This is a genomic window from Candidatus Electronema sp. PJ (genome assembly GCF_048287395.1).
Lineage (GTDB): Bacteria > Desulfobacterota > Desulfobulbia > Desulfobulbales > Desulfobulbaceae > Electronema.
The window spans coordinates 57,672-114,816 of sequence record NZ_JBLWEO010000062.1; the positions used below are offsets into that span (position 1 = coordinate 57,672).

Consider the following 57,145-nt stretch of genomic DNA (forward strand, 5'->3'; position numbering starts at 1 on the left):
CGCCCTCGTCGCACAGATCGCTGTGCGCTGCCTGCTTAAACCGCTGCCAGAAGCTGCGCGGCTCCTCGTTGGTCGCTGCGGCAATGGCCTGCCACTGCGCTGGCAATCTGTCAGTGATGTCCTGTGGCACTAAGTCGCCATCCTTGAGCGGGGACAGTGCTGATTCGTCCTGTAGCTGCGTAAGCTGCTGGTCAATCTGAAGGGACAGGCTGGTGAGCTGGTCGGGGGTGAAGGGGCTGGGCATGGTGTCCTCTTTGGTTAAGGTGGATACAGTAAACTGAGGCGGGATAAATGACTCAACAAAGGCAGCAGGATGGTCATTCCGGCGCGGAACCTTCCTGTGCCTCCGTTTCACCCCGCATGAGCGGAACATTACCACTCAGTTGCTAAAAATCAATGCAGATCTAGCAGAGATGTGGTTATAATCATTCAACAGAAGAGCAGAGACAGAGGAGCTAAGGTGCAATTCGCTCGAGGTGCTGTCTTTTCTTGAGGAGAATAACGCTTGAAGAGAGGGGGAAGATGCGACCACACCTAGCCAATCTAACCAGGAGGAACTACTGTAGATGAATCTTGTTCTCTTGGCCCAAGAAGAGATTGAAGGTGATATCGTCCAGCTGACAGACTTCAGGGCAGAGCATATCCGCAAGATACTAGGGCTGGCGGTTGGTGATACGCTGCGTCTGGGGATCATCAATGGTAAGCTGGGGCAGGGGAAAGTCCTTGACCTGGATATGCAAACCGTGACGCTCAAGGTGCAGCTTGACCGAGAGCCGCCACCGCCGCCACTGGTCGAGCTGATTCTCGCCCTGCCTCGCCCGATCATGCTCCAGCGCATTCTCAAGCAAGCAGCTACCCTGGGCGTGCGCCGGATTCATCTGCTACGCTCGGCTAAGGTGGAGAAGTCGTTCTTTCACTCCCCGGTCTTGCTGCCGCACAAGCTCCAAGAGCTACTGTTAGAGGGCCTCCAGCAAGCAGCTGTGGATACTCGCCTACCTGAGGTCTGCATCCATCCACAGTTTAAGATCTTTATGTACGATCTGCTGCCGGCAATGGCTAGGACTGGCTGCCGACTGCTGGCGCACCCTGGCTTGGAAAACACGCTGCCTGAGGTCTGGCCGCGTCATCATAAGGAGAGCATCCTTCTGGCCATAGGCCCAGAAGGAGGTTGGAATAACTTCGAGGTGGCGTGTTTTCAGGAGCAGGGCTTTGCTGGCTTTACTATGGGATCGAGAATCCTGCATGTAGATACAGCAGTGACCGTCCTCTTAGGGCAGATAGACCTGCTGCAAAGGATTTCGAGCGTCACTACTTCCGCTTATCTGTAGCCAGCACCGAATAGAACTTGTCGATCATCCGCTTGTGGCTGAGGGCCACGCTGGAGTCGCGTAGGAGGAGTGCAGTCATGTCTTTCTCGGAGATCGGTGTGCTGAAGAGATAGCCCTGGCCTTCATCACAACGGCTCTTCTGCAAGAAGAAGAGGTGCTCTTCGGTCTCGATCCCCTCTGCAATCACCCGGAAGCCTAGGTTCTTGGCAATGGAGATAATACCCAGGGTGATGGCTGCATCCGTCTTGTTGGTGGTGACATTGGTAATGAAGGAGCGATCTATCTTGATCTTATCGACCCGCAGATGTTGTAGGTAACTGAGGGAAGAATAGCCAGTGCCAAAGTCATCAATCGCTGTCTTAACCCCCTGCGCTCTAAGCTTGTTGATCAGATCAACGGTGAAGTCCATATTCTCGATCAGTACGCCTTCCGTGAACTCGACTTCCAGTCCTTCAGGTGGATAACCGCTGCCTTCAATGCAGCTCATGATCTGATGATAGAGATCGCGTCGGCGAAGGAGTCTGCCGGATAGGTTAACAGCCATGATGAACTTCTTAAAACCCATGTCCCGCCACTTTTTCCCTTGTATGCAGGCCTTGCGAATCAAATCCAGGCCCATCTTCTCAATCAGGCCTGTTGATTCAGCAATGGGGATAAAGGCCGCAGGCGAGATCATCCCCTTCATCGGATGCACCCAGCGGGCTAGGGCTTCCATGCCACAGATAGAGCCGTTGGTCAGGCTGACTTGCGGCTGATAGTAGTTGATCAGCTCGTTATCTGCCACGGCCTTGCGCAGGTCATTCTCTAAATACAGGCTGTCAGCAGCCTGTATTTTCATGCCACTGTCCCATTGGCTGATCCGGTTGCCGCCCTCGCTTTTGGCAGCCTCCATGGCCGTGTCTGCGTTGCGCAGGATCTCTAATGGACTGCCGCCGTCATCTGGGTAGATGCTAAAGCCAATGCTGGGCCGGATCAGGATGGCCCGGGATTCGTTGTCCAGCGGCGTGCGGAAGCGAAACATAATCTTCTCGGCCAACTTCTTCGCTCGTTCGCGGTCAGCAGGAGGTGGCAAGACGATGGCGAACTCGTCTCCGCTGACCCGGGCCACTAAATCAGCTCCAGCATCGTCAGCGCATTTCTTCAGGATGGTGGCAACGCTGCACAAGATCTTATCACCAAAGCCAGGGCCGAAGATACGGTTGATTCGTTTGAAATGATCAAGATCAACATAAATCAAGGCAATGCCGCTCTCCGACTCTTTGCCAAGCAACGAGATGGAATCCTCAAGGTACTGCTGAAAGGAAGGCCGATTCGCCAAGCCGGTCAGGGCGTCGAGGCCAAGGCTGGAAGAGAGCTGGCTCTCTTTGGCTTCAGATGACTCAGCGCAGTGTTTGAGGGCAGTAGCTGTATCTTGCGGTAAGAGCAGACAAATATAGCCTTTTTCTCGACCTTCCTCGTCGCCCTCGCTGCGGGTGATGGAGATGGCAGAGGGCTGGAGCTGGCAGTTCTGCTCCTCCTGCCTGTCTTTTAGAACGGCCTTGCCCTGCCAGTTACCCTTTTCCTCAGCCTCCTTCAGGGCCTCTGCCACGGTTAGCTCTGGTTCAGTCAGCGTGATGAGCTGGTCAAGGTTTTTGGTCTGCACCGCATTCAACGTGCAGCCGCAGCGGTTGAGGAAGACCGGATTGGCATACACAACCTGCTGCTCCTGACTGACAAAGAGAATGCCGCAGCTCTGGCTGTCCATGACCTGCCGCCGGATAGACAGCTCCTTCTGCATCCTGAAGGAGGCGGTTCTGGCTTGATGGAGCTGGGCCTTATACTGCGTGAGCTGCTGATGGAGAATCTCTACGCTGACATCTCCTGTTGGAGGTTCTGATGCGCTGTCCTCCTCGAGTATCTCTGTCGGCGGCAACTCTGGTTCTGGCGCAATAGTGAGCTGGCTCTCCTGCGGCTTTTCCGCCTTCTGGTCAGGAAGGACATTTGCTACTCCCGCCCCCTGTGGCTCGCGGGCTAAGGCAATAGTGCCCCAGCTCATGATGTTCTCTTCACAGAAGATGAGTACCGGCACACTGTGACCCAGCGGCAGCCCCTTGCTCTTTGCCACTGGCCTAACCGTGATGCTAAAGCTGGCCAGGCCGGTCTTTGCCACCGTAATCAAGCGGGCGAACTGGCGGAATGGCTCGACAGTTAGCTGTGGCTCCTGGATCCCCATCACCTCAAAATCGAGCTGGAAGACAGTCTCCTGTTGCTCGGCAGAAGCAGGTAGGCGCAGCGTCTCCGGGTACCAGGCAATGACCGCACTGGCACTGGTGCTGTTCTTGTTTTTATCAAGAAAGGGAAAAGGGCTTCTGAACCGGCAGAATTGGCAGGTGAAGCTGTTGGTCTCAATTAAGGCCGGGGTCAGAGTGATGCTGTTCCGCTGTCCGCATTCCTCACAGAAGAGAATCATAGATATTGCATCGGAAGAGTAAAAGATTTACTGTACACCCTGCGCCGCCCGCAACAAAAACGGCGGTAGAAAATCCAGCGGGCTGCCCGTCATTTCTCTGTTGGTGAAAATACCATGTATTCCGGCTGCGGTCAATGACCGGGCAGGCTTTATCTGTCGTATATCCCAGCTGTTTTCTATCAAAACGCCATGCAATCAGACCTGCCGAGAAAACAACTCCTGAGCACGGAAATGTTGTTGCCAGACTTCCAGTCTGACCAGCAAGGCGTGTCGTTTGAGGAACAGCGGAAGGGCCTACTGATGGTCTATACCGGTAACGGTAAAGGCAAAACTACTGCCGCCCTCGGCCTTACCCTGCGTTCCCTTGGCCACGGCTGGCCAGTCTGTTTCATCCAGTTCATCAAAGGGAGCTGGAAGTACGGCGAGCTGACAGCAGCGCACCGTTTTGCCGATCTGCTCGATTTTCACGTTGTAGGCCGGGGCTTCACCTGGAAATCCAACGATCTGGAAAAGGACACTGCCGCTGCCCACGCAGGCTGGGAACTGGCCAAGAGAATCTTGGCTGAAGGTCGGCATCAGCTCGTGGTGCTAGATGAATTGACCTACCTGATCCGCTATAAGATGCTAGCCGAGGAAGAAATTCTGGACACGCTGACCCGGCGCAGTCCTTCTGTGCATGTGGTCGTCACCGGTCGAGGAGCTGGCGAGCGGTTGCTGCAAGCCGCTGACTTGGTCACAGAGATGCACGAGGTTAAACACCCCTACCGGCAGGGAATCAGGGCGCAGCAAGGCATCGAATTTTAAGGCGAGACAGGTTCATCTCCTTCCTCCGGTTCCTGCCGCCGTTTCCTGGGGGAAGAGCGGTCTTCATCAAGCTGTTGGAGGCCTTCCATGAGCAGCTTCATAAAATAGCCAATCTCCGGCACGTCGAAATCCTCTTTGGGGAGACCGGGATTGAACTTGAAGCGCCCTTTCTTCTCCCGGAGTATGCGAAAAAACGCTTCCTTGCCCTTCAGCCCGTCGTAAGAAGCCTTGATCAACGCACCTTGCCGCATCGAAAAGCGGGCTGTACCTTTTGGCACTTCAGTGATGGTGAGGATGCCGGTTTTGCCATTGGTATGCAGAGTCTGGAATAGGGCTTCAGGCGGAATTTCCTCTAATCTGCCAATCATGCCAGAGGCATAGTCGTCAAAGCGGATTTTATTAGAACGGCTCAAACGCTGGGCCATCAGCTTGGTGAAATAGCGCTGCATAGTCGGATAGCGGTCCAGCACGAGCTGAAAATGGTGATGGTGGACGCTGAGAATTTTGCAGTCCATTGCCGCTTGCACTGTGGCTCCAATGTTCTCGTCGCAAATCAAACTCATCTCGCCGAAAATTTCGCCCTGCTCCAAGGTCGAGATGGAAATGCCGGTGTCGTTGAGGATATTCACCTTGCCTTCAGCAACAATGTACAACTTGCTGCCTGGCTCGCCCTGGCGAATGATGATGTCGTCCTTTTTGAACTCCTCCAGCTCGGCACTCCGCAGCAATTCAGCCAGGCTTTCTGGGCTGATGATCTGAAAAAAGGGGAAGCGGCTCAGGTCTTCCAGCAGGGCGGCAAGTTCTTTGTTGTTCCGCAGTAAAGCCTCCTGTTCCGGCCCCTGTCTGGGGTTTCTGGTATGCTCAAGGCGGAGAGACCCTGTGCAGCCGGTACAGGAGATCAAGCAGTCCGGGATTTGGTCAGCACGCTCGTACTTGATGATGATTTTGACCAAATCGCCGTAGAGGATTTCGCAGTTTTCTCGGCTCTGATTAGCATGAACAGCTGTACTGCTGACAAAGGAGCTGTCGCCGTTGGTCCGCATCATCACCGCCACGCCGGAAACCGTGAAGGAGTCGCCGTACTGGAATTTCGGACAGTTCAGGGTTTCGCACACCCGAAAAATGACTCGTGGAACTCCCATCGTCTGCTGACGCGCCCTGCCGCTCTCTCCGAAAATGAGGTGAAAAATCATGCCGCATGGTCTATTATGACCAGAAAATTTTCATGAACGCAACGTTTTTGTCGAAAAACCTGTTTCTTTCCGGCTGCCGCCGGACAATGCTATGCTGAGAACCTGCGTTAGTCCCACAGGCACATTTCGGGTCGGCCTGCACCAACCCAGCTATGCTGTTCGCAATCTGAGGAATCAAGATGTTTCTCTGCGCCTCGGCTCATTGCCTGACGGAACTGCGGTGGACAATCAGGCCAACTTCCCGCCCGGTGATGTCCAAGAACTGGAAGGCCGCTGGATTTACGAAATCCCCAATGCCTTTCCCTTTCACGGCGTAACCTATATTGATTCCGTCTGGGCAGCAGCGCGGGCCGAGAATCCGAGCATGATTTGCTTGGAGCCGCCTTCGGCTTGCTCGCTGTCGCAGTCCTTTGGTTTACAAGAGCGGCAGAGCATTCTCGACCGCCTGCCCATGCCGCTGAAGTATGCCCTGGCTGCTAACTCCACTGACCCTGACGAGTTGATGCTGCTGGCGCAAAGCTGCTGCCGGATGGAGTTTGACGGCAAAGGTCAGCCAATTGGCCTGAAATATCTGCGGCCTGGCAAGGCGGACATCGATGACTTCGAGCTGTTCGAGACCATTGCCAACAATCCGTATCTGCCTGATCAATATAAAGAGATCATGGTGCTGCGGCCCGGCGTGCAGGGCAACAGCGAGATCATCGGGCGGTTTGCGCAGGATGACACCCATGTGTTTGAGTACCTGCGCCGTAATTCCTATATTCCGTGGGGCCATTACGCGGCCAACATGGCCCATGATGCTGTCCGCTACCGCACATCTGATTTAACCTCGTCCGACATGCGCGGCCTGCGCCATCTTTATTATCAACGAATGATTGTTACTCTGGCCGGGCAGTTCGGCCTTCCTCTTGATCTGCCCAAACGCAGCCTGACGGAAGACGAATTGGAATCGCTGCGGAAACAGGTGCTGGCAGCAGAAGCGGAGAACGGCGGCCAGCATCCGGCCACGCTCTGGGGCTGGAATTTCGGCTACGATTTTTCCGGCTCCGGTTATCGTCTGCACGCCTCGCACCAAATGATTCATCAGCAGTACGCCATTGTGCCGGAGGAAGTCGAGCTGACAGACGGCGGCGCAATACCCAGCTACAGCTGCGGTGATCAAGTGGCGGAAGCAGTTGCGCAGTACGGCGGCGATTTCTTCCGCGACTACCTGCGCTGCATCCGCGAGAACGTGCGCACAGACAACGACCAGCAGAAAGAGCGCAGTTTGATTGTCCATGAAGATGAACATGTGCTGCTCTTTGTTCCAAAAGCGCAGACATCGCAGTGGGAATTGCAGCTCATGATCATTGCTGACGCAGACGGCCAGCCAGTGGGTAACGTGCTGGAGGCGGACGCAGCGGTGCGCACTTCGATAGATCAAGGCATTCTGCTCGCCCAGCATATTTTTGCCAAACTCAGAGCGCGGATGGTGACATCCCTTGAATACTCCAAGCGCATCGGCATTCGCAACGGCCAACGGCTGCTTTATGCCTTCCTGCCCAAGCTGCCGTGGTCAATGGGCGCGTTCAGCGAAGCGCAGCACCGCTACATCAGCAGTCATTTTCCAGAGGATTTTGCAGCGGCGTGCAGAAGGCAGATTTAAGTTTCGGTGATACAATAAAAACTATTTCCAATTGCAAGGAGGATATTACCATGAACAAGAGGATTTTTTCGGTTTGCGGCGCGGCGATGTTTCTTTCGCTGCTGGTGTCTTCGGCGTTTGGCTATGAGAAGGAGATTGAGCAGCTCTCCGCGCAAATGGCGCAGAAGATTGCTGGGAAAGGCAAGAAGACAGTGGCGGTGGTGGATTTCACCGATTTGGAAGGCAATGTGACACAGCTTGACAAGTTCATTGCTGAGGAGTTTTCGGTTGCGCTGGCAGGCGCGGGCAAAGGCTTACGGGTGATTGACCGCACCCATTTGAAGAGCATCATCAAGGAGAACAAGCTCTCGGCGACCGGCCTGATTGATCCGGCAACGGCAAGCAAACTGGGAAAGATTGCCGGAGTTGACGCGCTAGTGACGGGAACTCTGACACCTTTTGGCGATAATATGCGGCTGACGGTAAAAGTTTTGGATTCGGAAACTGCTGACATTATTGATTCTGCAAAAAGCAATTTTGCGAAGACGCAGGCGATTAATGATCTGATTGGGAAAGAGGTGTCACCTGTTACGCCACCACCGCCTCCAGCAAAGTCTACCTTCATAGTGGAAAAGGAGGGTGTTATATTTGAACTCCTTAGATGCAGAGCGAATGCAGCGAGAGTTACATGCTCATTGCTGATAACAAACAACGGAGAAGATAGAGATTTTACAATTGGAACGACAATCATATCTGAAACAAAAATGTTCGCGTATGGAAATGAATACCCACTATCAGAAATTCGATTAAATAATAAAATAAGTACAAGCCATATAAGGATTAGGTTTATCCAAGAGGCAAAAATAGAGGTAGATGTTAGTTTTGACAATGTACCGACTATATATTCAGATGAACCTATTCAGTTGTTAGAGATAACCGCATCTATCAATAGATACTTTAAAATTCCTTTCAGGAAAATTAGATTGTCAAAAAAATAATTATCTTGCAATGAATTCATTCATGCGTCGTGATACGTATCACGATTTGCCTAGATCGCGTAACCTTTTGCAGCGGCAGGGCAAGGTTCCCTCCCGCGCTGCGCATTGATTCATTGAAACACGGAAATGGAGCAGAATAACGGCAAACAATGGGACAAGAATTTTATTCTTGCCCTGCTTGCTTTCATAGTTGGCACAATAGTTGCGCTTGCAACTCCAGAGATTCGGCAATGTATTGGTCTGGAAGATAAGCCTGCGCCGGTTGAGCCTGTTGAAACGGAGGCAACTTCCGGCCCGTTTTCCGCAACGCTCCATGAAAATCAGCCACATTCCATTAAAGCGGCGAAAACAGATCTGTCTATTGTCTTCAATAAGGAACTCGGTATGGTCACGCTCACCATCGCGCCTGCTGGCAAGGAAGAAATCACTCTTCCAACAGTTGGCATCGGCAGCCAGGAGTTTGCCTCCTCAACAGGAGTTTTCCTTGTCCACGTCCTGAATGTGGATTGGAACAGCAGGACAGTCACGGTTCAGGTGAGCCGGAAACTATAAAGATGAAGCGGGGGAACGTCTCACTTCGTTTGCCACGTTTCACGCTTGAATCGTCGCAATTCACGCTTCAAGCGAGACGATTCACGCGTGAAGCATCCCGTTTTAAGCGTGAAGCAACATGATTCACGCGTGAACTGCTTTGGTTCACACGTAAACCGTCACGTTTCACGCTTAAAATGAGCCGATTGAAGCGTGAAACGACTTGGTTGAAGCGTGAATCACGATGATTGAAGCGTTATTCGCCCCGATTTAAGTGTAAATCAACTCGATTTAAACGTGAATCAGGGCGTTTCAAGCGGCGAATGCAACGTTTTCGGCGACGGATACGCCTAAAATCGTAACAAAAAATGGTGCGACATGATCACAAGGCACTTGCTGGAAAGAGAAACCTACGGATGCCTGCGGGATGATCCGATTGAACGCGGCGACCAAGGCGAGTACGAATTGCGAGAGGATATATACAATGATATGCTTGAGCTGCAAGAACGGAACGCTGCCGGGCAGCTTGAATTTCTGTCGCATAAAGAGGTCTGGAGTGCAGGCAAGGAGGAAACCTATGACAGCGCAGACTGAAACACTGAGCAGAATTCGTATCCTACGGGAGGTGTATCAGCAGGATTATCATTCTGCAATGGCTGATCGAGTGCTTGACAAACTGATTGATCTGGAACGCGGCAAGGCGCAGCGCGAGCTGAAGGAATACCGGGAAATCTTGGATTCTTTCGAGCAGCGGCATCAAATGCCGTCAGAGCTGTTCTATGAACGTTTTCAACGGGGAGAGATTGGCGACAATGCCGATTTTTTTGAATGGAGCGCAATGTATGACATCTGGCAGGCTGTTCAAGAACGATTGGCCAAACTCTCCGGTGCCTCTTTGCAATGAGTGCGCAGGACTGTCTTGAGCAAATCAAGGATAGGCTCATTTTGTCCAACGTGATCAATTCTCTTGTCGTCGTCACTGAACGCGCTATGGGCAGTCGCGGCTATTTTCGCGCCCGCATGACGCTTGCCAGCGGCGACTTTCTCGAAGTGTCGGAATATTTTCTTGCCGGGCCGGAGGGATGCTCGACGCTGGAATACCGCCATCAGTGGATGGACAGAACAAAGCAGCGGCTCATCAGACGGTGGGACAACGCCCGTCATTTTCCTGAGCTGACGAATTTTCCGCATCACATTCATGCAGGCAGCGAAACAGAGGTGATGCCCGGAAGAGTCATGAGCGTCATCGCGCTGGTTGACCTGCTTGAGGCCGAATTCATAAAGACTTTCAACAACAACACGCTATGAAAAAAGGATACTTCGGACAATGGGGCGGGGCGTTCATCCCGGAAGTGCTGCATCAAACCTTTGCCGAGCTGAACGCGGCCTATGAGGCGGCGCGGGCCGATGCCAGCTTTTGGCAGGAATACGTTGACCTGATGGCCAACTACTCCGGCAGGCCCACGCCGCTGACCTTTGCGGAAAACCTCTCCAATCAGCTTGGCGGGGCGCGGATTTACATCAAGCGCGAAGACCTCAACCACACGGGAGCGCACAAGGCCAATAACGTCATGGGCCAAGGGCTGCTGGTGCGGCGGATGGGCAAGAAGCGGGTCATCGCCGAAACCGGCGCGGGCCAGCACGGTGTGGCCACGGCGACGATGGCCGCCCGCTTCGGCTTTGCCTGCACGATTTACATGGGCGAAGAGGATGTTGCGCGGCAAAGACCCAATGTCTTCTGGATGGAGAAGCTCGGCGCGACCGTGGTGCCGGTGAAAGACGGCTCGCGCACCCTGAAGGACGCGATCAACGAGGCATTCCGCGACTGGGTGGCAAGCATGGACACGACGCATTACGTGCTCGGCACCGCCTGCGGGCCGCATCCCTTCCCGGAAATGGTGGCATGGTTTCAGTCGATCATCGGCCAGGAGGCGCGGCGGCAGATCATGGAGCAGCGCGGCGCAATGCCGGACAGAGTGTACGCCTGCGTCGGCGGCGGCTCAAATGCAATGGGCATTTTTCAAGGCTTCCTTGATCAAAGCGGCGTGGAATTAGTCGGCGTTGAGGCAGGCGGCAAAGGACTCGACACCGGCAAGCACGCCTCCCGCATGTTGAGCGACCGCGCTGCCGCAGGCGTGGCGCAGGGCTACAAAACCAAGTTCCTCCAAGACAGCGACGGCCAGATGCTCGACACGCATTCCATTTCCGCCGGGCTGGACTATGTCGGCATTTCGCCGATACTGGCTGATCTGGGCGAGAAAGGCCGAGTGCGCTTTGAGGCGGCCACAGATGACGAGGTGCTTGAAGCCCTCAAGCTGACCATGAAGACCGAGGGCATCATTCCGGCTTTGGAGTCTTCCCATGCCTTTGCCCAAGCGATCAAAGAAGCACCGCAGATGTCCCGCGAGCAGAGCATCATTATCAACATGTCAGGCCGGGGCGACAAGGACATATTCACCATCGCCCACGCCTTCAACGATCCGTCGTGGCAGGAGTTCATTGTCCGCCGGGCGGATGAATACCGGGGTAAATAGTCGCTCGGGAAGAAAGAGGGGAAAATACGAACGACATATTGCCAAAGAGCAGGATATGCGTTACACAGAGACTGCGCCAACGTTTTTGTCATCACGCTTTGCAGTTGAACCCTGACCGCAGCGGCCCGCCGCCTCTGCGTTGAGATTCCGGCACTCTGGCCTGTGCAAAATATGAGCGAAAAAAAATACACCCTCCTCATCATTGATGACATCATCGACAACCTGATGCTCCTGGGCGAGGCCATGTCGCCTGCCTACAAGATCAAGGTAGCGACCAGCGGGATGCAGGGGCTGGAGTTGGCTGTGCAGGAGCCGCTGCCGGATTTAATCTTGCTGGACATCATGATGCCAGGCATGGACGGCTACGAGGTCTGCCGCCGCCTCAAGGCTAATCCTCTGAGCAAGCACATCCCGGTGATCTTTCTCAGTGCCTTGGATAAGGAGAGCGACGAGCTGCAAGGGCTAGATGCTGGTGCCGTTGATTTCATTACCAAGCCCTTTAAGCTGGAGATTGTCCGCGCTCGGATCGCCACCCAGATTGAGCTGCTGCGAATGCGGCAGCAGCTTCAGACGGCGCGTTTGCGGGCCGAGGCTGCCTCGCAGTCTAAATCAGTCTTTCTCGCTAACATGAGCCATGAGATCCGCACGCCGATGAGCGCGATCATGGGCATGACTGATTTGGCTCTGGAAAAGGCAGTTGATCCCCAGCAGCGCAGCTATCTGGAGACTGTCAAGCTGTCTGCGGACTCGCTGCTCTCCCTGATCAACGACATCCTCGACTTTTCCAAGATCGAGGCAGGGCAGATGGAGCTGGACGTACATCCCTTCCTGATTGCCGAAGCAGTCGAGGCGGCTGTCCGCACAGTGTCGGTGTTGTCGAAAGAGAAAGGCCTGGATATCCTCGTTGACATCGCGCCTACTGTCCCAGCTATGGTCAAAGGTGACAGTCTCCGTTTCCGCCAGATCATTCTCAATCTCCTCAGCAATGCCATCAAGTTTTCTGAGAAAGGCCCTATCCGCATCACTGTCACCCTGGAAAAATTTGGACTCGAGACAGTTGCTGTGCGTGTGGCCGTGATTGACCAAGGTATTGGCATTAAGCCAGACAAAATCTGTTCGGTCTTTAGTGCCTTCTCGCAGGCAGATAGCTCGGTCTCGCGCAAGTTTGGCGGCACGGGACTAGGCCTTGCTATCTGCCGCCAACTCTGCGAACTGATGGACGGTATGATTAGCGTTAAAAGCGAGTACGGTAAAGGCACGACCTTCACCTTTATCGTCATCTTTAGCCTCACCGCTCAGGAACTACCGCAGAAGAAAGCAACTACGATCTTAGAGGAAATCAGGGTGCGACCCGTGCGCATTCTGCTCGTCGAGGACAACCCGGCCAACCGCTTCTTGCTCCGAGTAGTCCTAGAGAAGCACCAGCATCAAGTAACCGAGGCCATCGACGGCATAGAAGCCCTGCATATCCTGCTGGAGGATGACAGCTTTGACCTGATTCTCTCTGATGTCCAGATGCCTCGACTCGATGGCTATAGCCTGACCCAGCTCATCCGCTGCTGCGAGCAGGGCGAGGAGCTGGATGAAGAGGTTGCAGACCGACTTGAAGCCAGCCTTGTTGATCGTTTGCGCAACCGCCTGCATGGTCGGCACAGACTCGTCATTGCCATGACCGCCAATGCCATGAGCGGCGACCAGGAGAAATGCTTTGATGCAGGCATGGACGATTATTTGACCAAGCCTATCGACAAAGAGCAGCTCGCCGCCACCCTGCGCCGTTGGCTGCCAGCTGGATGAGCTGCGCAGTCGCTCTTTTTTTGGGCAAGACCCAACTTCAAAGACTCTCCGAGGTATCCTGGGATTAATCTTTTTCTTCGATTAGCCCTCTAACTGTTCCTTTCTTGCTCGCTGGCAAAGGAGTTGTATTCGGCAGAAAAGGAGTTCGGCTTGGCCAAACTGCTTTCTTGCCGAGTTGCAGAGGAGTTTTGCCGACTCCAACTCCTTTCCTAATCGGCAAGATTCCTTTGCGGCCTACCAAAACTCCTTTGGTACTCGGCCAAACTCCTTGCCTGCCGAATACAACTCCTTGCCAAGTCGGCAGAACTCCTCTGTTGCCAAGGCAAACTCCTTTGCCAGCGAGCAAGAAAGGAATGTAGGCTGGATTGCCATGCTCCATCATCAGGCAAGGATTTCTCCTTCTGCTCATGCGAAGTCTTGGCCTACCATACTGACAAGGCTATGATAAAAGGCTTGCTTTTCTGAGAATGATCACGTAAAAGGAAAGGATAGAGGAGCTTTACAGCTCAGTTCTGACAGCTTTTGCTGATTCATCCCCTGCTCTGCTCCAGAGATAAATCCACTTGCTTTACAAGATTGCTGACGTATTCATCCGCTGTATCTGGTTTGTCTTGATGGCAAGAAGAGCAAACACTATGAGACAAGAGGAAAATCGAATGCGTAAATATATCCAGTATAGTTGTGTAAGTATTTTGCTGTTGTCCTCTCCGGCTGCTGCTCTTGCGGCACAAGAGGTCTTTCAAACCAGCGAGCCTATCTATCGGCAACGAGTGATGCTTGCTTCTTACCCAACTGATCCGCCTAATGACACCGACTGGTTAGCAAGTTGCGATAAAGTTGGAGTCGCGAGTATCCAATGCGCATTTAATAATGCCCGAACCGCTGAAAATACCATGCTAAACACAGCACTGCCCATGCTCTCCTTACCTGATCAAGCTACCTGGGATGCAATGAGTGATGGTGAGAAAGCTCTCTGGTTGATCAACCGAGAACGCCTTGATCGAGGCGTGGATGCTCTGCATGGTATTGAAAGCAATGTGACAGGCGTAGCTCAGTATTATGCTCAATATCTGCTCACCAATAATAAGTGGGGACACTCAGAGGATGGAAGAGATCCTTGGGAACGGTTAGCAGACAATCCAGCCATTGGTGCCTGCTCTGACTTCCTGAATATCGCCGAAAACCTGGCGGTATTTATGACGACTGGCAATAGTATCCCTTTGCCTGTGGAGCGGTCAGTGTATGGATGGATGTATGATGACAGTACTAGTGATTGGGGGCATCGTCATGCCATACTTTGGTATCCCTACGATGATAATTCTGGTACTGCTGGGAAGGAAGGCTTCTTGGGGATTGGCCGATACTCAGGGCCATATACAGATTGGAATTCTAAAGATTGGAATTTTGCTCAGATGATCGTGATGAATGTCTTTGATCCCTGTGCAAGTTGGAGTTATCCGCCCCAAGGCCCTGAGATAGACAGTCAAGGTAATAATACCTCTATTTCCAATGGGGATAGCACCCCAAGTGCTACTGATCATACCCACTTTGGTTATACGGCAGTCAATACACCTGTAAGCCGTACCTTTACGCTTGCCAATACTGGTGATGCAGATTTAACTCTCACTCTGCCCATCGGTTTAACTGGAGGAGAGTGTCAGGGCTTCAGCATTACGACCCAGCCTGCAACCTCTGTTGTCGCAGCCCAGGGAACAACCACGTTTACTGTTCAATATACACCAAGCAATCCTGGTGATAGTAATACCTGCACAGTCAGCATTACCAATGACGACAGCGACGAGAACCCATACACCTTTGTTATTCGGGGAGCAGAAGGTATCGAACAAGGAGCTGAAGGGCTTATCCCGACGTATCGTTTGCTGCTGTAAGGTTGACCCGCGTTCGCAAATGGACATCAAAGCGGATGTTGGTACCGAGAATAGAATGGGAAGGACGCAGGTCAGCCAGGTAAGGTGCTCTCACTGGTCGCTTGATCACGACTCGGTTGCCGACTGACAGGGCTGCACTGAGGAGGAGCTGATCAGCAGAGGGATCTGCCGTAGCCAACAACTGGAGGAGCTGGAGTTCCTTCTTGACTAAGGCGGACTTGCGTCGCTCTGGGAACATAGGGTCGAGGTAGATTACCTCGACCTGTTCATTCCGTACCTGGAGAGCGCGCAGAAACGTGACCGCATCGCCAACCGTGAGCTGGATACGGGCGGCGATGTTCATCGTTTCTGGGTACAACCGAGCACGTGCCAAACCATCTGCCAGGAGAGCAGCAATCACAGGCTCCTGCTCGAATAGATGGACCTGACAGCCTGCTGTGGCCAGTAAGAAGCTGTCGCGGCCTAGCCCACCCGTAGCATCAATCACCGCAGGTTTTGCTCTCCCTTTACAGCCAACAGCCTTGAGTAACAGCTCCTTGCCTGTTTGCTGTCTGCGAAAGACCGCTGCTCCGCTTGTGAAATCCACCCGGACACTGCCTGTCATGTTGGGATCATCTAGCTTGAGTAACTCAAGCCCTCTGCTACTGCACCGCAGCAGAAGCTGATGTTGCTCTCCAGGCTGTGCTAAAGGGAGCTGGAGCCTGAGAGCCAACTCTTCAGCCTGAGCAAGCAGCGCAGGATCTGCGCAGGTCACAGCAAGGTTAGATAGAGACATAGCAAAACCAGCCCACATTTGTGCATTGATATTTCATGAGCTGCACTGTATCATGGGCAGGCTTGTTTTCATAGCACAGGAACCGAGAAAGGGAACCTATTCATGAGCCAAACCCAGCCTGGCGTGACAGCCATTATCCCAGCTCGCTGGCGATCTAACCGTTTTACGGGCAAGCCACTCGCCCTGATTGCAGGCAAACCCATGATTCAACATGTGGTTGAGCGTGCCCAGCAGGTGCCTCTCCTAACACGGGTGATTGTCGCTACCGATGACGAGCGTATCGCCAAGGCCGTAAGTGCATTTGGCGGCACAGCAGTCATGACCCGGCCTGATCATGTCTCAGGTACGGATCGTCTGGCTGAGGCCGTAGAACTCCTTGGTCTAGCAGAAACCGAGGTGGTGGTGAACATTCAGGGTGATCAGCCTTTATTCCCAGCAGAGGTGGTTGAACAGGTAGCCCGGCCTCTTTTGGATGATCTTAGCCTGCCTATGGCGACCCTGATCTACAAGATCACCAGACCAGAAGAGATTGCTGACCCGAATCACGTCAAAACGGTCTTTGATCGCCAGGGCAACGCGCTCTACTTCTCTCGTTCGCCGATCCCCTTTCAGCGGAACCCAGAGGATGGTACGCCAATCTATTACAAGCACCTAGGCTTTTACGCGTACCGTAAGGATTTCCTTCTCAGCTTTGTCGCCTTACCCGAAGGAGAGTGGGAGCGATTTGAAAAGCTGGAACAGCTGCGTGCCTTAGAGTATGGCTACCGGATCAAGGTAGTTCTGACAGAGCATGACTCGTTAGAGGTCGATACGCCCCAGGATGCCTTGCGGGCTGAGGCAGAGCTACTGAAGGTCGCAGTTCACTCATCATAAAAAGATAATGAAGAACAAGATTACCATCATCGGTGCAGGCAATGTTGGTGCGACTGCCGCTCATTGGGCCTTGAGCCGTAGATTAGGCAACATAGTCCTCCTTGATGTTATGGAAGGTATTCCGCAAGGCAAGGCCCTGGACCTTTGGCAAGCTGGGCCGCTTGATGGCTATGCTGGTACAGTCCTGGGGAGTAATGACTATGCCGATTCAGCCAACTCAGATTTGGTGATCATCACTGCAGGCTTGGCTCGCAAACCAGGGATGTCTCGCGATGATCTCCTGGCTAAGAATGTGGCCATTGTCAAGACCTGTGCGGAACAGGCGGTACGTTATTCACCCAACTGTTTCATGATCGTGGTCACTAACCCGATTGATGCGATGGTCTATACGGCCTTCAAGGCCTCTGGCTTGCCCAAACATCGGATTATCGGCATGGCAGGCGTGCTTGACTCAGCCCGCTACCGTACCTTTTTGGCGCAAGCCTTGGGTGTGGCTCCGGTTGATGTCAGTGCGTTAGTGATGGGTATTCATGGCGACAAGATGCTGCCCTTGGTACGCTTGGCAAACGTTGGCGGTGTGCCAGTCAGCAGCCTCCTACCTGCGGAGAAGATCGCGGAGATCGTGCATCGTACCCAGCATGGCGGTGGCGAGATTGTCAATCACCTGAAAACCGGCAGTGCCTTCTATACTCCAGGCCTTGCCGCCATTGAGATGGCTGAAGCCGTGTTGTGCGACAGCAGGCGGGTGATGCCCTGCGCAGCCTATTTGGATGGCGAGTTCGGCATTGCTGGCTGCTTCCTCGGCGTGCCAGTGGTGTTGGGCGAAAAAGGCGTAGAACGCATCCTCGAATTTGAGTTGACTGAGGATGAGCAACAAGCTCTCCAGGAATCGGTCGTGGCAGTGCGGCAGCAAATGGCAGAGACCGGGCTTTAATCTTCCTGCGGTAATCAGAAGCAGCCTTGCTGCTCCTTTCGGGTACATCTCGATAGCCTGTCGGGACATGCTCGATAGCCTGTCGAGACACTCTCGATAGCCTGTCGAGATATTCTCGACAGGCTGTCGGGGATATGCTCGATAGCCTGTCGAGATATTCTCGATAGCCTGTCGAGTTCCACTTTCGACAGCCTGTCGAGATATTCTCGATAAGCTGTCGAGGAAAGCATGGCAGGACGGTGGATCAGCCGCCCTTGCGTAACTCTGGGATGACTGATGGCGCAAAACAGGATCAGCTTCCTGCAGGAGGTCTTGCAGGGACTCACGACAAAGCGGTTTGCCCCCTTGGACTTCCTCGGCAAAGGCAGCTTGCCGGAGCGGGTGCTTGCCCTAACCCTGGGTGAGGAAGCACCGCCGGGTGTGCCAGGCTGTGCCCGTGAATGGCAGCAGCTGGCTGAGGGACTGCGGGGTGTTGAAGTCAGCGGCCTGCGTGTGGTGGTATTAGGTGGCGGCACTGGCCTATCCAAGGCCGTGGGTGGCGACTCCCGGCGACCTGAGTGGCGGCAGAATCCTTTTACTGGTCTCAAGGAGATATTTCCGCATCTCTGTTCATTGGTCTGTGTGACTGACGACGGCGGCTCGACCGGTGAGATGCTCAAGGATTTTCCGCTCATCGGCCTTGGCGACCTGCGCCATGTCCTCCTCGCCTCAGTGCGCAGCATCAATCTCAAGAATCAGTATCATCTCAATCCCGCCCAGGCAGCAGAGGTTGCGGCCCTTTTGCATGGGATCTTTAATCTCCGCTTTACCGTGCCGCCAGAATCTGCCGAGCAGCTCTGGAAGAAGAGTGGCACAGCCCCAGAACGGCTGCCCGCACCAATGGCAGGGTATTTGTCTGACCTGATGCGGCGGCTGTTCACGGATCAGCGGATGAAAGCAGCTCTCCAGCGGCCCCAGTGTCTGGGTAATCTGTTGATTGCCGCAGCAGTCTATGGCAAGCTGCCTTCGTTCTTCCGCACTGCCGAGTTGATTGCCAATCAGAAGCGGCTGCAACATGCGGTGCTAGAGGGCATCTCTGATCTGGCCTTAGCCATTGGTGCTGGCCGGAATGCAGTGCTCCCCTGCACAGTCACGCCGGCCCAGCTCCAGGTGCTGTACAGCAACGGCGTGCAGGTCACAGGCGAAGCCAAGGCTGGTTTAGCTGAACGTGGCTGGCCAGTCGAACAGGTCAGTGTCCGTTTTGTCGAAGAGCCGCTACTGCCAGATGAAGCTGCGGATCAGCTCCGCCGGGCCGATATCATCATCCTTGCACCGGGGAGCCTCTACACCTCGATCATCCCCATCTTACAGGTACCTGGCCTAGCCGAGCTGATCCGTAGCAGCAGCGCAATGAAGCTCTTGGTGGCCAACATCTGGGTGCAGCAAGGCGAGACCGATGCCACCCTGGATGTACCGGAGAAGCGTTTCCATGTCTCCGACCTTATCCGGGCCTATGACAGCAACATTCCCGGTGGCATCCAAGGCCTGTTCTCGCATGTCCTCACCCTTGATCTGGCAGACATCCCTGGCTCAGTACTGCAAAACTACGCCATTGAGAAGAAGGAACCGATCTATGTTGATAGCGAGCAGGTACGCGCTCTCGGCTTTGAGCCGGTGCAGGCCCGCATCTTCTCCCGCGAACTGCTGCGACAGGAGAACATTGTCCAGCATGACCCTGCGGCCCTTGCCCTGGCGGTGCGGGCACTTTGGGGCCTGAGGGCAGGTGGCTTCCTGATCTCCCCGCTGCCACCGACCTTCCGGGCTAAACCTGTCCATTCCGGTACGGTGAGTATCTGCCCTGACCGACTCCTGCCCTGTATCCGCCACGAAGAGATCAGCCGGATTGTCAGCAACCTGAATTTCCGCCAGATCAGCCTGCTCACTGAACAGCCTAAAGAGCTAGAGCCTAGCGAGCGGGACCAGCTCATCGCTGCGGTTATCGAGATCATCTGGCGACACCCGGACATCCATCCTGCCCATCTCGGGGCAGTGCGGGGCATCAGCTTGGTCAGCTCGGCCCGTTGGAGTCGCAGCCAGCAGTGGGACAACATCTTTTCTTTTTACGACCCGGAAGACGGCTGCCTGAAGATTCGCCAGGATCAGACTGAAGACGCAGCTCGCCTGGAAATGCCGCTGCTGGTGGCTATCGGCCAGTCGCTGCTTGGCAACTATTGTGCGGAGAAGCACTTAGAGCCAATCTTCTTCCAAGAGCGGCAAATCGGGCGGATTTACTGGCTGACTGTCCGTGATCAGCAGGATTTGAACGGCTTTCTCAGCAGTGAGCAGCTTGACGCATACCTCCAGCTCGCCCAGATGTCGCGACCTGACCGGCGGAAGCGGCTCTACGCCCGTACAGTCAACGGTGAAGATGGCTTCCTGCCGCCTGGCCTCCTCTTCGGTCTCCTCTTTGCCTGGTATCTGGACAACCGCTTTGCCCCCAGCATCGACCGCATGATGTCAATGATGAAAAGCGGCACCTCTGCTTTAGTTGCCAAGCAGGCAGAAACTGTGCGCAGACAGGAAAAACAGATCGCTTTTTTCCGCGAGCATGTTTTTCGCAGCCGGATTTCATAAAAAATGCGCTATAATGCTCTCCAGAAGGTGCATGAGGAGCTAACGGTGGTGTTTTCAGAGGGGAGATACATGAAAAAAATTTTGATCATAGATGATGACGAGCAGATTCTCTCACTGCTCGTCCGCTCAGTAGAAGTAGCAGGCTTTGCTGCCTTTGCTGCCGTGAATGGCCGCGAAGGCCAGCGCTTGCTCGACAAACAGCCTTTTGAGTTGGTGATCACCGATCTCATCATGCCGGAGAAAGAAGGCATGGAAACCATTAGCTACATCAGGAAACACTTTCCTGAGACGAAAATTATCGCCATTTCCGGCGGCGGTCGGATCGGCCCAGAAACTTATCTCCCTGCCGCCTTAGAGTTGGGTGCTGATTTGGCCTTTGCCAAGCCTTTTTCCATCGATGACCTGATCGTTGCCATCAGGAAGCTACTGGATATTCAGTGAGCAAACAGGACCGTCGGCCTCCGGTCTTTCCTTTTTCTCATGAGTATTATGTCTCGCACGCCTGCGCCGGAGGCTTCCTTCGTTGATCTGCTCTGCCCAATTTTTCACCGCTTCCGTTTCCGCCTCCTCTTTGGCCTCATCGCCCTGTTGGCCAGCGATCTGCTCCATTTCACCCTGCCGCGCTATCTGAAAATCGGGGTAGATGAGCTGGCCCAAGGCATAGCTACCCAGCAGCGGCTGTTCGTGCTGGCGTTATATATCCTCCTGACCGCAGCCAGCACAGGCGTACTCCGTTATAGCTGGCGCACCCTGCTGATTGGCTTTTCTCGACATCTGGAAACTACCTTGCGCGACCAGCTGATCGCCCATGTTCTCAGCATGGATCAGACCTTTCTGGATCGCCGTCCACCAGGCGAGATCATGGCCCATGCCAGCAACGATCTCAGCGCGGTGCAGCTGGCTTTTGGCATGGGACTGGCCGCTGCCGCTGATGTGGTGGTCATGTCTATCGTTGCCGTGCTGTTTATGCTCCAGATTAGCCCGCAACTGACGCTGACTGCCGCCCTGCCCTTGCCCTTGCTGGCCCTCAGCACCTTACTTCTCTCCCACGCGCTGCACCGCCGTTTTGAACGGGTGCAGGCCCAATTCAGTCTGCTCACCGAATTCGCCCGCAATACCCTCATTTCCATCCGGCTGATCAAGGGTTATACGAGAGAGGAACAACAAATCAGCGAGTTTGGCCAGTTAGGCCGGGATTATGTCGCCTTTAACATCCGAGCAGCAGTAATCCAAGGCTTGCTGTTGCCGGTAGCAATGCTGACTGGCAGCCTTGGCACCCTGTTGGTACTCCATTCTGGCGGCCAAATGGTGATCAGCCAGGTTATCACCCTCGGTGAATTCGTGGCCTTCATCAGTTACTTCGCCATGCTCTCCCTGCCATTGGCTACGGTGGGCTGGTCAACAGGTATTATCCGCCGTGGACTGACCTCGTTGGCCCGTATCAGCCGTCTCTTGGCTGCCGAATCCGCTGTCAAAGCCAGCTTACATCCTACGCCGCAGACCAGCATCCTGCAAAGTCGTCCGCACCTTTCTTTGCGCCACCTCAGCTTTGTCTATCCCGGCACCATCACGCCTGCCTTGCGCGACATAGATCTGGAAATCGGCCCAGGCATCCTTGGCATCAGCGGTAGAACCGGTTCTGGCAAATCAACGCTCTGTCGCCTGTTGGTGAGACAGTATCCAGTCGTGGAAGGCAGCTATTTCTTTGCCGGTCATGACGTGAATCAGCTCGAACTCAACCTGATCTGGCAGTGTATCAGCTACGTTGACCGAAACACCTCCCTCTTTTCCGGGACAGCAGCGGAGAACATCAGCCTTGCCAAATCCGATGCCTCACTCGAAGAGATTATGGAGGTAGCGCGACTGGCCGCAGTCCATGATGAAATCATGGCTATGTCAGACGGCTACGAAACTAGGCTGGGAGAAAAGGGGCTGCGGCTCTCTGGCGGCCAAAAGCAGCGGCTTGCCATCGCCCGCGCCCTGCTTGCTGACCGCCCCATCCTGATTGTCGATGATGCGTTGTCGGCTTTAGACGCAGAAACTGCCCAGCAAGTCTTTGCCGCCCTCCGTACCAAGCAACGGGGCAAGACCCTGATCATCGTTTCCCACCATGTTCAGCTTCTCGCCCATGCCGACTACATCTTGCTCTTAGATCAAGGCCGAATTAGCGAACAAGGCAGCCATGCCCAGCTCCTCGCGCACAGTCCGTATTACCGACCACTTGGATAAGCTCAAGCAACGTTTCTTAACGACTCAGAACAACTCCTTGCTGGCTCGTTTACCAACACGTTTGGCTGGGCAGAAAAGGAGTTTGGCCGACTCACCAAGAGTTATGGCTAAACAAGAGGAGGTTGTTGCTTGATAACAACTCTTTCTTGCCGAGTAACAACTCTTAGTGGCTCAACAACAACCTTTTGTTGCTTAACAAGAGAAGGTTCTTGCTCGGCAGAAGAAGGTTGTAGCTAAACAACAACTCTCTTCGGCTCGACCAGAACTCTTTGTTGCTTAACCACAACCTTTTGTTGCCAAGCAAGAGAAGGTTGTGGCTCGGCAGCAGAAGGTTCTTGCTTAACCACAACTCTTGCTTATTGAGCCAAACTCGTTGGTAAACGAGCAAGAAACGTGACCAAGCAGGCCAAAACAGGTTGTTATCCGCTGCAACCTGATAACTGGAAAGAAATCTTTTCAGGAAACTAGGGGATACTGATGCGCCATTTCGGCTATTTTGAGGAAGGGAAAGCCAGACGAGTCTCTGACTTCCGTCTGTGGAAACGAATCTTCGGCCAATGCGGTTCCTATCGAGCCAACATCGCTTGGAGTGCCTTGCTCTCTCTGTTGGCCACAGGCGCAGCCCTTGCCCAGCCGCAACTCCTCCAGTTTGCTATTGATGCCTTCATGACAACGGCGGGCGCAGATGTTGAGCGGCTGCATGGTCTGCTGCACATCGCCCTGCTCTACGGTTTGGCTGCGGCTGTGGCCTTTGCCGCAGGCTTTGGCCAGGTAGTGGCGATGGAATACATCGGCCAATCAGTCATGCACCAGCTGCGCAGCGACCTTTACCGCCATTTGCTTTCGCTTGATCTTGCCTTTTTCCATGCCCATCCTGTCGGTCGCCTAGTAACCCGGCTGACCAACGACATTCAGAATATGAATGAGATGTTTTCGCTGGTCATGGTCACGCTTTTTAACGATCTGCTCAAGCTGTTCGGGATTCTCGCGGCCCTGTATCTGATCAATGTCCGGCTTGCCTTGATCATGACCGTCTTTCTGCCGCTGTCGCTGTTGATTACCCTGTTTTTCTCCCGAATTGCCCGCGATGGCTTCCGAGGTATCCGCAGTCAATTGGCCGTGGTCAACGCTTTTTTGCAAGAGGTATTGTCCAACGTGGGGATTCTTCAGCTTTATGGCCGAGAAGCAGACAGCATGGCCAAGTTTCGCGAGCTGAATGGGGTTTATCTGGAGCGTAATTTGCGCCTAATCCGGCTGTTCGGGGCCTTTATGCCCTTGACGGAATTCATTGCAGCTCTGGCCATGGCGACCGTGCTTTGGTACGGCGGCGGTGAAGTCCTGCAAAGCCATCTTACCTTGGGTGAGCTGACCGCTTTTCTTATCTACATGCGCCTTTTTTTCCAGCCCATGCAGGAAATCGCCCGCAAATACTCGGTCGTCCAGTCTGCGTTGGCCTCAGCAGAGCGGATTTTTGAGCTGCTCGACATCTCTGGCCGCATTATCGAACCTGCCATCCCCTTAGACGGGGAGCGCATCAAGGGCGATATCCGCTTTGAGCAGGTCAGCTTTGCCTATCAGAAAGAGGAGGAAAACGGCAAGGAACGGGCAGTGCTGCACGAGGTTGATCTACACATCAAAGCTGGAGAAACCATCGCTATCACCGGCCCTACAGGCGCAGGCAAGTCAACTCTGGTCAGTCTGTTGGTGCGATTCTACGATCCGGCCTCAGGCAGAATTTTGCTCGACGGCCATGACCTGCGTGAATTTGCCCCGCAAACCCTGCGCCGCAAGATTGGTCTGGTGCTGCAAGACCCGCTGATTGAGCCAGACACCGTGCTGGCCAATATCCGCCAAGATACCGGCCTGAATCGGGCAGAAATCTACCAAATTCTTGTCCGCACCGGCTTGGATGCCTTTGTTGCCAAGCTGCCGCAAGGCTTGGACACGCGCATCGGCGAGGGAGGCCTTGATCTCTCTGCCGGCCAAAAGCAGCTCGTGGCCTTTGCCCGCGTCCTGTGTCGTAATCCAGCGGTGTTAATTCTCGACGAAGCAACTTCCTCGGTTGATAGAGAGGTCGAGTTGCTGCTCGAACAGGCTGTGCAAACCGGTTTTGGCGGCAGAACCCTCCTGGTAATCGCGCACCGCCTCTCCACAGTTCGCCGGGCCGACCGAATTGCGGTCTTTGCGCAGGGCAGATTGGTTGAACTGGGCAGTCATGCGGAGTTGCTGGCGCGGCAAGGGCTTTATGCCGAACTGACAGAGGCTGACCTCTGTCGCCAATCTGGTCGTTCCACCTGATTTCTCTTGCGAACGCAAGTCTAATAACCTTTTACTGGCAACCCGCAGGTGGTAAAATTACTTTTATTTCTGTTGACACTGCGCTAGCCGTAATGCTATATTTCACCGCTTAATTGGCCTACGCCAATTTTATTCACCTTCTCGCTCTCCCAAAGGAATCAGCGAGGGCCAATATGACCACGAGGAGGAATTATGCGTCATTACGAAGTAATTTGGATCATGCGCCCAGGTGCGGGCGAAAATCAGTTTACAGAAATCATCGACCGCACAGCAGCTATTATCACCAATGATAAGGGTACAGTAATCGATACCAATCGTTGGGGCTTCAAAAAGCTCGCTTACGACATCAAAAAGGAGTCGCAGGGCTATTATGTCTATATGAATTTCGCTGCTCCTGGAACCACTGTCAATGAGATGGAGCGTATATTCCGCATTGATGATCGGATTCTGCGCTATCTGACCATCAAGCTGGCCGACACGATTGACGCGGCAGGCATTGAGAAGGAAAAGGAACGAATCGCTGCATTAGCAGCAGCACAGGCTGCCGAGGCCGAGGGTAAAGATGGTGGCGATGCGGAAAGCGGTATCGCCGCAGAACTCGAAGACGACTCGGAAGAGCTGTCCTGATTTGCCGTCTGACTTCATAATTTCCAGGAGACACTAACCATGACTGCTCCCAAGACCAAAAAAGTGTTCCATCGTCGTAAGGTATGTAGATTCTGCGCTGACAAGCAACAGGGCGTTGATTATAAAGATGTGAAGGTTCTCAGAAATCTTGTCACAGAGCGCGGCAAGATCGTGCCCAAACGGATATATGGCACTTGCGCCCGCCATCAGCGGCAGCTGACCGAGGCAATCAAGCGTGCCCGACATCTGGCCTTACTGCCCTATTCAGGTACCGTACAATACTAAATCCGGCTTCAAGAAGCAGCAGTGGCTTTTTTGCGCAGGCGGTTCAGCAGGCAGGAGTTGTTTCTCCTCCAGACGCTGCTGATCGCAGCGTGCTTTTTTCTGCCTGCCACCTTCCCGCTGTTGTTCTTTTGGCTGGATCTATTGTTGGCTGGGTCTGTTTTCATCCTTCTGCAAATAGCGAAAGAGGAAGAGCCGGGCCGGGCATTAGGGAATGGGCTGCTCGCAGCGGGGTTGGGAGTTTTTCTGCTGGGGGAGCCTGCCGTATTTGTTTTTTCCTTGACCATGTTGCCCTTAGGTTGGAGCTTGCATCGCAGCGCAAATACTGGCTTGTCTCCGGCAGCAGCAGGTGGTGTAGGGCTTATCATCCTGAGTTTGACGTGGCTGGTTTTCTGGCTTATGTATGGTATCGTCACGAAAACCAATCCATATAGCAGTTTGCAGGTTTCGTTGGACAACTCTCTTGTCCAGGTCGGAGAGGCATACCGCATGGGCGCAGATTTACCGCTAGAGCTAGTGCGTGATCTAAAGATCATGATAGCATGGATGCGCCGGATCTTGCCAGAAGTGCTTCCTGGCCTGTTAGCTGGCTGTGTGTTGTTGATCGTCTGGCTCAATCTGGTAATCGGCAACGGTTTGCTTCGTCGCCTCTGGCCAGACAAGGCGGTCTGGCCAGAATACCGATGCTGGCGGTTGCCAGAGATGCTGATCTGGCTACTCATTACAGCTACTATCCTGGCACTACTCGGCAGTGGCTGCTTGGCTCAAATAGGGTATTCGCTGACCGTGGTTGTGGTACTGTTGTACTTCTTTCAAGGTGCGGCGATTTTCGCCCATCTTCTACATCGCTGGCATGTTTCGGTGTTTTGGCGGGTAGTTTTATACTTTTTTGTGGCGGTTCAGGGATACGGAATGCTATTGCTAACGGTAACTGGCGTAGCAGATACGTGGGCTGATTTCCGCAGGTTAAATAGCCTGTAGGCCATATAGCTATTACTGAATAAGGATCAAATCATGGAAATCATATTAAGAAAAACCATCGACACTCTAGGCCGCGAAGGCGAGGTCGTGAACGTCAAACCCGGCTACGCCCGTAATTTTCTTATTCCGCAGAATTTGGCGACAGTCGTGAACAAGGTTAGCTTGGCCCGGCTTCAGAAGGAGCAGGCTGCCATTGCCAAGCGTCTGGCTGAAGAGAAGAAAAACGCTGAGGCTCTGGCAGCCAAACTAGAGAATCTGACGGTGGTCTTAGCCCGCAAAACCGGCACTGAGGGCCGATTGTTCGGTTCTGTCACGAACGGAGACATCGCCGAGCAGCTGGGCAAGCTGGGCATCACAGTGGACCGCAAGGCCATCATCCTAAAAGAGCCTATTAAGAGCATCGGCGAGAGCAAAGTCGTGGTCAAGGTTGGCTACCAGATGACCTCAGAGATCACGGTGCAGGTGACACCGGAGATGGTGGCAGAAGAGGCGTAAGACTTTTTCTGTTTCTCTTTCCGCAAGATGCTGCGGCGCACTGCGCCGCAGTCATTTTTTGCTCTGCCTCCTCTTGCTGCGGGCAGGCGGCAGTCCAAAAACACCGCTATGCCTGACCATCCAGCCGCCTTTCCCTTCCGCAGTAGCCCGTCCGTTCCGGTAGTAGGTCGTATGCCGCCTCAGAATGTAGAGGCGGAACAGGCCTTACTCGGCACCATTCTGCTTCAGGACAAAGCCTTGCTCAAAATTGTTGAGCTGCTCCAGCCTGAAGATTTTTACCGCGATAGCCACAAAGTCCTCTTTGATGCGTTAGTCACTCTGTTCGAGCGGCAGGAACCGCATGACGTGATCACTGTCACCAATTATCTCCGCGACCAAAATCGGCTGGAGAAGGCAGGCGGCGCGGTTTATCTCACAGAACTGACGCAGGTGATCCCCTTTACCGGGATGTTGGTCCATCACGCCAACATCATCCGCCAGAAGGCTGTCCTGCGTAGGCTGATCCAGACCAGCACCGAGTTAGCCGCCCGCTGTTACGATGCGCAAGGAGACATTGACGCATTGGTTGACCGGGCAGAGCAGGCCATCTTTGAAGTAGCTCAGTCCCGCAAAAAGCAGGGCTTTCAGCCGATGAGCAAGATCGTGCCCAAGGCTTTCGACCGGGTGACGCGGCTCTCCGAGCGCAGGGAGCACGTTACCGGTGTAGCCACGGGATACGAGGAATTGGATCGAATGACCGCTGGGCTACAGCCGTCGGATTTGATCATTCTGGCGGCAAGACCCGCAATGGGCAAGACCAGCTTGGCCATGAACATCGTACAAACAGCAGCGGCGATCAACAAAGTGCCCACGGCAGTGTTTAGCTTGGAGATGTCCGCAGAGCAACTTGCCCTGCGGATGATCTGCTCAGTGGGGCGGGTGGATGCGCAACGTATCCGCACCGGCCATCTCTTCAAAGAGGACTGGCCAAAGCTGACCAGGGCGACCGGAATCCTGAGCGAGGCCCCGATTTACATCGACGATACCGCTGGTCTGACTGTCTTGGAAATGCGGGCCAAAGCCCGGCGGCTTAAGGCAGAGCATGATCTGGGCCTTGTGGTGGTGGATTACCTCCAGCTCATGCAAGGCCGCTCTGGCAGCGAAAATCGGAACCAGGAAATCAGCGAGATCTCCCGCTCACTCAAGGCAATGGCGAAAGAACTGGATGTGCCGGTCATTGCCCTTTCCCAGCTCAACCGTAGCCTGGAGAGCCGCACGGACAAACGGCCTATGATGTCGGATTTACGGGAATGCGTGACCGGTGATACCTTGGTCATGTTGGCTGATGGCCGCCGCGTTCCTGTCCGTGATTTAGTTGGCCAAAGGCCGTCCGTCATTTCGATGAATCCAGAAGGACAGATAGAGTGCTCAACCGCTGAAATGGTCTGGTCTGTCGGCAACAAGGAGATTGTGCGGATTCAATTTGCCAGTGGACGCAGTCTGCGCTGTTCCAAGGAGCATCGTCTGCGCTCGTTGACAGATTGGCAACAGGCCTACGATCTCCAGCCCGGCGATCGCGTCGCTCTCACCCGCCGCCTGCCGGAGCCTGTGCAACCGGTTTTTTGGCCGGAACACGAAATCATCCTGCTGGCGCATTTGGTTGGCGATGGTAGCTATGTCAGCCATCAGCCACTGCGCTACACCACAGCCAGCGAGGAAAACAGCCTGGTAGTCACAGAAGCGGCCCAGGCTTTCGGTTCCGCTGTTAACCGGCATAAAGGCCGAGGGAATTGGCATCAGTTAGTCATCAGCGGTAATGGCAATCGCTGGCATCCGGCAGGAGTAGGCAAGTGGCTTAAAGAGCTTGGCATCTTCGGTCAGCGTTCCCATGAGAAACATCTGCCAGCAGGCGTGTTCCAACTGCCCAAGGAACAGCTTGCCCTTTTTCTGCGGCATCTCTGGGCAACTGACGGTAGCATCACTGTCAATGCAAAAGAAAAACGTCCGCGCATCTATTTCTGCACTGCCAGTGAGCTATTAATCCGTGATGTCGCGGCCCTGCTTTTGCGTTTCGGGATTGTGGCCCGTATCAAGCGGATAAGCACCAAGGCAAGTCCGCAGGGCTGGTTCACCGCTGATGTTTCTGGGGTAGAGCAGCAGCGCATTTTTCTGCGGGAAATCGGCGCGTTCGGCCCGCGCAAGGAACCTGCCGACAGAGCAGCAGCTATGATTGAACATACGGTCAGCAACACCAATGTGGATACGCTGCCGAAAGAAGTGTTCACGTACATCCGCGAACAGATGCGGCTAAAAAACATCAGCTTACATAAAATGGCAATAATGCGCGGCACAGCATGCAACGGAAAAGCAAGTTTCAACTTCGCCTCTTCCCGTGCAACTGTGTTGAATTATGCCGAACTGCTAGATGATGACTGGCTTCGTGAAATTGCCCGCACTGACCTGTTCTGGGACAAAATTATCTCCATTGAACCGGCAGGCGAAGAAAAGGTATTTGACCTGACTGTGCCTGGCAATGCCTGCTGGCTGGCAGACGGCATAGTCAGTCATAATTCGGGAGCAATTGAACAGGATAGCGACGTTATTCTGTTTATTTACCGAGACGAGGTATATAACAAGTCCCCGGACAACCCCAACAAGGGCATGGCCGAGGTGATTGTCGGAAAGCAGCGCAACGGGCCGACCGGGATGATCAAGCTGACCTTCCTCGGTGAATACACCATGTTTGAGAATTACAGCAATCTGGAGCCGCCCTGCGGGGCTTCATTTGGTTGAAACCAGGTTGCCGAGGAGCTTGGCCCGGTTTTTGGCGAGCGAAGTAAGGGAGGAGTTTGGCTCGTTGGCCAAGGAGTTTTGCTCGGCCAGAAAGGAGTTGAAGTCGGCAGCAGAGGAGTTCGGCTTGGCTAAACTGCTTTCCTGCCGACTTGCAAAGGAGTTTGGCCGACTACAACTCCTTTCCAAGTCGGCCAGACTCCTTTGCGGCTAAACAGAACTCCTTTCTTGCCGAGTACAACTCCTGTGCAAGTCGGCAGAACTCCTCTTTGGCCGAGCCAAACTCCTTTGTCAGCGAGCAAGAAAGGAGCATAAAGAGGCGTTACTTCTGCCTGCTCTGCGCATAAATGAGGCAGGCAGACTCCTGCGCCAGTCATTTTTTGCTGTGCAGAAAAAACACCATATTGTATTCTGCTCCGACGAACAAAATTTTCATCTCAGGCTGCCAGAGAGACAAGCGATCATGGATACCAGCAGACAGGAACCAGTAAAATACGATTTCAAGAGCATTGAAGCCAAGTGGCAGCAACGCTGGCTGACGGAAAAGCCCTATAAAGTCAGCGCAGACCCGCTACGGCCCAAATATTATGTGCTGGAGATGTTCCCCTATCCGTCTGGCCGCATTCACATGGGGCATGTCCGCAATTATTCCATCGGTGATGTGATTGCGCGGTACAAACGACTGCGTGGCTACAACGTTCTGCATCCGATGGGCTGGGATGCTTTTGGCCTGCCAGCGGAAAACGCCGCCCTCAAGCACGGTGTACATCCAGCGCAGTGGACGTATAGCAATATTGGCTACATGCGCGGCCAGCTCAAGGCGATGGGTCTCAGTTATGATTGGGATCGGGAAATCGCCACCTGCCGACCAGAATATTATCGCTGGGAGCAGCGCGTTTTTCTCCAGCTCTTAGAAAAAGGGTTGGTTTATCGCAAGAAAACCACGATCAATTGGTGCGAGGACTGCGCTACCGTGCTGGCCCGCGAGCAGGTGATTGACGGCTGCTGCTGGCGTTGCGATAAGCAGGTGGTGCCGAAAAACATGTTCGGCTGGTTCCTCAAGATCACCGACTACGCTGAAGAGCTGCTGGCTGACCTGGACAAGCTGGGTGGCTGGCCAGAAAAGGTTGTGACCATGCAGCGCAACTGGATTGGCAAAAGCCAGGGCCTGGCCTGCGATTTTCCGGTTGCCGACAGTCAGGGCGAGAAGATTACTATCTTCACTACACGGCCTGATACCATCTTTGGCGTGACCTTTATGTCGCTGGCCCCGGAGCATCCGCTGCTTGATTCCTTGCTCAAAGGCACAGCACAGGAAGCGGCAGTGCGCAGCTTCATCGAGCAAACGCTTGTGGAGAAGCAACGCTTGGCTTTAGATCAGGAACCGGAGAAACACGGGGTGTTCACGGGCCGATACTGCGTGAATCCCTTTACTGGCGACAAGGTGCCGATCTATGTCGCCAACTTTGTCCTGATGGAATACGGCACCGGTGCCGTCATGGCCGTGCCTGCCCATGATCAGCGCGATTTCGAGTTTGCCCGCAAGTACGGCCTGCCGGTTTGGCCGGTAGTGCAGCCGCCTGGCGAGCCGTTAGACGGCGCAGCTATGGAAGCAGCCTGGGAAGGCGACGGCGTATTAGTCAAGTCTGGCCAATTCACAGGAATGCCTGCGCTTGAGGCAAAGAAAGCAGTCATTGCTGCGGCGGAAAAACAGGGTTTCGGCAAGGCGCACATCACCTGGCGGCTACGTGACTGGGGTATTTCTCGCCAACGCTACTGGGGCGCACCGATTCCGGTCATTCATTGCGAGAGCTGTGGCGCAGTGCCGGTGCCCGCAGAGCAGCTGCCCGTGGTTTTGCCCGGCACCAAGCCGCCTTATGGCAGTCATGCCCCGCTGCACCAGCAGGAGAGCTTTTACACCGTCAATTGTCCGCAGTGTGGACTGCCTGCCAAGCGCGAAACCGACACGATGGACACCTTTATGGAGTCGTCGTGGTACTTTGCCCGCTATACTAGCCCGCGCAAAGACGATGGTATCTTGGATCAAGAAGCGGTCAACTACTGGCTAGCGGTTGATCAGTACATTGGTGGCGTGGAGCACGCGATTCTCCATCTGCTGTACTCGCGTTTCTTCACCAAGGCCCTGCGCGATCTTGGTTATCTGAACATTGACGAGCCGTTCAGCAATCTGCTCACCCAGGGCATGGTGATCAAAGATGGGGCCAAGATGTCCAAATCCAAGGGCAACGTGGTTGACCCTGACGATTTGATCCAGCAATACGGCGCAGACACGGTGCGACTTTTTGCCCTCTTTGCTGCCCCGCCCGAACGTGATTTAGAATGGAATAGCCAGGGTGTAGAAGGCTGTTTCCGCTTCCTCAACCGGGTATTCCGCCTGATTCAGGCCAATCTCGACTGCTTCGTCAAAAAAAACGCGGGCCGGATTGAGATTGGCAGCCTTGCTCCGGCTGACCGTCAGCTCCACCGCAAGACGCACCAGACCATCCGCCGGGTGACAGATAGCATTGAAAAGGATTTTCACTTCAATACCGCCATTTCCGGGGTGATGGAGCTGGTCAATCAGATCAGCGCAGAGACTGCCCAGCCTGCCGACCGGAAGGTGCTGCGCGAGGCCCTCGAAACCGTGCTGCTCCTGCTCTTCCCGATGGTGCCGCATTTCTGTGAGGAACTGTGGCAGCTCACTGGTCATGACCAGCCGTTGCAGGTGCAGAGCTGGCCGAGCTTTGATCCGGCAGCGGCAGAAGAAGATGAGCTGACCATTGTCGTGCAGGTCAACGGCAAACTGCGAGGCCGCCTGACTGTCGCCGCTGACACTGGCGAAGAAGAGCTAAAGGCTCTTGCTCTTGCCGATGACAAGGTGATCAGCTTCATCTCTGGCAAGGCGGTGCAAAAAATCATTGTGGTCAAGGACAAACTTGTTAATATTGTTGTCAAGTGAACTTGCAAGCTCAAACCAAGGAGTGCGATTGTGAACCGGATATCATCCGCTGCCCTGCTGTCTTTTCTCGCCTTCCTGCTGCTGCTCAGTGGCTGCGCGGGCTATTATTTCCCTAACGTCTATGATGGACCGGCAGTTTCCATCTATATGCCGACCTGGGGCAACCGCACCGACAAACTCGGCATTGACAGCACGATGTACAACGCCTTGTCTGAGTGGTTCCTGAAATCAGACAAAATCAGCCTGACTAAGGAGAAGGAAGCCGCAGATCTGATCTTGGCTGGCGAGATCGTCTCGATCCATTTGCCCAGTATTGGTTGGAGCGGAGCCGCCCGCACCACGGATGTCAAGGTTGAGCTGACCCTGCGCTACGTGTTGAAAGACTTAAAGAGCGGCAAAATTCTCTGGGAACAACCTAACCAGGTTTGGACTGAGGATTACAACACCGTGGCCCAGCAGGCAAGTTCAGAGGACGAGGCAATCCAGCATATCCTTGACGATGTCTCTGAAAAAATTTATCTAGGTACGATCTCCAGAATCCGTAAGGCATCACGAGGAAGTACAGCTCAATAAGGTGGCTTTGGCTCAAAGGGCGGCGGTTTCCCGTCGCTTGGCTCTTGCTTCAGCACAGTCCTTGACAAAATCGAAAGCAGGCCGGAAAATCCTTTTGTGACCTGCCTGTTTTCTTGCTGGCTGGGGTAAAATAACAAAAATCGGTAAGGCGATTAAAAACAGCTTCATATCTCGGATTATCTGGCGTATAGTCAACAAATGGAGACAGACCGGTCGCAGCAACCTGCCGGACAACCAAAGCAAAGCGAATGAGGGCATCAGATGAATTACGGTGTAGTTAGCCAAGAACAGCTTGAAAAAATTGATGAAATACTGTCTGAACAGCTCATCAAGATCGGTGTGGACTGTGTCATCATCATTGATATGGCAGGAAACATCATTACCGCGAAGGACAACGGCACGTCCAAGTATGATGTCTATTCCTTTGCCGCTCTGGCAGCCGGTAACTTCGCCACAGTCGATGCAATGGCCAAGTTAGTGGGTGAACAGGAGTTTTCTCTGCTCTTTCATAAGGGCACAGACTGTAACATCCATTTCTCGAAAATTGATGAGGAGCTGCTCCTGATCACCATGTTTGGGAAGCACATCTCCTTAGGTTTTCTCAGGCTGAATGTTGTGAAGGCTTTGGAGCAGATCCGAAAGCTCTGGTCGGGCAAATAGCGTTTTTTCTCGGCTTCACAGCATTGTCAATAGCATCAATCCATACAGCGGGAGACTGCCTTGAGCTTCATAAATCTGCGGGAAAAGATCGTTCAAGTTAAAATCGTCTATTACGGGCCAGGAAGAGGTGGTAAGACCTCCAACCTCGAATACATTAACCGGAAATTCAGCAAGCAGATCCAGTCGGAGATGGTCAGCCTGAAAACCCATGGCGACCGGACCTTATTTTTTGACTTCCTGCCCTTTGATATGGGCAAGATCAAGGGGTATGAGCTGAAAATCCAACTTTACACCGTACCAGGCCAAGTCAAGTACAACGCCACCCGCAAGCTCGTGCTGAAAGGCGTGGACGGCCTTGTCTTTGTCGCTGACGCGCAGGAGGCTATGCGGGAGAAGAACATCCGCTCCCTCAACCAGCTGCACGAGAATCTAAAGGAATACAAAGAGTCCATCTTCAAGATTCCTTTAGTGATGCAGTACAACAAGGTTGATCTGCGCGATCAAGGCATCCCCATTCTGCCCACCGCTGTGCTGGAGCAGGATCTGAATAGCAAGCTCAAAGTACCCTACTTTGAAGCCAGTGCCCTGACCGGCTACAACGTGCCAGAGACCCTGAAGAAAATCATATCGCTCACCGTGGTGTCGGTGCAGAAGAAGCTCCTGTAAGACGGACAGGCGGCTGGCGCAGCGCCTCTGACCAGTACGGATAAGACTATGGCTCCCTCTATCGACGAATTTGAAGACCTAACCCAGTTTGCAGACGAGTCCTTCGACACTGAAGAAGTCGATCTCTTTGAATTCTCGGATGACGAGGACTCACCGCTGCTTCGTCTTAAGTCGATAGTCCTGTCGCTAGATTGGGATATCACAGAGGAAATTCTCAATGAGTTGAACGAGGAGCTGGCTAATCTGCGCACGATGTGGAAGGACGACAAGGTGGCGCAGATCTATCTCCAGGGAATGGAGAATGTCGGTAAGTATATGCGAGAGGAAGGGGCCTATGCTCACCCCAATGCCATCAAACTGCTGCTTACCCTCTATCATAACTATGAAAAAATTATCTCCTCCTCTAACATCAGCGGCGACAGTATCACCACGATGCTCAAGGCGGACATCCGCAAGTTTAAGGTTCTCCAGTATCAGATCAATGCCCTGAAAAAAGTACAGGGCGGTCATGCAGAGCTGGCCGCTGAAGAAACCGCAAAACCTGCTGCGCCACAGCCGGAGATAAAGAAGAAAGGTACTGCCTCGCCGCCTGCGAAGAAGAAAGAAAGTGCGGCTCCTTCGCCGCTCCGCAGCATGGAGGCCACTATCCTGGGTTTGGAATGGGAAGTCACGGATGAGGGGCTAGAGAAGTTCAACACGGAGTCTGTTGAGCTGCGCAAACATCTGAGCGGCAACACAGAGGCGCAGGTGCTGATTCAAGGTCTCCAGGCCTTGGGAGCTTATATCCGCGAGCAGAAGAGTAATGCCCATCCTGATGCCTTCACCATTTTGCATTCGTTCTATGATGCCCTGAAAATGCTTATCGAAAGCCCGGAACTGGGCGCGGAGCAGCGGCGGCAGATTTTGGTTGAGCAGATCAGTAGTTTGAACAGCTTGAAGGAGGTCATCGCCCGTTCAGCGGCAGGCAAAGCAGAGGAGGAAGCCGACGAGCCAGAAGAAGAAACGCTGGAGGATGAAGAGGAACTATCGCCAGGCGATATGGCTCCTGATTTCGGTGAGGATGAGGATGAACAAACGACTAGCACTTCAATTCCTGCTGATGACGAAGAGGGTATAGATTTTGCCTTCTCTTTCGACGACGAGGAGGAAGCAGCCGACGATAAACCTAAGAGCAAGGTACCTTCTGCTGCCGCTCCTCAGCCTGTCGTGAAGCCCAAGGCCGCTGCGGTTGCGCCTACTGCTGCATCGGTCAAGCCGGTCAAGGACAGCGCAGATGATGAGGATGAGTTTGACGACGATTTGTTCTCAGACGGCGCAGGCAGCGGGGTCACCCCGGCACTGGCGGATGAAGATGAGGAAGGTGGCTTCAACGACGATTTTGTTTCCGCAGACATCAGCGGAGAACGGGCAGCAGAGTTGGATGAAAAGCTTGATTCCTTCTTCAATTTTGGCGATGGAAACGAGGATCAGGCAAAGCCCAAGAAGGCTGTAGCCAGCGTTCCGCCTCCAGTCCCCCCTGCGGAGCCAAAAAAGCAGTCACTGGCGGAAGTGCTTGAGGATGTGCCTTCTGAAGAGGAAGAAGAGGAGGAGGACGACCTTGATTCATCCTTCTTCAATTTTGACGACGAGGAAGGGGCCGGGGCGACCGCCGCTCCTGATGATGGTGAGGATGAGTCTCTCGGTTTTGATGATGAGCTGTTCGGCGGAGCGAAAAAAACTTCGGCCAAGCCATTGCCTGCTGTGGCCTTGGCAGATGAGGAGGAAACCGATCAAAGCCTTTCTGCGGTCTCGGCAGGAGATGAAGACGACGAGGATGACGAGCTTGATGCCTTTTTCAATTTTGATGACAACCTTGATACTGGCAAGGCAGCGGTTGAAAAGGATGAGGAGGATGCGCCTCTGAGTTTTGGCGGCAGCCAGGAAGAGGAAGCAGAAGAGGAAGAGCCGCTGATTGAGGCTGCCTTAGCCGATGAGGACGAGGCAAAGATTTCAGAAGACGCTGTTGATGATGAAGATGATGCGCTTTCCTCTGGCCTGGACTCCTTCTTCAACTTTGATGAAGAGACGCATGATGAAGAGGCGAGCAAGAAGACCCAGCCTAAGCCTGCGACCGTGTCTGACACGAATATCAACACCGAAGAGGAAGAGGATTCCCTGGGCCTAGATAGTGGGCTATTCAGCGGCCTAGATGAGGAAGAAACCGAGGTGCCGCCTGTTACTGCGGCCTTGACCGATGAGAACTTCGTCAACACCGAAGAGGAAGAGGATTCCCTGGGCCTAGATAGTGGGCTATTCAGCGGTCTAGATGAGGAGGAAACGGATGAGCAGCCAGTTGCTGCAGCCTTGACCGATGAGAACCTCGTCAACACCGAAGAGGAAGAAGATTCCCTGGGCCTAGATAGTGGACTTTTCAGTGGCCTAGATGAGGAAGAAACCGAGGTGCCGCCAGTTGCTGCGGCCTTAACCGATGCGGAAGAAGAGTCTGTTGTAATCGATCCAGGTATTGATATTGAGCGGGCGACTGAAATCAAGGACAAACTGGATTCCTTCTTCAACTTTGATGATGAACTCGCAGCAGGCGAAGCGGTAGAAGCAGCCAAAGTGCCAGAAGACACGCCGGAGCTTGACGACGAGCTGATTACCGCCTTGGAAGATGACGAGGCTCCTGGCAGCAGCAAAGAAGATGAAGATTTCTTCCGCTTCAATACAGATGAGGATACAGAGCCTGTTGCCGCTCTAGCAGACGAGGATTCCGAGCCAGAAGTCGGTGGGCTTACCTCTTTTCTCTCCACAGAGACAGCAGACAGTCAGGATGAGTTGTTTGGTGGCCTCAAGGCGGACGAGGAAGAAGACGAGGCCCCAGGCAGTAGCAAGGAAGACGACGATTTCTTCCGCTTCGATACGGATGAGGAGGAAGAGACTACGGAGCCTGTTGCCGCTCTAGCGGATGAGGATTCCGAGCCAGAAGTCGGTGGGCTTACCTCTTTTCTCTCCACAGAGACAGCAGACAGTCAGGATGAGTTGTTTGGCGGCCTTCATACGGATGAGGAGGAAGATTCTTTTGCCGCTGACAGCAAGGCCGATGAGCAGGAAGACACCTTCTTCGCCTTTGATGGAGAAATCTCTGACCAGACAGAAGAGCAGCAGGAAGATTTTGGTTCTGAGGAGGCTGAAGAGGCAGCAGAAGGGCTTTTTGGTCTGAATATGGTTGAAGAACACGAGCCTGCCGCGCTTTCTGACGAGGAAGCAGATAATGACCTGCTGCTTGGCAAAGAATATGAGGCGGATAGCGAGTCAATGGCCTTATTTGGCCAGGATGAGCTGCCGGATCCTTTTGCCGACAGCATAGAGACTGACGAACCGGCAGCGGAAGTGGAAACGGCTGACTTTGAGGAGCCGGAATCCGAGCCTGTATCTGTCTCCGAAATATTCTCTTCACTTGCTGCTATTGCCGCTGCTTTGCCTACAGTACCGTCTGAGCATCATCTGCGGCAGGTCTCAGAACTGGCAGCAGCGGCCCGGAAAGAACCGTCTGTACCGCCCCATCAATCCATCATGCTGAACCTGCTCGACACGTCAGCGGCCATGCTTGCTAAGGCTCCGCCCGGCGCGGCAGGCAATGCGGCGATTGTGCAAGAGTTAGCTGCGGGCCTGGATAAGGCAGAAGAACCGCGTGTGTTGGCAGATATGATCAGCCGCTACACGTCCTGGCAGCAGGATTTCTTTACGCAAATTATCAGCAGCGGCCAGCAAGGAGAAGACAACGGCTCTGAGGAGAGAGTACCTCTGTCTATTCAGAAAGGATTCTCTCAGCTCAAGCAGGAGCTGATGGAGGAATTCCGCCAGCTCAGGAAAGAACTGCTAGAGGGAAAGTGATCTACGTTTTGCAAATTTCTGCCAGTCTTCCAGAGAACAGCGGCAGATGAATGGTTTTGCCGAACAATTTCTCTTTATTCAATAGCTCTCCTGCATAGGTCAATACAAAGAGTCGAGTCCCATAGTACAGCAAACAGCAAGCAAGTTGTATCGGAGAATGCGTTGTTTCTTCCTGTTGCGGTATTTGTTCCATACTATGCACAGGTTGCGGACGATCTTTGCACATAGGTCAGGGAAGAATCCGGCTTGTTTGCCAAGGAGTTTGGCTCGGCAAGAAAGGAGTTGGAGTCGGCAGCAGAGGAGTTTGGCTTGGCCAAACTGCTTTTCTGTTTAGCCACAAAGGAGTTCTGCCGACTATAACTCCTTTCCAAGTCGGCCAGACTCCTCTGTGGCTAAACAGAACTCCTTTGGTACTCGGCCAAATTCCTTTCCTGCCGAGGAGAACTCCTTGGCAAGTCGGTAGGACTTCTCTTCTGCCGAGCCAAACTGCTTTATAAGTGAGCAAGAAAGGAATGTTTTCTCGGTGTTAAGCAAAAAACACTGTAACAGAAGAAAACGGTTTACTCTCTGCTGCACCTTACTTGCTGCGACATGGATTTTGACCTGTTGGCGTATGGAAGAGGTCTCGGTTGTTTTATATCCGGTCAGAGGGAGCGATTGTATGCGATGTGTAGTTTCCTTCCTGAACTTGTTATCTTCATTTTATTCTGATTGCGAATGCTCCCTGCCAACACATTTTCCCAGATAGAAGAAAGAAATCTTCTTGGGATTCGCATCCATCTGATCACAGAGGTAAGGCTGCATGAATATATAACGCATGTTATAGATGCAAAGCTGCGTGCTCTCATTTTGAACGTGAATGTTCACTGTTACAACACAGTGTATTCCAATAGCTGGTTGCGTGACTTTTTAAATCATTCCGATATTACGTTCTGTGACGGCTCTGGGGTCTTGTTAGGGGCAAAATTTTTTGGCTATCAGATTCCTGAACGGATAACGTATGCAGATTGGATGTGGAATTTAGCAGCATTGGCTGAACAACAGGGCTTTACCTTCTTTTTTCTTGGTGCCAAACCCGGTGTTGCCGAAAAGGCAGCGGAGAAACTCTTAACACGTTTTCCCCAGTTAAAGATCACAACCCAGCATGGGTATTTTGATAAAACAAGCGACTCAGAAGAGAATAAAAAAGTTGTCACTCGCATTAATGCAGTCAAACCGAATATTCTCGTTGTCGGTTTTGGGATGCCAACGCAGGAACAATGGTTGAAAGAGAATTGGGCCAAGCTCGAGGCAAATATTGCTTTAACTGGCGGGGCAGTATTTGATTATATCTCTGGAGAATTACAGAGAGGCCCTCGCTGGATGACAGACAATCATTTGGAATGGCTAGCGCGGTTGCTGATCGAACCCAAACGGCTTTGGCGAAGATATACAGTTGAAAATGTCTTTTTCCTCTATCTGATTCTCAAAGAACGCTTCAGCAGAAAGAACCGTTAACTTGCCTGAAGCTGTTTCAGCTTTCCTTTGCTGCATTGTTCCTTTCCTCATCTTTTTCTTCTGCTCAGGAAGAAGAAAAGCTACGTCTCGGATGCGCTTGCCCACTTGAGTGAAGAGCGTTGCGGAGCATTCCTGCAAAAAGGGCAAAAAAAGAAGCCCGCTGGCTGCGGTAGGCCAGCGGGCGGGGAACAACGGAGAGAGACAGAACAGGAGAACTGCTCAGGCCGGACAGGGCGCAGGAACAGTGGCAGGGAACAACATGCCCGGAAGAGAAACGGGCAGCCTCTTCTTCCGGGGTTTTGCCGGACTGCTGATAACTTGGGGCTGACCCGGCTTGCGGAATTCGACATACTCCCAGCAGTCTGGGGAATCGGCAATCGCCCGCATCAGGCTGTGATGCAGGGCATGACCAGAGCGACTGGCGATGACATGACCGAGAATCGGACTACCGAGCAGGGCCAAGTCACCGATCAGATCCAGCACCTTATGACGGACAAACTCGTCCGCAAAGCGGAGACCGCCCTCGTTGAGGACGCTGCGGCGGTTCCAGTGGATGGCGATGACATTCTGGAGGGTGCAGCCAAGGGCGAGGCCGTTGCGCCATAGCTCCTCAACCTGCTCGACAAAACCGAAGGTACGGGCCTGGGCAATTTCGGTGGCGAAACACTCTGGGGTTAGATCGATAGCGCAACTCTGGTCACTGATCAAGTCAGTGCCGAAACTGATGCTGCCAGTGATTTTAAAGCCGTCATGCGGCTCTATGCGGATGAATTTATCGCCGGAGATACAGGAAACTGGCTTGGTAAAGCGAATGACTTTGCGCAGAGCACGCTGCCTTTTTTTGCCTGCCTTGTCAAGAAGCTGAACAAAGGGGCCTGCACTGCCGTCCATGATCGGGACTTCGTGAGCATCAAGCTCAATCTCGGCGTTATCAATGCCTGCACTGTGCAGGGCGGCCATTAGGTGTTCGGTAGTGGAGACTCGCTCTTTGCCGCTGCCAAGCGTAGTGGCGAGGGTGGTGTCAACAATCTGCTCCATTCTGGCTGGAATGGCGGTCTTTTTGCCCAGCTCGCTGCGCAGGAAGCTGATGCCGCTGTTTTCTGCCGCTGGTCTGATGGTCAGATTCACGGTCTTACCCGAATGTAAGCCGATGCCGCAGCAGCTCACCGGATGCTCTACAGTGTGCTGATGCGGGTCAATGTTGATCGCCATGTTCTTCCCCTTGATGCCCTGTTGGTCTTATTTACTGTCCCTTTCTTTTTAGCACTTTCTTATGCAAAAATCCGGCCAAAAATTTTGTTTTTTGCATTTATTAGAAAGGGGGAATATTTCCTAATAAGATTCAGAGGGATGAATATTGACAGTAGCAGAGGATGGTAACGACAGACTGTGTCTAAAGCAACACATTGACCAGCTGTATCAATAAGTGTGGCTTTTTTGCCACACTGCTATGTCTGCGGCAACCATTGCTTCTTTCCGGCAGCGTAGTTCAGTACCAGCTTATCCAAACTAGATTCCGGTGCAGCCTGCATGATCACCCCATACAGAGGCAGCTTCAGCGTGCAGTTAACTGCCAAACCACGCAGTTTCACCAAGTCCTTTTCCGTGCAGAGAAGGCAATCTGCCCTAGCACTTGCCGCAGCCTGGAGTAAGTGCTGCACAGCCCTTTCCTTGTAAACATGATGATCCGCTAGAGCCTTAAAGGCAACTGGCTCGATAGCCAGCTGTTTGAGCGTCTTCTGAAAGCCTTCTGGCCGGGCAATGCCACAGAAGGCAAAGCAGCGGCGACCTCCCAGCTCCTTCGGTAACACCTGCATTCTTTGCCCATTTACGTCCTGCCTTACTAGGCCGATAGCTCGGCTACCACTGAAGAAGACCTGCTTCCCAGGAAACTTCTCTTGCAGCATGTTCTTGAAGCGCACAGCTCGAGCAATGTTAGCCTCCTCTACACCTGTTAGAACAAAGGCATGAGCACGGTACAAAGCACGTACAGGCTCACGCAAATCACCTCCCGGAAAGACCCTTGAATTACCAGCCAGTTCATCCGCATTAAACAGCACCAGATCAAGGTCACGGCGGACAGCCAAGTGCTGAAAGCCATCATCCAAGAGCAGGACATTTGCGCCCATCTCTACAGCCTGCGCCGCAGGCAACTTGCGTACTACACCGGTCAGAACCAGCACGCCAGGCAGGGTCTCAGCTAAGAGTCTTGGCTCATCACCAACATAGGAAGCCTCCAGCCGCACTTGCCTACCATCAGAGACAATATTGACTCGTTCCTTGGTAGCACCTCCATAGCCACGACTGATGATAGCAGGTTGGAAGCCATGCCGCTGGAGTAGCCGAGCAAGATGCTGCACCAGCGGGGTTTTGCCTGTGCCACCTAACATCAGGTTGCCAACACTGATCACAGGTACAGGCAAGGTGGTCGTGGCCAAGACTCCATTGCGATAAAACTGCTCTCGCACCCGCATCATGAAGCTATACAACGGTGCCAACGGCCTGCCAACGGCTTGGTACAATTTCCGGTTCATGGGCTTCATCCACCTATCTTTTCAGTTTCCTGGTGCATTTTTATTTGAGGTGTGAAAAGATAGCAGATTACCGCCTGCTTTGCAATGTAGGCGGACAAAATATCTCCACCATAAAACCATTTAACTGTTTCGCAGGAGGAACATCATGTATCAGGCGCACAACGTGTTTTTTTGGCTCACAGTCATCAGTGCAGTAGCAACCAATTCCCTGGCCGCTGATCCAGTTAAGATTGGGGTAGCAGGCGCGCACAGTGGCGATCTCGCATCATACGGTTTGCCTACTGCTCGGGCAGCACAATTGGTCGTGGATAGCATCAATGCCAAGGGCGGCATTCATGGGGCACCGGTAGAGTTAGTCCTGGCAGATGATGTCTGCAAACCTGAGGTAGCAGCCAACACAGCATCGAAGTTAGTGTCTGGCGGGGTGCGGCTGGTTATTGGCCATATATGCTCCGGGGCAACCAAAGCTGCCCTTCCTGTGTACACCGAATCTGACGTAATTGTTATGTCACCATCAGCTACGGATAGCGATCTCACCACCAGTGGTAAATACCCAACATTCTACCGGACGATTGCCCCGAATAATGCCCAGGCAGAGACTATCGTTGACTATGTTGCTGACACCCTGAAAGCTCAGAAGATTGCCATCATTCATGATAAAGGTGACTATGGCAAAGGCTTGGCAGAAGATGCCCAAGCACTGATCAAGAAGCGCGCACTGGCCGAGGTTGTTTTGTTTGAAGGGATTACGCCAGGCGCGGTTGATTACTCAGCGATAGTGCAGCGGATTAAGATGGCACGAGCAGAGGCAGTCATCTTCGGAGGCTATCACCCAGAAGCCTCGAAGATTGTCACCCAAATGCGGAGAAAACAGCTCAAGGCCACCTTCCTTTCTGATGATGGAGTAAAGGACGATACGTTCATCAAGATCGCTGGTAAATATGCTGAAGGTGTCTATGCAACTGGCCCAGCAGATGTATCAGAGAACCCTGTAACCAAGCACTATCGCCAAGCCTATAAGGCCAAGTACGGTGATGAACCAGGAGCCTTCTTTGATAATGCCATTGCCGCTGCACTTTCCCTAACCAATGCCGTGGAAAAAGCTAGCTCAACAGACTCCAAGAAGGTAGCCAAAGTGCTGCACGAGCAGATTGCAGTCACCCCGTTTGGCGAGATCAAATTTGATGAGCATGGGGATGCCATTGGGGTAGGTTATACCCTCTACATAGTCAAGGAGGGCAAGTTTGCGCAAGTGCAGAAGGATAGCCCCCTTCCGCCTGTACCTAGCCTGAAGAAGTAAGCAATTGTTCTCTTCGCCTATCTTTGCTGCTTAAGAGCGTATCTTAACACACAAAGATAGGCGGCCTCCCTGCTTATCTCCCTCCCCCTCCCTTCCTCAACACCTCCCTCGCTCTATCCTCATGCATACACATTGAGGATGTCAATCATCCGGTTACTATAAGCCGTATTCACCAGTGCATAAAGGGCAGCATAATCATTAACAGTAATAGTTAAATAGGTAACAGTTGAGCCGGTATAACCCAGAATCTCATACCCACCATCACCATTAATTATCACTGCATCTCCCACCTTACCACCCTCGGTCATATCGAGCAAACTGATCCGTAGTATTTGATCTTGGTTATTAATGACAGCTTGGATACGTATTCGTTGCGATGCTGTTGCTGCACCGCCAGTAATATTGACAAGTGGGTTGTCTTCAGCTCCTGACAAGATACCAGTTGCTAGCGCACCGATACTTACCTGCAAGGGTACACGAAGTCGCTTGTTGTAGGTTCCTGTGCGTAAACTTCCATTCTCTGTATAGCTGGTGGTTACTGAGATCAGATATTCATTATTATGGGTACTTGTCTGCGCAGGATAATCAGCAACCACAATGATTTCTGAGTTAGCTCGTTTACCAAAGTTAGTCTGGACAGTCCTACCATTTCGTGTGCCTTCTATCACGCATTCAGCACCAGGCATCGTATTATCAAAGTACATATTCGTACCGTTCAGCACGATAGAAGTACCGCTCTGCATCACATTCTCCAAGCCTGTAGTTACATCAGTGACCGCGATAATCATCGGTGCCTTTTCTGTAGCGGCAATCTTCTCTGCTGAGGCTGCACTTCGGACATCATCCCGCAAGGTTTTTGAGGCACTCACTTGGACCTCTAAGCATTCTGACAAGGGTGGTAATGGGGCGACAGCTGTAGGTAAACGGGTAGCAAAATTGACGGCAAATTTAAGGAAATTTTCCAAGTTGATGGCATTGCCATTTGCCAGCTGAATCAGCACCTCTTCGCGGAATTCTCGTAGCACAAATTCAATTAAACCTGCTGATAATTGTGGATTGCGAGCAGCCATCGCTGAGGATACACCTTCATAATCAAGGGTTGTGTGTGCCACTGTGCGTGCTCTATAGGATGCAGGAGTCGTTAACTTATTTTGTTCTACCTTCCATTGAATGCTGGCCATGATCAATCTCTCAGAATATTTTTTAGAAAAAGACTGCTGTTATAAGTATAGATCAAGGGTAATGAAAAAGTCAAGAATATAACCGTAGGGGCAGGCCCCTGTGCCTGCCCTTGATGCAGAATAGACGATGGTATTATTGCGGGAAAGACGGTGGTATTGATTCGGAACAGATAACCGTAGGGGCAGGCCCCTGTGCCTGCCCTTGTTCCAGAATAGACGATGGTATTGATTCCACACAGATAACCGTAGGGGCAGGCCCCTGTGCCTGCCCTTGATGCAGGAGAGACGATGGTATTATTGCGGGAAAGACGGCGGTATTGTTACAGGGCAACCACAGGGGGTTGCCCCTACAGTTGCATCATGGTTGGATGGCAACATGCGTAATAGTTGACCGGCAACTATTACGCATGTTGGTCGGCAACTATCATGCATGTTGCCTGGCGAGATGGGTGCAACGCGGTGTGTTTCTACTTTGCTTCGGTCTCGTCAAGCATCTCTTTTGCCTTCTGGTTTTGTGCATCCTGAAGGGCCTGCGAGTCGTGCGCTTTGTCCAGCGGTTTCAGTATTTGTTCTGCGGTGCTTTGTGGGACCTTATCAGCGGGCCGTGTTACTGCACCTTTCTTCTCGACTTCAGCTTCCTTTTCCTCTGAACAACCCACAAGCAGGGCCACAAGTGCCAGGCTACAAGCAGCGGCCTTAAGGCTATTCCTGTTGCGCAAAGTGCTTCGTAGTGTCTGCATGATCATGTTCCTCCAAGTTAAAAAATAAGGGCAGAGCACGGTGTCTGCCCATGCTGTTGCAGCACCCTAAGGTTGAGCGGCACTTTAGGCAAGACTATCAGCTAACTTTTTCCCCACAGTGGGAAAGAGTCGCATGTCAGTATGCGGGAGAAAAAGCGCTGCCATATAGTGCTGCATGAACTGCGGGTTCTCTGAGAGTTCCATGTTGGTCATCAGTTGACGTACCTGCTCTCTTTCACGGAACCTGTTCATATCTGTCATACTAATTTGGCAGCCGAGCATAGAGGCATTGCCCAGGTAATAAAACTGCTCACGATCAATGTCTGGGAGTAGTCCTATGCAGATCGCTTGCTCCAAATCCAGGTAGGCACCAAAGTTACCTGCGAGGATCACCTGTTGTAGATCTGCGAAGCTGAGTCCCACGGATTCGAGCAGGGTCTGATAGCCAGCATACATGGCTCCCTTAGCCCGCATCAGGTTGTCAATATCTACCTCAGTGAGCACTATGTCCTCACCAATCATGGAGGTATGTTCCCAGGCAAGCACGTACTCCCAACCATTACTGCCCTCGCGGATACGTGGCGTATCGAGGTCATGATGAAACTTGCCTTGTTGGTCGATAACATGGTTCTCTAACAGCTCCGCCACGATTGCTATGAGGCCAGAACCACAAATGCCACTTGGCTTGCTCTGACCAATGGTAACGAGCATCGGCTCCAGTGTTTGGGGGTGGATTTGAAACTTCTCAATTGCCCCCTGAGAAGCACGCATCCCGTACTGGATTCCCCCACCTTCAAAGGCAGGACCAGCAGAGCAGGCAGCACAGACGAGCCAGTCCTTGCCGCCCACTACTATCTCACCATTTGTGCCAATATCTATGAACAGGCTGACCTTCTCTGACTTGGCTATTTGGCAGGCATGTGCACCAGAGACAATGTCGCCGCCAACATAGGAAGCAACGCACGGGTAGAGGAATAGACGGGTAGAAGGATGGGCGTGAATACCTAGCTCGGCAGCACGGGTTAAGGGGAACTCACTGACGCTAGGAACGTAGGGAGCTTCCCGCAGGTATTTGGGGTCTAAGCCTAAGAGAAGGTGGGACATGACCGTGTTGCCTGCGGCCATCATATAGGCGATGTCAGAGGGCGAGATGATCAGTTGGCGGCAGATGTCCTCAATAATCGCATTGATGGTGGCAACAACCTTGCCTTGCAAAGCCTTCAGACCACCTGGCCGGGCCGCATAGATAATCCTTGAGATAACATCTTCACCAAAGCTGATCTGCCCATTGTAGCCTGAGGACTCGGCTAATACCTCGCCGGTGTACAGGTTAATCAGTACACCTGAGCAGGTTGTCGTACCTATATCAATGGCTACACCATAGAGCTTGGCAGTGGTGTCCCCTGCCTCTATATCAATGATTCTAAAGGTGTCACCTTGGTTCCTGCCACGGAGCAAGAGGAGAGTAACCTTCCAGTCTGCCTCCCGCAGAGTTCTGGGTAGATATTTGAGCAAACAAGGCAGGTCATAGTAGGGTTCCCGGTGCTGATCTTGGGGAAAATGCAGCCGGATAGCCCGGATCACCCTTTGCATATCAGCGATGTTATCCTCCAGGGTTGGTGGGGGCAGTTCTAGGTATAACTTACTGACCGGAGGATCAACGTTCCACTTACCAATCAAGGCATCAAGGGCCTTGGCAGAAACCGTGCGCGTGGTCTTGGGCCGACGCTTCAGGGTCTTGCCCCCTTTGCTGGTCAGTTCCGGCACGGTTACCTCAATATCCGACTCCACAGTAGAGCGACAGGCGAGCCGCCAACCCCTGTCCCATTCCTCCTGGGTCAGCTTGCTTTTGTCTGAGTGAACTGTGCCCTTGACGTGCACCTTGCACTTGCCACAAACGCCATCGCCACCGCAGCAGGCATGGACATAAATCCCAGCCTTAGCAGCCGCAGACAGTAGCGTATCGCCCTGCTGAACCAGGGTGGTAATGTTGTCGGGCATAAACGTGACAGTGTGTTTCATATATTGCTCCTAGGTAGGCTGAGAAAAAAGGGTTGTAGGGACGGGAAAATCTACCATGTCGCCAGGTCTTAAGCAATGGACGAAGCAGGCAGAGAGGATGCGGAGCGGGCGGACAAATGCAGGCTAGTTATCAGGGCAAGACAGCAGAACTGGGAAGATAAAAATCCCTCTTATCGCTGGGCGTTAGGTACTCCACACGGCAAGGAACAAGAGGGCAAAGAGGCAGGCTTACTACAGGGAGGAAGGAAGCCCTGCATAGGGCAGGAAGGAGGCTTATTTGTGCCGATTCATCTCCCTAAACAGCTTGAGAGCCATCGCCCCGACCGCCAGCACACCAGCAATCAACCCGGCCCAGAGCAGCCAGGTTCTCCAAGGCATCTTGACCACTGGCTGTAGCTGTGCTTGGCCCCCAAGCACCACTTGCGGCCCTGCCTGCGCAGCCGCAAGCAAGCTGCTGCCCTTGAGTGGTTCTAGGGCATCGAGAAGCTGCCCTACTGGCGAGTGGGCAGGAAGCAAGCCAGCCCGGCCATAGGCTAATGTATATGGCCCTTGGCCCTGGGCCATGAAGATGAGCTGACCAGGCAGCCAGCCCAGCTCTAATATGGGAGCCTGAGCAGTACTGACCTCGGTTTCCAGCCGCCATAAACGGTCGGTGCTGGGAGGCAAATGGAGCAGTTCATTCTCCAGCTTTACCCCGTCAATTGTCAGCTGCCATGTGAGCAGGGAGGCCCGCCGCTGCCAGTGTTCCTCTCCGCCAGAATGCACGGTAAACATCGCCAGATAATTCTGCTCTGGCAGCCGAATCTTCAGTTGATCCACCGGGAAAAAGCCCTGGGTATTGTACTGCCAAGTAGTGCGGTTTGGATCGTTCTTGGTGAGGGGTTGTCCGGTTAAGGTCAGCACGCTATGCGGTTTGACCTGGGCTTCCTCTTCATACCCCGCCTTAACTGCGGTCAGGCTGACTCCATCCTTGCCAGCAGGCCAGGAAAGACGGAAATATTTCCCTCTTGCTTGCCGAGGAAGTTCAATCCTATTCCGCAGGAGATTATGGCCGCTGAAACGGAGTTCAGCCAGGGCTGCTGAGGGGACAAATTGCTGCCAATTATCCAGGTCATCGCTGTGGTCAATTCGTACCGAGGTGGAGAACTGCTCGCCCTGTCCTTGCCAGGCTAACTCCAGCCAATCTGGCGGCTGCTCTACAGCGGAGGCATCCAGGATATAGGCTGCAACAACTTGGGTAGCTTGCTCTGTTGCGCCTGTGCTCAAGGCAATGATTGCGCTACTCTTGTTGAGGGCAATGATCGCCCCGTTACCGCTGATGGTCAGACCGTGATCAGAGAGATTGCCATTGGCTTGAGTTGTCTCTGAGAGCGGGAAATACGGCAGGCTCTGCGGAGGCCGGGCAGACTGCTTCTCTGGCTGCGGTTGGCGGAGAAGATGGGGTACTGGCCCCTGGGCATTGAAGACCCGCAAATCACCCAGATCAGGCCGCGTGCAGCCTTGATAGACCTCGGCAGGCAGCATAAGGCTGTACATGGCCTTCTTACCACTGACGGTCAGCTCCATGCCATAGGCAAAGTCCTCTCGGTGCAGGGAGTTTTGCTCCTCAGCAGCATGGCAGGGGAGAGCGGTCAACAAGGCAAACAGCACGGCAAGGTGTTTCATAATTACTGTTCCTCTTTCTTCGGGGGCAGAGGGGAAAAATAGCTAATCACAATGACCAGAATGCCCACAGAGATAAACGAAATAATTCGTTCTACCGTGCCACTGCTGGCCAGGTCAATCAAGAAGAGTTTGAGCACGGTAGCCCCTATCAGAACCGTACCAATAAACCAGACAGATCGACTCTGGCGGCGATCAGCAGTTACCATCAGTACCAAGGCCAGTAATCCCCAGAGAATGGAAACCGCTGCCTGATAAAGGCGGGAATCCAGCATGGTTACAAAATCAAAGGGCACACCAGCCAGATGATGGACAGCACGAGCCAGAGCAGCATTCAGCCAGATAAAGGCCGTGCCTGCGCCAAAGGCAGCGAGAACCTGTTCAGCAACCGGAGCGAGGGATGGTTCAGCAGCGACAACATCTGCCCGGTGCCGGACTGTCCACCAAGCCAGCAGGAGCATCACAGCAATCTGACTCAGTTCGAGTGGATTGAGCACGGGTATAAAGGGAAGCGGCGCGGCATTGCCAGGATTGCCAAAGCAGCCTGCCAGCAACCAGAGCCACAGGAAAACAGCCACAATGCCGGAAGCCTGCCGCTGATACACAGCAACATAGTCTGCCAGCGGCCAGAACCTCTCCAAGCGGCGGTTATGCACCAGGAGTACCATGCCTGCTGGCATCAGGCCCCAGACGATCAGCTTCCATACTCCTTCTCCAGCGGTGAGACGGTGCAGCAGCCAGCTGCTTTCCGCCGTGACAATCAAGGTAAGTAAGAGGAAGCCGATGATGTGATTGATAAACAGGCAGCGTTCTTTGAGCACATTGCGTCCTTGTCGCAGGCAATCATGCAGCAGGACAAAGGCCAGCGGCCAGACCAGCCAGCCCTCATTGGCAAAGAGGTGTTGATGGCCCTGCCAGTCGATGCGTTCCAGTGCCATGAGCACCATAAAGAGTGGCAAGAACAAACCAGGCCAGGCAGCGGTCTTCCAATGCAGTCTTGCGGCCAAACGAGTGAGAACAACGCAGCTCAGGGCGGTGAAAAGCAGGTTGATATGATCTTCAGTAGAGTAATGGAAAAGCCGGTTAATCTCACAACGCCCTGCACAGAACCACCAGAGGCAGCCCCAGAAGAAGAGCAGCAGATGATGCCATTTCTCGCAGCGGCGGAGCTTGTCAGCCTTGTAGAGCTGCCACGAGGAGAAGAACGCGGCCAGGGCAATAATCACTGCGCCAAGATAGGCACCGTTGAGCACTGGCAGCTGCGAAACGGCAGCATCATAAAAGATGAGATCGACAAGGAAGCGCACGCCTGCTGCAAACTGGAGCAGGAAGCCAGTGCTGCGAGCAAGAAAGCGGTTCTGTCGGATACCCACCCAGATTAGGGCTGCGCCTTCCATTGCCCAGGTGACAGCGGCCCAACGTCCGCTCAAGGCGAGTGGCACGGCCAAGGTGACAAAGACAATGCCCAGGGCAAGAAATGCTTCAGTCAAGGTGCGCATTCCCTGGCGCAGCCGCTCGTTGCCCTTGTTCCACAAGAAAAAGGCCAGGCCGACATAAAAGATACTCACTGCCAAGGCACTGAAGGCCAGGCCGTGCGGCATCTTTTGCACCATCCCAGCTTGCAGCGAAAAGCAGATTACTGGGGTGCCAAAGACCAACGTACCGTCCACATAGCCCCGCAAATTGGGTGGTTGGCGGAAGGCAAAGAGTACGCCGATGGCGTTGAACATCAGGAAGAAGAGAATCAGGAATGGTTCGGCAGTGGCGAAATGCTCTGGTCGGTAGCTGTTCAAGCCCCAGGGCGCGCCAATGCCCAGAGTGAAGATAAAGCCGAGCAGATTGAGGCTGCGCCAGGCTTTAAACCACGACACAGCGAGTATGCCGGAGTTAAGTAGGGCGTAATAGCTGAACAGAGCGACGTGACTGCCGCTACCAGTGGAGAGCAGCACCGGCGCAAGAAAGCCGCCTGCTGCGCCGAACAGAGCCAGCGGGCTGGAATCCTGGAGTAAGGCCAAAGCAGTGGAGGCAACGACCAAGCCCAGCATCACGGCAAAGGCCAGCAGCGATGGTACTAAGTGGTAAAGCTTGAAAGCGGCAAAGATGGTGAGGTAAAGGATGCCGATACCGCCGCCTTGTACCAACAGGGCGAATCCAGGTCGCGCTAGTCGCTGTCGCCAGCCAAAGCCAAGCAGGGCGATGCCGCCCATGGCCACGCCGAGCAACCGCAGCTCGATGGGAATCACGTTGCGGTCGGCAGCGTATTTCAGTAAAAAGGCCACGCCGAAGAACAACACCAGCAGGCCCACGCGCAGCACCACGTTGCCCTCAGTGAAAAAGGCTTTTACCTTAGCGGCCAGCCGTTCCTCTAAAGAAGGCTGCTCTGGTACTGCCACGCGCGGCAGTGATGGCGGCACCACCTCGATTATTACTGCTGCTCGTGGCTCTGGTGCAGGCTCGGCCTGGCTGAAAACAGGAACAACTTCTGGCTGCTCCTCGACAGGCGTTTCCTGCTCGTTTTCCGTCAGCAGTTCCTCAATCTGCCCTAGCCGCTGCTCGAGGTTCGCCAGCTTTTGTTTTTGGCGAAAGCTCTGCACCAGCAGATAGCCTAAGAACATCCCAACTATCCCAGCAGTACAGTCGCTTGTAATTAAGCCGAGCAAAATGCCGCCCGCAATGACACTAATCACTGTCAGCATGTCCTTCTTTCTCCCCTCTGGTCAGGGCTTGTCAGCAATGACGCGTTGGTCGGTAATGCAGTTGCTAGAGAGAGTATAGCAGGAGGAATCAGGAAAAAGGAACAGAATCTGCTGAGATTGCTGCTGTGAACCGATGGCAAGCGGCTTCCCACCGAAATGTATTGGAAAACGAACCATTTTTTCCTGGTTGGACACGTTTCTTGCTCGCTGACAAAGGAGTTTGGCTCGGTAAGAAAGGAGTTGTACTCGGCAACAGAGGAGTTTTGCTTGGCCGAACTCCTTTCCTACTCGGCCAAACTGCTTTCCTGTTGAGCCACAAAGGAGTCTGGCCGACTAAAACTCCTTTCTTGGTCGGCCAAACTTCTCTTCAAGTCGGCAGAACTCCTCTTCTGCCAAGCCAAACTCCTTTGCAAGTCGGCCAGACTCCTTTCTTGCCGAGTACAACTCCTTTGCAAGTCGGCAGAAATCCTCTTTTGCCGAGCCAAACTCCTTTGCCAGCGAGTAAGAAAGGAATCTTTTGTTCTGCAACTGCGTACTGCCTCTGTTCGCAAAAATAAAAAAAGGCTACAGCTCGAAAGCCGCAGCCTTTTTTACGCTTGCGCGTCAGTTGCTCAATCAGCCGCCGATCAGCGCAGCCTTGTACGGGTTGGCAAAGAGCAGAATAAAGGCGATAACCAGACCGTAGATGGCGATGGACTCAATCAAAGCCAAGCCAAGGATCATGGCTGTGGTGATCGGCCCTTTGGCCTCTGGGTTGCGAGAGATGCCTGTGCACGCGCTCTCAACGCCACGTCCCATGCCAAGAGCTGCGGCAAAGCCGGTCAGCCCGATGGATGTGGCGGCGGAAAAACATACCAGTGCGAGAGAAAGTTTGTCCATGATGGTTTTACCTCCAAAAAGAGTAAAGAGAAAGTTGGCCTTCTTCCTTGGTTGTGTGAGCTGGGAAAAATCTCAGTGGGCGTGATCCATCGCGCCGACGCAGTAGATGACAGAGAGCAGTACGAAAACAACAGCCTGAATCAGCGAGACCAGCACGCCGAGACAGAGTATGGGCAGCGGCGCAAAGAAGGCCCCGACCAGCATGAAGAGCACGCCCAGCAAGATCTCTTTGGCCAAAATATTGCCGAACAGACGCATCGAGAGGGAAACGAGCCGGGCACAATTGCCAATCAGCTCCAGAATAAACATGAAGGGAGCCATGACCGGGATTGGCCCGGTGAAGTGCTTGTAATAATGCCAGCCATGCTCGCGAAAGCCAAGAAAATGGTGGAAGCACCAGACAATGAGGGTCATAGCCACGGTGATATTGAGACTGGAGGTCGGCGACATGAAGCCAGGCAGCAGGCCGATCATGTTGGCCAAGGCGATGTAGATGAAGAAGGTCGCCAACACCGGGAAGAGCATCTTAGCCTTTTCGCGGCCCATGTGCTCGGTGAAAAAATCCATCAGCCCACCGAGGAGGGCTTCCCAGAAATTCTGGCCAGTGCCGGGCACTAGCTCCAGCTTGCCCAAGGTTAGCTTGGGCACGACGAAAAGAAGGGCCATCAGCAGCCAGCTGTAGGTCAGATACGGCTCGCAGAGCTTTTCCAACAAGGTTGCGCCGATGGGTCCGTGCGGAACCGGCAGTCCGATCCAGTTCAGAATCACCGAAATAAAAAGAATTGGATGCTCCATGACCTACACTCCTTTCGCGTGGTTTCCTTTTCCGAAAAAATCCATCAAGCCCTTGATGAGAACAACGCTGATCACGCTGATTATCACCGTGGACAATCCTGCAAGCAAGCCCAGCAGATGCAGCTGCACGTTCAGGCCCAAGAGAGCCAGCACAACGGCCAGCGCAAATAGGCGCAAATAAAATTTGAACGCAAAACCTGCGGCTGGTTTCTGCGTATCAATCCGGTTGACCAGCTGCATCATGGTACGTTTCAGCAGCATAAAGCTGCTAATCGACAATGCGCCGCCCAGCAAGGCTGAGAAGGCGAACTGACTGCCAAACCCATAGCCGCCGCCCAAGGTAAACAGTACAATCAACAACAAACTACACTGTTCAACCCGGCGCAGGAGGATGTAGTCATTCTCCTGCCTCTTTTCCGGCTTAGTTATCATCCTTGGCAATTCTTCGGCTCAAATCCCAGAGGTGCTTGAAACCCGCCGCAATGCCAAAACCAAGGAAGATAAAGCTCAACCAAGGCGCAGTGCGACCGTCAAAGACCTTGTTGTCTAAATACCAGCCGAAACCAAAACCGATCACCACTGAGAGGGCAAAGGTCATGCCGCTCTGACTGTACATGGCCAGATCAGAGAGGATGCCTTTTTCCTGTTTCCGCTCCCGATTTAATTGATTCAATTTGATAGCACGGCAGCGCGGCAAGTGCAATATTTTTCTATACGGCAGCTAATTTTGTCAGCGAGGCCGCAGTTGCGTCCAGGGCCTGCTGTAAATGCGCCCGATCATGGGCGGAAGAAATGAAGGCGGCCTCGAACTGCGATGGTGCCAGCCAGATGCCGCTGGCAAGCATGTTGCGGAAGTGTTGCGCGTACCGCTGGGCATTTGCCTTCATTGCCGAATTGAAATCTGTCACCGGCGCATCGGTGAAAAAGCAGGTCATCATCGAACCAAGGCGGTTGAGCACGGTCGGCACCGAAGCTGCTGCGCCAATTTCCGCCAATTTTTCGGCAAACCACGTGCTCTTTTCCTCCAGCTCCTCGTAGAAACCGGGCCGCCGCACCACCTTGAGCATCGCCAGTCCGGCGGCCATCGCCAGCGGGTTGCCGGAAAGGGTGCCTGCCTGATACACCGGCCCGTCTGGCGCGACCAAATCCATGATTTCCTTTTTGCCGCCGTAAGCTCCGACTGGCAAGCCGCCGCCGATGATCTTGCCAAGGCAGGTAAGGTCGGGCAAAATACCGAAACGCTCCTGCGCCCCGCCCAAAGCCAGCCGGAAACCGGTGATGACTTCATCAAAAATCAGGACAATGCCTAGCTCGGCGGTCAGCTCGCGCAACTTGCGGAGAAAAGCCAGCTCTGGCACGATCACGCCCATGTTGCCTGCCACCGGTTCGATGATTACACAGGCGATATCCAAGCTGCTGGCATCACGCAGGGTCTTTTCGAGAATTTCTATGTTGTTGTACGGAATAGACAGAGTGTTTTTGACGATGTCCTCTGGCACGCCAGGGCTGCCAGGAATGCCGAGAGTGATCACGCCCGACCCAGCCTTGACCAGAAAAGAATCCGCATGGCCGTGATAGCAGCCGTCAAATTTGACAATCACCTTGCGCCCGGTGTAACCCCGCGCCAACCGCACTGCGCTCATAGTGGCCTCGGTGCCGGAGCTGACGAAGCGCACTTTTTCGAGAGAAGGCACGGAAGCGCAGACCAGTTCGGCCAGCTCAACCTCCAGCGCGGTGGGCGCACCAAAGCTGGTGCCGTTGGGCACGGCCTCATGAATCGCCTTGACCACTTCGGGATGGCCATGACCCAGAATCATCGGCCCCCAGGAGCCGACAAAATCAATGAATTCGTTGCCGTCCACGTCTGTAATTGTGCAGCCTTGGGCCTTGGCGACAAAGAGCGGGTCGCAGCCCACAGATTTACAGGCCCGCACGGGCGAGTTCACGCCGCCGGGGATGACTTGACAGGCTTGAGCGAAAAGAGCGGCGGAGTTCTGGGTTTTCATGGGCGATTTTCGGTTCCGGGGCTTGGTTCAAATGATTCCGGGCTTTGCGTCTTGAACTGTCAGTCCCATCTATGGTAAGCTGCACGGGCAAGATAGTTCTGAATCAAGGGTTTGTAGCGGCGGGCCTTTTGCGCCGACGCAGCCTGCTGACTATAGCATGTTGCCTTTTTTTCTGCAAAAGCAAAAAGAGGTGGCAGGAGCTGCCGACAAAAGTTTTCGGCAAGGCTGCTAGGAAGCTAAAAGCAACTGGCACTTTGCTATCTTCTTCGCTATGTCTGAAAAAATTCGCGAGTAATAGAAAACATACTGCAACAAAAGGAACCCCATGAAAACACATGTCAAAAACACCCTTGCTGCCCTGCTGTTGACCGCCCTCTCCTGCTCTTCCGCCTGGGCGAAATTCGAGCTGCCGGATCATGTTTATCCTGCCAGCCAATGGAAAATAGCGCAGGAGCAGGCCAAAAGCGGCAAAAAAGCCTTGGCCTTTGTCGGCACGGACAAGGAAACCACCTGCCCCATTGCCACTGCCGCCAGCTTGGAGGTCTTCGATAGTCTGAAAGATTCCAGCGTAGTTGTTTATGTTGAGCAGGGCGATTTGGACAGCCTGCCGAAAATCGCCAGCGAGGCTCTGGATTCTGAAGCGGCGGGCAAGTATATTCCCAAAACAGCAGTGGTCAGTGCTGATCTGAGCAAGCTGATTCTTGTTCTTTCCGATGCGGAACCAGCGCAGCGAACAGAGAAAATTAAGGCAGCACAGGAAGAGATCAGCAAATATTTGCAGGAAAATAAATAAAGCAGCACAGCTTTTTCTCTCACTTCAAACACGATTAAGGAGATTTGAATTATGGCTAGCGACAAAGTTATCAACGTCACAGACGGCGCATTTGAAAGCACAGTCATCAACAACGCCCTGCCCTGCTTGGTGGACTTCTGGGCACCTTGGTGCGGCCCCTGCAAGGCCATTGGCCCGGTCATTGACCAGCTTGCTGACGAATTTGACGGCAAGGTGAAAATTGCCAAGATGAATGTGGATGAAAATCCAGAAACGCCGGGCAAGTTCGGTATCAAGGCCATCC

Annotated in this window: 53 protein-coding genes (2 of these 53 only partly in view); 33 read left to right on the plus strand and 20 right to left on the minus strand. The window is 53.4% G+C overall.

Features of this window, described 5'->3' with window-relative positions; all coding sequences use genetic code 11:
* Positions 1-244, minus strand: partial view of a hypothetical protein gene (locus ACNKIB_RS10005; RefSeq protein ID WP_417910406.1) — the 5' portion only. Its footprint begins 179 nt before the window's first position; 244 of the gene's 423 nt are visible here — the first part of the coding sequence; its start codon is at positions 242-244; its stop codon lies beyond the left edge, outside the window.
* 322 nt (positions 245-566) lie between these two features.
* On the opposite strand from ACNKIB_RS10005, the gene ACNKIB_RS10010 reads away from it, so the two are divergent.
* Complete coding sequence (locus tag ACNKIB_RS10010; protein WP_417910407.1) at positions 567-1,328, plus strand: 16S rRNA (uracil(1498)-N(3))-methyltransferase; 762 nt, start codon at positions 567-569, stop codon at positions 1,326-1,328.
* Here the strand turns inward: ACNKIB_RS10010 and ACNKIB_RS10015 are convergent.
* Positions 1,309-3,777, minus strand: coding sequence for a putative bifunctional diguanylate cyclase/phosphodiesterase (locus ACNKIB_RS10015; RefSeq protein ID WP_417910408.1), 2,469 nt, complete (start codon positions 3,775-3,777; stop codon positions 1,309-1,311). The two genes, ACNKIB_RS10010 and ACNKIB_RS10015, sit on opposite strands and share 20 nt — an antisense overlap.
* A 189-nt stretch (positions 3,778-3,966) precedes the next feature.
* Between ACNKIB_RS10015 and cobO the strand changes: the two genes are divergently transcribed.
* Entirely contained in the window at positions 3,967-4,581 is a 615-nt protein-coding gene (cobO, locus tag ACNKIB_RS10020; protein WP_417910409.1) for a cob(I)yrinic acid a,c-diamide adenosyltransferase, read from the plus strand.
* On the opposite strand, the gene ACNKIB_RS10025 is transcribed toward cobO, so the two are convergent.
* Positions 4,578-5,723 carry a cyclic nucleotide-binding domain-containing protein gene (locus ACNKIB_RS10025; RefSeq protein ID WP_417910410.1) on the minus strand — a complete coding sequence of 382 codons (1,146 nt, stop codon included), beginning with the start codon at positions 5,721-5,723 and terminating at the stop codon, positions 4,578-4,580. The genes cobO and ACNKIB_RS10025 overlap by 4 nt on opposite strands.
* 142 nt (positions 5,724-5,865) lie before the next feature.
* On the opposite strand from ACNKIB_RS10025, the gene ACNKIB_RS10030 reads away from it, so the two are divergent.
* The 8 genes from ACNKIB_RS10030 to ACNKIB_RS10065 all read left to right on the plus strand — a co-directional run bounded on the left by ACNKIB_RS10030 (position 5,866) and on the right by ACNKIB_RS10065 (position 13,258).
* Positions 5,866-7,419, plus strand: a complete 1,554-nt coding sequence (locus ACNKIB_RS10030) for a hypothetical protein (protein ID WP_417910411.1) — start codon at positions 5,866-5,868, stop codon at positions 7,417-7,419.
* 50 nt (positions 7,420-7,469) lie between these two features.
* On the plus strand, positions 7,470-8,396 hold the full coding sequence (locus ACNKIB_RS10035) for a FlgO family outer membrane protein (RefSeq protein WP_417910412.1): 927 nt from the start codon (positions 7,470-7,472) through the stop codon (positions 8,394-8,396).
* Between the two features lie 126 nt (positions 8,397-8,522).
* Positions 8,523-8,948, plus strand: coding sequence for a hypothetical protein (locus ACNKIB_RS10040; RefSeq protein WP_417910413.1), 426 nt, complete (start codon positions 8,523-8,525; stop codon positions 8,946-8,948).
* A gap of 357 nt (positions 8,949-9,305) precedes the next feature.
* A complete protein-coding gene (locus tag ACNKIB_RS10045) occupies positions 9,306-9,521 on the plus strand; it encodes a hypothetical protein (protein WP_417910414.1) in 216 nt (71 codons plus the stop codon).
* A complete protein-coding gene (locus ACNKIB_RS10050) occupies positions 9,505-9,831 on the plus strand; it encodes a hypothetical protein (RefSeq protein ID WP_417910415.1) in 327 nt (108 codons plus the stop codon). Before ACNKIB_RS10045 ends, ACNKIB_RS10050 begins: the two co-directional genes overlap by 17 nt.
* 50 nt (positions 9,832-9,881) lie before the next feature.
* Positions 9,882-10,235: a toxin-antitoxin system TumE family protein gene (locus ACNKIB_RS10055; RefSeq protein WP_417910461.1), complete on the plus strand. Its 354-nt coding sequence runs from the start codon at positions 9,882-9,884 to the stop codon at positions 10,233-10,235.
* Positions 10,232-11,461, plus strand: a complete 1,230-nt coding sequence (trpB, locus tag ACNKIB_RS10060) for a tryptophan synthase subunit beta (RefSeq protein ID WP_417910416.1) — start codon at positions 10,232-10,234, stop codon at positions 11,459-11,461. The genes ACNKIB_RS10055 and trpB overlap by 4 nt, the downstream gene beginning before the upstream one ends.
* A gap of 171 nt (positions 11,462-11,632) precedes the next feature.
* On the plus strand, positions 11,633-13,258 hold the full coding sequence (locus ACNKIB_RS10065) for a response regulator (protein ID WP_417910417.1): 1,626 nt from the start codon (positions 11,633-11,635) through the stop codon (positions 13,256-13,258).
* Between the two features lie 234 nt (positions 13,259-13,492).
* Here ACNKIB_RS10065 and ACNKIB_RS10070 read toward each other — a convergent pair whose 3' ends face one another.
* Complete coding sequence (locus ACNKIB_RS10070; protein WP_417910418.1) at positions 13,493-13,630, minus strand: hypothetical protein; 138 nt, start codon at positions 13,628-13,630, stop codon at positions 13,493-13,495.
* Positions 13,631-13,914: 284 nt separating this feature from the next.
* On the opposite strand from ACNKIB_RS10070, the gene ACNKIB_RS10075 reads away from it, so the two are divergent.
* The gene (locus ACNKIB_RS10075; protein ID WP_417910419.1) at positions 13,915-15,147 is read left to right on the plus strand and encodes a choice-of-anchor D domain-containing protein; all 1,233 of its coding nucleotides are present in this window, start codon (positions 13,915-13,917) and stop codon (positions 15,145-15,147) included.
* Here the strand turns inward: ACNKIB_RS10075 and ACNKIB_RS10080 are convergent.
* Positions 15,119-15,922, minus strand: a complete 804-nt coding sequence (locus tag ACNKIB_RS10080) for a class I SAM-dependent methyltransferase (protein ID WP_417910420.1) — start codon at positions 15,920-15,922, stop codon at positions 15,119-15,121. The two genes, ACNKIB_RS10075 and ACNKIB_RS10080, sit on opposite strands and share 29 nt — an antisense overlap.
* A gap of 102 nt (positions 15,923-16,024) precedes the next feature.
* Here ACNKIB_RS10080 and kdsB point away from each other — a divergent pair, with 102 nt between their 5' ends.
* From kdsB to ACNKIB_RS10140, 12 genes are all read left to right on the plus strand, one after another.
* Positions 16,025-16,795: a 3-deoxy-manno-octulosonate cytidylyltransferase gene (gene kdsB, locus ACNKIB_RS10085; RefSeq protein WP_417910421.1), complete on the plus strand. Its 771-nt coding sequence runs from the start codon at positions 16,025-16,027 to the stop codon at positions 16,793-16,795.
* Positions 16,796-16,799: 4 nt separating this feature from the next.
* A complete protein-coding gene (mdh, locus tag ACNKIB_RS10090; protein WP_417910462.1) occupies positions 16,800-17,729 on the plus strand; it encodes a malate dehydrogenase in 930 nt (309 codons plus the stop codon).
* 312 nt (positions 17,730-18,041) lie between these two features.
* Positions 18,042-20,342 (plus strand): gluconeogenesis factor YvcK family protein, encoded by a 2,301-nt coding sequence (locus tag ACNKIB_RS10095; protein WP_417910422.1) that lies wholly within the window; start codon positions 18,042-18,044, stop codon positions 20,340-20,342.
* Positions 20,343-20,411: 69 nt separating this feature from the next.
* Positions 20,412-20,783, plus strand: a complete 372-nt coding sequence (locus ACNKIB_RS10100; protein ID WP_417910423.1) for a response regulator — start codon at positions 20,412-20,414, stop codon at positions 20,781-20,783.
* Between the two features lie 48 nt (positions 20,784-20,831).
* Positions 20,832-22,571 carry an ABC transporter ATP-binding protein gene (locus ACNKIB_RS10105; RefSeq protein ID WP_417910424.1) on the plus strand — a complete coding sequence of 580 codons (1,740 nt, stop codon included), beginning with the start codon at positions 20,832-20,834 and terminating at the stop codon, positions 22,569-22,571.
* Positions 22,572-23,048: 477 nt separating this feature from the next.
* Positions 23,049-24,869, plus strand: a complete 1,821-nt coding sequence (locus tag ACNKIB_RS10110; protein ID WP_417910425.1) for an ABC transporter ATP-binding protein — start codon at positions 23,049-23,051, stop codon at positions 24,867-24,869.
* Positions 24,870-25,061: 192 nt separating this feature from the next.
* On the plus strand, positions 25,062-25,496 hold the full coding sequence (gene rpsF / locus ACNKIB_RS10115) for a 30S ribosomal protein S6 (protein ID WP_417910426.1): 435 nt from the start codon (positions 25,062-25,064) through the stop codon (positions 25,494-25,496).
* Positions 25,497-25,535: 39 nt separating this feature from the next.
* Positions 25,536-25,781: a 30S ribosomal protein S18 gene (gene rpsR / locus ACNKIB_RS10120; RefSeq protein ID WP_417910427.1), complete on the plus strand. Its 246-nt coding sequence runs from the start codon at positions 25,536-25,538 to the stop codon at positions 25,779-25,781.
* A 21-nt stretch (positions 25,782-25,802) separates the two neighbouring features.
* A complete protein-coding gene (locus ACNKIB_RS10125) occupies positions 25,803-26,759 on the plus strand; it encodes a DUF2232 domain-containing protein (protein ID WP_417910428.1) in 957 nt (318 codons plus the stop codon).
* Positions 26,760-26,792: 33 nt separating this feature from the next.
* Entirely contained in the window at positions 26,793-27,254 is a 462-nt protein-coding gene (gene rplI / locus ACNKIB_RS10130) for a 50S ribosomal protein L9 (RefSeq protein WP_417910429.1), read from the plus strand.
* A 108-nt stretch (positions 27,255-27,362) separates the two neighbouring features.
* Positions 27,363-30,026 (plus strand): replicative DNA helicase, encoded by a 2,664-nt coding sequence (locus tag ACNKIB_RS10135; protein ID WP_417910430.1) that lies wholly within the window; start codon positions 27,363-27,365, stop codon positions 30,024-30,026.
* Positions 30,027-30,057: 31 nt separating this feature from the next.
* On the plus strand, positions 30,058-30,237 hold the full coding sequence (locus tag ACNKIB_RS10140) for a hypothetical protein (protein WP_417910431.1): 180 nt from the start codon (positions 30,058-30,060) through the stop codon (positions 30,235-30,237).
* Here ACNKIB_RS10140 and ACNKIB_RS10145 read toward each other — a convergent pair.
* Positions 30,196-30,336 (minus strand): hypothetical protein, encoded by a 141-nt coding sequence (locus ACNKIB_RS10145; RefSeq protein WP_417910432.1) that lies wholly within the window; start codon positions 30,334-30,336, stop codon positions 30,196-30,198. The genes ACNKIB_RS10140 and ACNKIB_RS10145 overlap by 42 nt on opposite strands.
* A gap of 150 nt (positions 30,337-30,486) precedes the next feature.
* Between ACNKIB_RS10145 and leuS the strand changes: the two genes are divergently transcribed.
* From leuS to ACNKIB_RS10170, 5 genes are all read left to right on the plus strand, one after another.
* Positions 30,487-32,982: a leucine--tRNA ligase gene (gene leuS / locus ACNKIB_RS10150; RefSeq protein ID WP_417910433.1), complete on the plus strand. Its 2,496-nt coding sequence runs from the start codon at positions 30,487-30,489 to the stop codon at positions 32,980-32,982.
* A 30-nt stretch (positions 32,983-33,012) separates the two neighbouring features.
* On the plus strand, positions 33,013-33,555 hold the full coding sequence (gene lptE / locus ACNKIB_RS10155; RefSeq protein ID WP_417910434.1) for an LPS assembly lipoprotein LptE: 543 nt from the start codon (positions 33,013-33,015) through the stop codon (positions 33,553-33,555).
* 261 nt (positions 33,556-33,816) lie between these two features.
* Positions 33,817-34,215: a roadblock/LC7 domain-containing protein gene (locus ACNKIB_RS10160; RefSeq protein WP_417910435.1), complete on the plus strand. Its 399-nt coding sequence runs from the start codon at positions 33,817-33,819 to the stop codon at positions 34,213-34,215.
* Between the two features lie 60 nt (positions 34,216-34,275).
* Positions 34,276-34,881 (plus strand): GTP-binding protein, encoded by a 606-nt coding sequence (locus tag ACNKIB_RS10165; protein ID WP_417910436.1) that lies wholly within the window; start codon positions 34,276-34,278, stop codon positions 34,879-34,881.
* Between the two features lie 48 nt (positions 34,882-34,929).
* The gene (locus ACNKIB_RS10170) at positions 34,930-38,757 is read left to right on the plus strand and encodes a hypothetical protein (RefSeq protein ID WP_417910437.1); all 3,828 of its coding nucleotides are present in this window, start codon (positions 34,930-34,932) and stop codon (positions 38,755-38,757) included.
* Between the two features lie 354 nt (positions 38,758-39,111).
* On the opposite strand, the gene ACNKIB_RS10175 is transcribed toward ACNKIB_RS10170, so the two are convergent.
* On the minus strand, positions 39,112-39,291 hold the full coding sequence (locus ACNKIB_RS10175; RefSeq protein WP_417910438.1) for a hypothetical protein: 180 nt from the start codon (positions 39,289-39,291) through the stop codon (positions 39,112-39,114).
* Between the two features lie 183 nt (positions 39,292-39,474).
* Here ACNKIB_RS10175 and ACNKIB_RS10180 point away from each other — a divergent pair, with 183 nt between their 5' ends.
* Entirely contained in the window at positions 39,475-40,254 is a 780-nt protein-coding gene (locus tag ACNKIB_RS10180) for a WecB/TagA/CpsF family glycosyltransferase (protein ID WP_417910439.1), read from the plus strand.
* Positions 40,255-40,473: 219 nt separating this feature from the next.
* On the opposite strand, the gene lpxC is transcribed toward ACNKIB_RS10180, so the two are convergent.
* Both lpxC and lpxK read right to left on the minus strand, forming a co-directional pair.
* The gene (gene lpxC, locus ACNKIB_RS10185) at positions 40,474-41,466 is read right to left on the minus strand and encodes a UDP-3-O-acyl-N-acetylglucosamine deacetylase (protein ID WP_417910440.1); all 993 of its coding nucleotides are present in this window, start codon (positions 41,464-41,466) and stop codon (positions 40,474-40,476) included.
* A gap of 236 nt (positions 41,467-41,702) precedes the next feature.
* Positions 41,703-42,788 carry a tetraacyldisaccharide 4'-kinase gene (gene lpxK / locus ACNKIB_RS10190; protein WP_417910441.1) on the minus strand — a complete coding sequence of 362 codons (1,086 nt, stop codon included), beginning with the start codon at positions 42,786-42,788 and terminating at the stop codon, positions 41,703-41,705.
* Between the two features lie 145 nt (positions 42,789-42,933).
* On the opposite strand from lpxK, the gene ACNKIB_RS10195 reads away from it, so the two are divergent.
* The gene (locus ACNKIB_RS10195; RefSeq protein ID WP_417910442.1) at positions 42,934-44,088 is read left to right on the plus strand and encodes a branched-chain amino acid ABC transporter substrate-binding protein; all 1,155 of its coding nucleotides are present in this window, start codon (positions 42,934-42,936) and stop codon (positions 44,086-44,088) included.
* A 119-nt stretch (positions 44,089-44,207) separates the two neighbouring features.
* Here the strand turns inward: ACNKIB_RS10195 and ACNKIB_RS10200 are convergent, their stop codons facing one another.
* The 5 genes from ACNKIB_RS10200 to ACNKIB_RS10220 form a co-directional block, all read right to left on the minus strand.
* Positions 44,208-45,269: a hypothetical protein gene (locus ACNKIB_RS10200; RefSeq protein WP_417910443.1), complete on the minus strand. Its 1,062-nt coding sequence runs from the start codon at positions 45,267-45,269 to the stop codon at positions 44,208-44,210.
* Positions 45,270-45,736: 467 nt separating this feature from the next.
* A complete protein-coding gene (locus ACNKIB_RS10205) occupies positions 45,737-46,009 on the minus strand; it encodes a hypothetical protein (protein WP_417910444.1) in 273 nt (90 codons plus the stop codon).
* 84 nt (positions 46,010-46,093) lie between these two features.
* Positions 46,094-48,031 (minus strand): ASKHA domain-containing protein, encoded by a 1,938-nt coding sequence (locus ACNKIB_RS10210; protein WP_417910445.1) that lies wholly within the window; start codon positions 48,029-48,031, stop codon positions 46,094-46,096.
* A gap of 273 nt (positions 48,032-48,304) precedes the next feature.
* Positions 48,305-49,696, minus strand: a complete 1,392-nt coding sequence (locus ACNKIB_RS10215) for a DUF3999 domain-containing protein (RefSeq protein WP_417910446.1) — start codon at positions 49,694-49,696, stop codon at positions 48,305-48,307.
* Positions 49,697-49,698: 2 nt separating this feature from the next.
* Complete coding sequence (locus ACNKIB_RS10220) at positions 49,699-52,389, minus strand: DUF2339 domain-containing protein (RefSeq protein ID WP_417910447.1); 2,691 nt, start codon at positions 52,387-52,389, stop codon at positions 49,699-49,701.
* A gap of 156 nt (positions 52,390-52,545) precedes the next feature.
* Between ACNKIB_RS10220 and ACNKIB_RS10225 the strand changes: the two genes are divergently transcribed.
* Positions 52,546-52,701 carry a hypothetical protein gene (locus ACNKIB_RS10225; protein ID WP_417910448.1) on the plus strand — a complete coding sequence of 52 codons (156 nt, stop codon included), beginning with the start codon at positions 52,546-52,548 and terminating at the stop codon, positions 52,699-52,701.
* Between the two features lie 21 nt (positions 52,702-52,722).
* On the opposite strand, the gene ACNKIB_RS10230 is transcribed toward ACNKIB_RS10225, so the two are convergent.
* From ACNKIB_RS10230 to hemL, 6 genes are all read right to left on the minus strand, one after another.
* A complete protein-coding gene (locus ACNKIB_RS10230) occupies positions 52,723-52,917 on the minus strand; it encodes a hypothetical protein (RefSeq protein ID WP_417910449.1) in 195 nt (64 codons plus the stop codon).
* A gap of 87 nt (positions 52,918-53,004) precedes the next feature.
* On the minus strand, positions 53,005-53,268 hold the full coding sequence (gene atpE, locus ACNKIB_RS10235) for an ATP synthase F0 subunit C (RefSeq protein ID WP_417910450.1): 264 nt from the start codon (positions 53,266-53,268) through the stop codon (positions 53,005-53,007).
* A gap of 72 nt (positions 53,269-53,340) precedes the next feature.
* Entirely contained in the window at positions 53,341-54,063 is a 723-nt protein-coding gene (gene atpB / locus ACNKIB_RS10240; RefSeq protein WP_417910451.1) for a F0F1 ATP synthase subunit A, read from the minus strand.
* A 3-nt stretch (positions 54,064-54,066) separates the two neighbouring features.
* The gene (locus ACNKIB_RS10245) at positions 54,067-54,495 is read right to left on the minus strand and encodes an ATP synthase subunit I (RefSeq protein ID WP_417910452.1); all 429 of its coding nucleotides are present in this window, start codon (positions 54,493-54,495) and stop codon (positions 54,067-54,069) included.
* Positions 54,485-54,736: an AtpZ/AtpI family protein gene (locus ACNKIB_RS10250; RefSeq protein ID WP_417910453.1), complete on the minus strand. Its 252-nt coding sequence runs from the start codon at positions 54,734-54,736 to the stop codon at positions 54,485-54,487. The genes ACNKIB_RS10245 and ACNKIB_RS10250 overlap by 11 nt, the downstream gene beginning before the upstream one ends.
* Before the next feature lie 37 nt (positions 54,737-54,773).
* Entirely contained in the window at positions 54,774-56,069 is a 1,296-nt protein-coding gene (hemL, locus tag ACNKIB_RS10255) for a glutamate-1-semialdehyde 2,1-aminomutase (RefSeq protein ID WP_417910454.1), read from the minus strand.
* Between the two features lie 325 nt (positions 56,070-56,394).
* On the opposite strand from hemL, the gene ACNKIB_RS10260 reads away from it, so the two are divergent.
* A complete protein-coding gene (locus ACNKIB_RS10260; RefSeq protein WP_417910455.1) occupies positions 56,395-56,862 on the plus strand; it encodes a hypothetical protein in 468 nt (155 codons plus the stop codon).
* A 51-nt stretch (positions 56,863-56,913) separates the two neighbouring features.
* On the plus strand, positions 56,914-57,145 hold the 5' portion of the coding sequence (gene trxA, locus ACNKIB_RS10265; RefSeq protein WP_417910456.1) for a thioredoxin. 98 nt of this gene lie beyond the right edge of the window; only the first 232 of its 330 coding nucleotides appear in the window; the start codon lies at positions 56,914-56,916; the stop codon falls past the right edge of the window.

What these genes read in the sequence shown, in the direction of transcription:
- ACNKIB_RS10210 (WP_417910445.1), bottom strand. Translation starts at nt 48,031, where the DNA reads ATGAAACACACTGTCACGTTTATGCCCGACAACATTACCACCCTGGTT.
- ACNKIB_RS10245 (WP_417910452.1), bottom strand. Translation starts at nt 54,495, where the DNA reads ATGATAACTAAGCCGGAAAAGAGGCAGGAGAATGACTACATCCTCCTG.
- ACNKIB_RS10145 (WP_417910432.1), bottom strand. Translation starts at nt 30,336, where the DNA reads ATGCTCCTTTCTTGCTCGCTGACAAAGGAGTTTGGCTCGGCCAAAGAG.
- leuS (WP_417910433.1), top strand. Translation starts at nt 30,487, where the DNA reads ATGGATACCAGCAGACAGGAACCAGTAAAATACGATTTCAAGAGCATT.
- ACNKIB_RS10215 (WP_417910446.1), bottom strand. Translation starts at nt 49,696, where the DNA reads ATGAAACACCTTGCCGTGCTGTTTGCCTTGTTGACCGCTCTCCCCTGC.
- ACNKIB_RS10225 (WP_417910448.1), top strand. Translation starts at nt 52,546, where the DNA reads ATGTATTGGAAAACGAACCATTTTTTCCTGGTTGGACACGTTTCTTGC.
- trpB (WP_417910416.1), top strand. Translation starts at nt 10,232, where the DNA reads ATGAAAAAAGGATACTTCGGACAATGGGGCGGGGCGTTCATCCCGGAA.
- kdsB (WP_417910421.1), top strand. Translation starts at nt 16,025, where the DNA reads ATGAGCCAAACCCAGCCTGGCGTGACAGCCATTATCCCAGCTCGCTGG.
- hemL (WP_417910454.1), bottom strand. Translation starts at nt 56,069, where the DNA reads ATGAAAACCCAGAACTCCGCCGCTCTTTTCGCTCAAGCCTGTCAAGTC.
- ACNKIB_RS10110 (WP_417910425.1), top strand. Translation starts at nt 23,049, where the DNA reads ATGCGCCATTTCGGCTATTTTGAGGAAGGGAAAGCCAGACGAGTCTCT.
- ACNKIB_RS10260 (WP_417910455.1), top strand. Translation starts at nt 56,395, where the DNA reads ATGAAAACACATGTCAAAAACACCCTTGCTGCCCTGCTGTTGACCGCC.
- atpE (WP_417910450.1), bottom strand. Translation starts at nt 53,268, where the DNA reads ATGGACAAACTTTCTCTCGCACTGGTATGTTTTTCCGCCGCCACATCC.
- ACNKIB_RS10045 (WP_417910414.1), top strand. Translation starts at nt 9,306, where the DNA reads ATGATCACAAGGCACTTGCTGGAAAGAGAAACCTACGGATGCCTGCGG.
- ACNKIB_RS10160 (WP_417910435.1), top strand. Translation starts at nt 33,817, where the DNA reads ATGAATTACGGTGTAGTTAGCCAAGAACAGCTTGAAAAAATTGATGAA.
- cobO (WP_417910409.1), top strand. Translation starts at nt 3,967, where the DNA reads ATGCAATCAGACCTGCCGAGAAAACAACTCCTGAGCACGGAAATGTTG.
- lpxK (WP_417910441.1), bottom strand. Translation starts at nt 42,788, where the DNA reads ATGAACCGGAAATTGTACCAAGCCGTTGGCAGGCCGTTGGCACCGTTG.
- ACNKIB_RS10170 (WP_417910437.1), top strand. Translation starts at nt 34,930, where the DNA reads ATGGCTCCCTCTATCGACGAATTTGAAGACCTAACCCAGTTTGCAGAC.
- ACNKIB_RS10180 (WP_417910439.1), top strand. Translation starts at nt 39,475, where the DNA reads ATGCTCCCTGCCAACACATTTTCCCAGATAGAAGAAAGAAATCTTCTT.
- ACNKIB_RS10040 (WP_417910413.1), top strand. Translation starts at nt 8,523, where the DNA reads ATGGAGCAGAATAACGGCAAACAATGGGACAAGAATTTTATTCTTGCC.
- atpB (WP_417910451.1), bottom strand. Translation starts at nt 54,063, where the DNA reads ATGGAGCATCCAATTCTTTTTATTTCGGTGATTCTGAACTGGATCGGA.
- ACNKIB_RS10030 (WP_417910411.1), top strand. Translation starts at nt 5,866, where the DNA reads ATGCTGAGAACCTGCGTTAGTCCCACAGGCACATTTCGGGTCGGCCTG.
- ACNKIB_RS10070 (WP_417910418.1), bottom strand. Translation starts at nt 13,630, where the DNA reads ATGGCAATCCAGCCTACATTCCTTTCTTGCTCGCTGGCAAAGGAGTTT.
- ACNKIB_RS10025 (WP_417910410.1), bottom strand. Translation starts at nt 5,723, where the DNA reads ATGGGAGTTCCACGAGTCATTTTTCGGGTGTGCGAAACCCTGAACTGT.
- ACNKIB_RS10050 (WP_417910415.1), top strand. Translation starts at nt 9,505, where the DNA reads ATGACAGCGCAGACTGAAACACTGAGCAGAATTCGTATCCTACGGGAG.
- ACNKIB_RS10135 (WP_417910430.1), top strand. Translation starts at nt 27,363, where the DNA reads ATGCCTGACCATCCAGCCGCCTTTCCCTTCCGCAGTAGCCCGTCCGTT.
- ACNKIB_RS10035 (WP_417910412.1), top strand. Translation starts at nt 7,470, where the DNA reads ATGAACAAGAGGATTTTTTCGGTTTGCGGCGCGGCGATGTTTCTTTCG.
- rpsR (WP_417910427.1), top strand. Translation starts at nt 25,536, where the DNA reads ATGACTGCTCCCAAGACCAAAAAAGTGTTCCATCGTCGTAAGGTATGT.
- ACNKIB_RS10075 (WP_417910419.1), top strand. Translation starts at nt 13,915, where the DNA reads ATGCGTAAATATATCCAGTATAGTTGTGTAAGTATTTTGCTGTTGTCC.
- ACNKIB_RS10080 (WP_417910420.1), bottom strand. Translation starts at nt 15,922, where the DNA reads ATGTCTCTATCTAACCTTGCTGTGACCTGCGCAGATCCTGCGCTGCTT.
- ACNKIB_RS10100 (WP_417910423.1), top strand. Translation starts at nt 20,412, where the DNA reads ATGAAAAAAATTTTGATCATAGATGATGACGAGCAGATTCTCTCACTG.
- rplI (WP_417910429.1), top strand. Translation starts at nt 26,793, where the DNA reads ATGGAAATCATATTAAGAAAAACCATCGACACTCTAGGCCGCGAAGGC.
- ACNKIB_RS10200 (WP_417910443.1), bottom strand. Translation starts at nt 45,269, where the DNA reads ATGGCCAGCATTCAATGGAAGGTAGAACAAAATAAGTTAACGACTCCT.
- ACNKIB_RS10105 (WP_417910424.1), top strand. Translation starts at nt 20,832, where the DNA reads ATGTCTCGCACGCCTGCGCCGGAGGCTTCCTTCGTTGATCTGCTCTGC.
- ACNKIB_RS10065 (WP_417910417.1), top strand. Translation starts at nt 11,633, where the DNA reads ATGAGCGAAAAAAAATACACCCTCCTCATCATTGATGACATCATCGAC.
- rpsF (WP_417910426.1), top strand. Translation starts at nt 25,062, where the DNA reads ATGCGTCATTACGAAGTAATTTGGATCATGCGCCCAGGTGCGGGCGAA.
- ACNKIB_RS10010 (WP_417910407.1), top strand. Translation starts at nt 567, where the DNA reads ATGAATCTTGTTCTCTTGGCCCAAGAAGAGATTGAAGGTGATATCGTC.
- ACNKIB_RS10015 (WP_417910408.1), bottom strand. Translation starts at nt 3,777, where the DNA reads ATGATTCTCTTCTGTGAGGAATGCGGACAGCGGAACAGCATCACTCTG.
- lpxC (WP_417910440.1), bottom strand. Translation starts at nt 41,466, where the DNA reads ATGGCGATCAACATTGACCCGCATCAGCACACTGTAGAGCATCCGGTG.
- ACNKIB_RS10195 (WP_417910442.1), top strand. Translation starts at nt 42,934, where the DNA reads ATGTATCAGGCGCACAACGTGTTTTTTTGGCTCACAGTCATCAGTGCA.
- ACNKIB_RS10220 (WP_417910447.1), bottom strand. Translation starts at nt 52,389, where the DNA reads ATGCTGACAGTGATTAGTGTCATTGCGGGCGGCATTTTGCTCGGCTTA.
- ACNKIB_RS10205 (WP_417910444.1), bottom strand. Translation starts at nt 46,009, where the DNA reads ATGCAGACACTACGAAGCACTTTGCGCAACAGGAATAGCCTTAAGGCC.